This is a genomic window from Celeribacter sp. ULVN23_4, assembly GCF_054788345.1.
Map to the genome: position 1 here is coordinate 1 of NZ_JBTVYO010000001.1, position 57,671 is coordinate 57,671.

Here is a 57,671-nt window from a genome sequence, read left to right on the forward strand (position 1 = left end):
CCGTATAGGGAGGCAATGCCAGAGGTTCAGGGGCGAGCATAATGCGGCGGCATCGACCGAGGCTAATGCCCCCAAATTTGATGTCCATCAGCTACTCCTCTCGCCACCTATCCCTGCAATTTGAACCGCAGTTTGGTGGGAAGGCATTGCATACCATTGGCTGATCTTTTCAAGGTTTGAAAAATTCGACGTGAGATACCGTGCATTCTTCAACTTTCTCTCAACGCCGACATGATTAAATTTCAACACGCCTTAAGATCGTGTGCAGCATTTATCCATTAATTGCGGCTGCCTCCTTCAGACATTTGCAGCAGCTAAGCTGAGGTCTTAAGCTTTTTCGCCGTCTTGCTCTGAACAAGCATCGCCTTGACTTAACACGCGTGCCCCTTCCACTTTGACACCTCTGGTTTCCTTCTCATTGAAGACCCGCAATCTGCAAATCGTAGCCAAAGTGGCCGACCTGACTTTGTGCAGGAACTCACTAAAGCGTTCGACCAAAAACCTGAAGCACAGCTTTTGGCCGAACGCCGTGCAACATATGAACGTTGCACGCGCCCAGCCTTTATCTGATGTCTCAGGTTAAAGGCCGGACGCTTTAGGAAACGGCGCGCTTCGCGCTATCACATACTTGGCATCTCGGGATCGCCGACATCTGGTTCATGCTGAAAGTCCAAAGCATATCGCTCTCCGCCCGGACCAATGAGCCCAACATCACTGGGCCCGAATATCCAGGGATGCCATTCTGATCCCATGATGCGCGCACGATCTGCCGCGCGGCCAATCAGGTCCCCGAGACAACGGGAAGGTTCAGAGCCTTCACCACAGCCTTCTGATGAGCCAGAATTTCGTCCAGCTTGACGTCCATCGCTGACTGCTTCATCCGGATCACCACGATCTCTTCGAACAATCTCTCGACCAGAACCGCCTTGCCGCCCTCGCCCGTCTCGAGCATATTGTGAAGCTCCAAGAGATGCTCCACGTCTTCGCCCGTCTTGGTCGTCCGGTCCCTTCGGAAATCCGCAGTTTTCCGGAACCCCAGCAAAAGTCCCGCAGCGCCAGCATGGCATCCGCATGATCAGTGTCGGTGTCCTGATGACGCCAGATGAAATACGGCAGGCGCTGAACCGCGAGGCCGAGATGACGGAATGCCGTCCGAAACACATGCCCCCATTGAACTCTCTCAAGTCGCAGGCCCGGCGGCATGGAGATCGTCACATACAGATATCGCGGCGGATCCCCCTCTGTCCCTCCGGACATTGCTCCAAGCACATCTTCCTTGGACCGGGTGAGAACATTGCCCTCGATCAGTTCACCCGGTTCCCGCATCACATACCTACTGAGCCGTCCGGGATCGCGATGTTCTGTCAGATAGGGTCTGGGCATCAGGTGATCGCCTTATGCAGATCCGCATGGATCTGTCGAAGCTGGGCCTCTATTCGCGCAACGGTCTTGGCATCGAGCTCTCGTCCCGACTCCACTGAAGCCCGGATTTGCGTCAGGGCCGCCGTTGCCTTCCAAACCGATGTGAAAGCTCTCTCCTGATCTGCGAGGACACGGTTGGTCAAGGCATGACGGATGAAGTCCGTCCGCTTCTCAAAGCCAAGACGCTCCATCAAATCCAATGCGATCAGGCTGTCTTCAGCCGAGAGGTTCGCATCCCATTTCTGACGCCCGATGAATTTCAAATCTGCACCTAAGTTTTTATCGCCGCTCATGTTAAGTGACGTATCTGAATGTAGTGCAGCATGATCGAAATCCCTCCCCGAATTCGATGACATGAAAAACGAAGTTGTGGAAAACTCATCCGATCATACTATCGGGCTTTTATTGCCTCCGACGAAACGAGCCTGCTTTTCGCCCAAAACGCGGATTTTGCGGTAGCTCTTAGGTTCTTTCCCGAGGATTGAGCCCATTTCGGATCGCCAAATCGTTGCCCCGCATGGGTCACCATCATGAAAACCCACTATATCCCCACTCTCAAAGCATATGTGCCTCAGTCCGAAATCCCTGTGATCCAAGCATACGTCGGCGGTCACGGCGCCTCTTTTACCGACGGGCTTAAGCACTCGGGAGAAATTATCAGACGCACAGGAAACGGTCATGGCACTCGCCCGTGCAATTGAAATCAGTCACACACCGGTCCCTATGACCCAGCGTCATCCGATTGACTCTGAGTATCTTGCAGGCGCCGGTAGGCTCCTGTGGGGCATGCCATCAACGCAGCATGAGATCCGTCCTCGACGATCATGCCGTTCTCGATGACCAGAATTCGGTCCGCATTGGCAATCGTCGCCAGCCGGTGTGCGATGACCAGAGTCGTGCGCCCATGCGACAGCTCATCAAGCGCTTTCTGGATGGCCCGCTCTGTCGCAGTGTCGAGCGCGGAGGTCGCTTCATCAAGGATCAGGATCGGCGGGTTCATCAGGAACACACGCGCGATGGCGAGGCGTTGCTTCTGTCCCCCCGAAAGCTTCACCCCGCGCTCACCGATCATCGTATCCAACCCTTCGGGAAGTGCCGCGATCACATCGTCCAGCCGCGCGCGGCGGGCCGCATCGACAATCTCCGCTTCCGTCGCCTCAAGACGACCATAGGCAATGTTCTCGCGGATCGTACCAGCGAACAGGAAAACATCCTGCGGCACGATGCCGATATTGGCGCGCAGGCTGGCCTGGGTCATGTCGCGAATGTCGACCCCATCAATGGTAATCGCCCCGCCGGTCACCTCGTAAAACCGAGGCAACAGAGCACATATGGTCGATTTCCCCGCACCGGAGGCCCCGACCAGCGCAACAGTTTCACCTGCCCGGACTTCCAAACTCAGACCCGAGATCACCAGGCGCCCGGCACCATAGCCAAAACGCACATCTCGATACCGTATATTTCCAGTCAGCCGCCCGATCTGCACGGCATCGGGGCAGTCCGCGATATCGGGTGCGGTATCGAGAAACCGAGAATAACGTTCGAACCCGGCGATCCCTTTGGGATAGGTTTCGATGACGGAATTGATGCGCACAATCGGCTGGAAGAACACATTGACCAGCAAGAGAAATCCGACGAAGCCCCCCGCACTCAAATCCCCTTCCACCACAAACCATGCCCCCACCAGCATCACGACAACCTGCACGAAACGCATCGACAGATAAGAAAGCGACATGGAAGCTGCCATCAACTTGTAGGCTTCGAGTTTGGTTGTCAGGTAATTGCGGTTGTTCTCAGCGAAAAGCGCGCGTTCGTGATCCTCGTTGGCGAAGGCCTTGACCACCCTGATCCCGCCGACATTCTCCTCGATCCTGGCGTTGAACTCTGCCACGCGCCCGTAAAGCGCCCGCCAGGTCCGGGTCATGCGCGTGCCGTAGCGTGTGGTGACAATGGCCGAGAGCGGCACGATCAAGGCGGTGATCAACGCCAGCGGCACATGCACCGACAGCATCAGAAGGAACGCCCCAATCAGCGTCATCACCGCGATGAACACATCTTCGGGTCCATGGTGGGCGACCTCGCCGATTTCTTCGAGATCCTTGGTCAGCCGTGCCACCAGATGACCGGTCTTCTGGTTGTCGAAATAGCCGAAGGATAGTTTTTGCAGATGATCGAAAGCGCGGCGGCGCATTTCCGTCTCGATCTTCAGCCCCAGCATGTGCCCCCAATAGGTGACGATCACCTGTAGCCCCGCGTTCAACAGGTAGATTGCAAACAGACCGAACACAGCCAGCGCAATCACCCCGATCTGATGGGTCGGTAGCAGCCGGTCGATAAACAGCGTCACCGCCATCGGGAAGGCCAGCTCCAAAAGCCCGGCCAATACCGCGCTGGAGAAATCCAGCGCGAAAAGTTTCCTGTGCGGGCGATAGTAGGCCGCGAAACGGCGCAACAAATCTTTCATGAAGAGGCTCTTTCAATATGTTCCGGGCGCAGCCGGTGTCCTGGAACCACAAGGGGTGCGCCACTTATCGGATCCGTGATGATTGCAGAGGACAGGTCGAAAACCGCCCGGACCAGCCCCTCGGTCACAATCTCGGCGGGGCTGCCCTCGGCCATGAGGCGACCGTCCCGCATGGCGACAAGATGGGTCGCATAGCGGCAGGCATGGTTCAGATCATGCAGCACCGCGACCACGGTGCGGCCATCCGTCTTGAGGCCAGCGAGGATGTCCAGAAGTTCGATCTGATGCGCGATATCAAGGAATGTGGTCGGCTCGTCGAGCAAAAGGATCGGGGTGTCCTGTGCCAGAACCATGGCGATCCAGACCCGCTGGCGCTGCCCGCCGGACAGTTCATCCACTTGCCGCGCCGCCAGACCGGCCACACGCGTCACCGCCATCGCCTGCTCCACAGCCCGCGCGTCCTCCTCGGACCATTGTCGGAACAATCCCTGATGCGGATAGCGCCCCCGCGCCACCAGATCGGCCACCGTGATCCCTTCGGGCGCGGTCGAGCTTTGCGGCAGCAACCCCAGCCGCCGGGCCACCTCCTTGGCCGGACGGTCTGAAATCTCCTTGCCGTCGAGCAGCACCCGGCCCGCCGTCGGCGAGAGCAGCCGGGACAGCGCCCTGAGCAGTGTGGATTTGCCACAGGCATTCGGCCCGACGATGACAGTGAAACCGCCCTCCGGGATCGCCACGGACAGATCCTGCGACACGTCACGCGTGTCATAGCGCAGCGTCAGCCCTTCGGCGCGAAGTGGGAAAGTTGGTCGCGTCATCCGCGATCCTCCCTGATCAGAAGCCAGGCAAAATAGAGCCCCCCGACAGATGTCGTAACCAGCCCGACCGGCAGTTGTACAGGAAAGGCGTGTTGCGCCAGACCGTCGGCGACGCTCAAAAGGGCCGCCCCCATCAGAGCCGCCGGAAACAGCGCCACGCCGGGGCTATGGGTCACCCGCCGGGCCAGTTGCGGCGCGGCCAGTGCGATGAAGCCGATCGGCCCCGCCGCCGCCGTCGCGATCGCGGTCAGCGCGACACCAAGCGCCATCAGCCCCGCACGCATCCGCAGGGTCGCAATGCCCGAGGCGCGAGCGATATCTTCGCCCATCTCCATCTGATGCATTGGGCGCCCGAGGCTCAGGGCAAGGGGAGCAATCACCGCCAGTGCCAGCACCACTGGCCAGAGATGCTCCCACCCCAACCCGTTGAGCGAGCCAGCCCCCCAGAACGCCGCCGACATTGCCGCATTCAGATCTGCCGCCCGGATCATCCAGGCATTGAACGCGCCGAGCATCGCCGACACGCCAATCCCCACGACGATCAGCCGAAACCCCTGCACACCGCGCCGCCAGGCCAGAAGCCAGACCACCAGCGCCGTGATCGCGCCCCCCGCCAGCGCGCCAGCCGCAGTCGCGTAATACCCGCCCGAGAACTGCAGCAGGACGATCAGCGCCCCGGTATAGGAACCGGCGGCAAACCCGATGATGTCTGGCGATCCCAGCGGATTGCGGGTGAGCGATTGAAAGATCGCACCGCTCATCCCCAGCGCCGCCCCAAGCAGCACCGCCAGAAGAAACCGAGGCAAGCGCCACTCCAGCACGATCATTCCGATCCGCTCCGGCGCCTGTCCGCGCAGGGCGGCCCAAACCTCGCCCAGGTTGATCGAGAAGCTTCCCAGCGCCAGCGCCAATGCCCCCATTCCGAAAAGCCCTGCTGTCATGACGACAGCAACCGTCAAAGCCCGGCGGTGCAACCGCAGGGACAGGGGGCCACGACGCAAGATGAGATAGTCTTTCATAGCCCCCGTGCCTCCCGTCTCCGAGCCAGAGCAATCAGCACCGGCGCCCCGAGAAACGCGGTGACGATGCCTGCTTCCAGCTCTCCCTGACCCAGCAGCAGCCGTCCGCTCAGATCGGCAGCGATCAGCAACACCGCTCCGTAAAGCAGGGTCAGCGGCACGATCCAGCGCTGATCCGGCCCGATGGCCCAGCGTACGGCGTGAGGCACCATCAGGCCGATGAAGCCGATCGGCCCCACCGCCGCCGTGGCGCCGCCCGCAAGCAATGTCACCGAAAGGAGGACCAGCCCTCTGGTGCGCCACAGTTTCGCCCCCAAAGCCTGAGCCAGATCATCCCCCAGAGCGAGCGCATTGAGCGCCGGGGCCGCAACAAGGGCCAGCACCAGACCGGCGAGGATCGCAGGTGTCGTTGCAACAAAAATGCCAAGGCCGCGCCCGGCGGGCGAGCCGATGGCCCAATGTCTCAGCCCGTCGAAAGCCACCGGATCGAACAGCGCCACGCCGGACCCGGTACCGCCCAGAAAGGCAGACACGGCGACACCGCTCAGCACCATGCGCAGGGGCGTCGGACCGCGCGCGCCCGTCGCGCCGATGGCATAGACCAGCGCGGTGACGCTCACCGCTCCGGCCATCGCACAGCCGAGCCATGCCAGAGGAAGCTGCCAGCCGAACAGCCCGATGCCGAGGGTCACGAAAAATGCGGCGCCTGCATTCACGCCCAGAATTCCCGGATCCGCCAGCGGGTTCCGCGTCGCCGCCTGGATCAAGGCCCCTGCAACGCCAAACCCCGCCCCGGCGCTCAGCGCCAGCAGCGTCCGTGGCAGGCGATAATTCCACAGGATCACATGCTCGGCGCGGCTCGGATCGAAATGAAACAGCGCCTCCAGCGCCGTATGGACGGATATGCTGCGCGCGCCCAGCATCAGGCTGGCCAGACAAAGTCCCACGAGCGCAATCCCGCCGATCCCGGCTGAGATCAGCCCGCGCCGATGCTGCGACGGCGGTGCGGATACCGCACCTAGAGTTCCCTGCACGTTCATCCCCGGCTCTGGCCTTCGATCCAGTAGCCGATGGCGGTCATGCGTTCTGAGGGCAGACCATGCCGATCGAAGAAATGATCACGGGCGGCACGGACCTGTCCGGCCTCCCCGGCGATCCAGACATAGCCTGTGCCCATATCGGGCCAGTCATTAGCACCCGCCATCTGCGGCAATGTCGCGCCTTGATGCCAGGTCACACTCAGCCCCGAGCGGGCACGGGGCAGCAAACGGTCTTCCTGCTCGGGGACATCAAGATGGGCGATCACTCGCATGTGGTCGGGCAGTTCTTCAAGAATGCGCCCGACAGCGGGCAGCCCGGTCGCATCCGCGATCAACGCGATCCACTCCGTGCCCTCTACCGGGGCGAATTTGCCCGCCGGGCGCGACAGCAGGATACGGTCCCCTGGCCGGGCGGAGGCCGCCCATGTGGTCGCAACCCCTTCGGCATGGCGCACGAAATCCACCGTCATCCGCGCGCGCTCGGCATCCCAGTGGCGCACCGTATAGGGCCGCGTCGGGGCGACCAACTCATCCGGTCTCTTGCGGCGCGGCACTTTCGGCGCTTCGGGAAAACTGAGCCGGACCCACTCGTCCGGGTGACCGGAGCTTTGGAAATCGGCCAGATCCGCCCGCCCGAGCACCACCCGCATAAGCGAGGGACTGAGACGGTAGCATTCCAGAACCTCGGCCTGAAAAAGATCACTCATGCCCTTCCTCCATCCGCACCACGGCGGCGGAGAGCCGATCCAGAACACCGGGAAACACATAGGGAATGGCCAGCACACTGAGGGTCGAGGTCCCCCACACCTCTGCGGGCGAAGTCATCGCGATATGGCCACCCGCACGCACCGCCGGGATCAGGGAAAACATCGGCTGCGCCTCAGCCGCCGCAAGCGCGCCTTCGCGATACCACATGACCAGCAAATCGGCGCCAAAGCGATCCGCCTGCTCCAGGCTGATACTGACGGAGGCCTTACCGGGGGACGCCTCGCCCAGTTTGCGCACCCAATCCGGCACGGTGAGGCCCAACGCCTCGAAAATCTGCACCCGCGGATCGGAGGGCAGGTAAATCACCATGCTGCTCTGCCCCGGAAAGTATGTTCCGAAGATGAAGCTCTTGCCCTCCAAATCGGGATAAGCCGCCCGCATCTCGGCAAGTTGCGATTCCACCGCGACAATTTGAGCCTCTGCCTCGTCCGCCCGTCCAAGCGCCTCTCCTGTCATGCGGGTCAACTCGCGCCAGCCGGCTATCCAGGGCCCCGAGCGATATACCACGGTTGGCGCAATGGCGGAGAGACGGGCATAATCCTTGTCATTCACCCCCGAGCGGATCGCCAGGATCAGGTCGGGGTCAAGAGCGGCGATCTCTTCGAAGTCGAGGCCGGAAGGCATCAGTTCCGGCACAGGCTCCCCTAGATATGGCGCGTTCCAAGGGAAAACGCCGGTTTCGGTCCCTGGGTATTTAGGCATCGCGATGGGCCGAACTCCCAAGGCAAACAAAGCATCTTCGCCACTCCAACCCAAAGTAAGAATCCGCGTCGGTTCGATCGCAACAGTGGCTTCACCCAACGCATGAGAAATATGGCGCGAAAATGCTTCAGGTTGAGCAGTGGCTTTCTCGATAGACACTGGGGAAAACGTCACTGACAACAGTAGAGCTGTCGCACAGCTCACTAAGCGAAGAGAAGTGGACATGAAAACCTCACCATGGCAAAGGCCGTGCCCCCCAAAAGTGGAGCACGGCAAAAGCCAAAAACCTGAATTAGAATCTATGAGACAGCGTGAGTTTTACTTCGCGGGGGGCACCCTTGAAGAAGCCGTAGCCAGCACTTGTGTTCAAAGCAGAATAATAATCCTTATCAAAGGCATTATTCACATTGATTTGAAGTGACGTCATCTCGTTGAAATCATAACGCGCCATTAGATCAACCACGGAATATCCAGGCTGTTCAACATTAAATGACCCGCTGCTGTAGTAGAGCTTACTCTGCGCTTTCAGGCCTCCGCCGATAGTGAGCTTATCCCCCGGCAAAGTGTATGTCGTGAAGAGTTTGAAAACCTGCTCAGGATATTGATAGGTGGCGAACTTATCCCCGGCAGAAGGACCTTCGGTGTATTCGGACACGGCATTGGTGTACCCGCCGGTCAAGCGCCAACGATCGGTGATGAACCCGCTCAACTCCAGTTCCACACCTCGTGTCCGAACGCCATCGACCTCTTCGAAGCACGCCGAAACCGCTGGGTTGCAATATGTTACGTCGGACAGCCGTGACGCAACATTATCTCGATCCACCTGGAAGACAGCGAGAGTGCCATTCAGGCGATGATCAAAGAATTCGCCTTTCAGCCCGGCCTCAATGTTTGTGCCCACGATAGGATCTAGCAGACTTCCATCTCGACCGAAGTTGTACTGCGGCTGGAAAATGCTCGTATAGCTTGCGTAGGCTGACAGGGTGTCGTTGAAATCATAAACAACACCGGCATAGGGAGTGAAAACCGAGTTTTCATCGATATCGCCTCCCGTGACCGCACCAGTGGAGAGAACAGTCGTCGTATTGGTATAATCATACCACGAAAGTCTCGCGCCAGTGATGACTTTCAGGGAATCGGTCACCGAAAACCGACCTGCAGCATATACGCCGATCTGCTTGGTGCTATGGTAGAGATCACTGTAAGGCGTAAAATCAGAGTATCGCCCGACCGATGAAGGGTCCCAGCTCTCGGGGTCGGAAACAAGCGAAGAATTACCGAGTGCGTTAGAAAGATTGAGCTCCGTCCTGTTTGCGTTGACGCCGAATACAAGATCGTGCTCCCTCCCCCAAAGCTCGATGGGGCCGCTCAGATTGGCATCGAGAGAGTAGACATCATTATCATAATGGAACAGGCGATCATGAAGATACAAATCATCTCCTGTATACCACCCATAGGAACCGGCCATATCAGACTCCGACCATGCGGCTCTTCCCGCGAGCGCAAACGTCCAACCGTTGTCGAAGTGATGGTCGACATCTGCAAAGACCGTGTGTTGCTCTTTATCCAGGAACTGCCAGTCATGCGCTATCAAGGTTGACGCGTCGAAGTCGTAAAATGAACCATCGGTCCTCACCGGCAGGCCAGACCAGTCATACCCGTCAATATTTTGCTTTTGGTAACTGTAGCCCAGACTAACCGTAGTGTTGTCGCTGACGTCAGCCTCGATTATTCCATAAAACAAACCGTCCTTGTTCGATGCCTCATCCCGGTAGGTAGTGCCAGCACCAAAAGCACCGATAAAGCGCCCGCGAACCGTACCAGCCTCATTCAAGGACATGGATCGGTCCAGCGTTGTGCGAAGATTTCCCCAAGACGACGCGCGTGTCGTGATCGTTGTGCTATCTTCGCTCAGCGGGCGCTTGCGCATCAAGTTGATTGCACCGGATGGATTCCCCGCCCCCGTAACTAAGCCCGATGCGCCGCGCAAAATTTCCACACGATCATACATGTCCATATCGTCAGCACCATCGCTATCCCTTGCGTAGTACTGAACGGGGTTCGCAACACCGTCATATTGAATGTTGTCGACGACCAGACCACGAGACCAGTATTGGTAGCGCGTGTCCCCGAAGTTCTGATTGGCGATGAGGCCCGGCGTATCCGAAACGGCTTGGTCAAGCGTTTCGTAAGATTTGTCCTTGATCTTTTGATGGGTTACCACTGTCACTGTCTGCGGAGTTTCTTTCACTGACAGCGGGAGTTTCACTCCCGTCGACATTGCACCGGTTGTATATGAACCAGTGCCTTCTGTGTTCGAACCGAGCGATTGAATGACAACTGTTCCAAGCAAAAATGAGCCATCATCGGCAAATCCCGCATCGCCCCCCTGAACCGCAGAAATTGCTGCTGACCCAGGCGCACTGACCTGCACCTGAAGCCCCGTGCCCGCGACCATCAACCACAAAGCTGCGTCGGGGGACATCGCCCCGGTGACAGCCGTCGATGTCTGCCCCCGGACCGCCGCAGAGGAATAGCTGATCTGCCAGCCGGTCTGACGAATGAACGTGTTGATCGCCGCGGCCAGCGGCTGGGCCGGAATGTTGAACGTCACGGCCTCTGTCGCAACCTGTTGTGCCTGTGCCGCCGGCGCGACAAAGCTCATGGCGCCGCCAAGAGTCGTTGACGCCAGCAGAAGAGCAACAATCCTTCTCATCTGACATGTTCTCAGGGGGCGGTCTTTTGACGCAACCGGTGTTCTAGCCATATTTCACTGTCCTCTCATGGTCCCGAGGGCAGTTGGCGTGTCGCACTTTTCTTTGCCCTCACCTATACCGACGTATGAACGGCTCGGAGTCGGAAAAAATAGTTGAACATTTATCTCAGGATTATGATGCCACCCGGCAGACGCACCATGCCGACCCCGCTGACATCTGCGAGTGTCCGCACGGCGGCCTCAATATCATTCAGCCTGTAGTTGCCGCTTACGAGGAGCCTGGCCGATGCCCCACGGGACAGAATGATCTTTCCGCCGTAATAACGCGCCAGCTCGTCGATGACATGACCGAGGGGTTGATCCTCGAAAACCAGCCTGCCCTGACGCCAGGCCAGACGTTGTTCCGTGTCGATGAGTTCAATCCCTTGCGGTCCGCTCTTCGTCACGTCAACACTCTCTCCAGGCTCCAACTCAACCCGATCACCGCCCAGACAAAGACAGCGCACATCGACCCGACCGCGTTCGAGAACAACTTCGTCGCGTTGCCCCTCTCGACGCACAGAGAAGGCCGTCCCCTTCACGACGGCTTGCCCAAACTGACCAGTCACTTTGAAGGGATGGTCGGGATCATGCTCAACATCGAACCAAGCCTCACCACGCAAAAGCGCGATGTTTCGGTGTCCATCCTCAAAATCAATCGTCACAGCTGAATCGGTGTTCAGAACCAGGGTCGATCCGTCTGGCAATCGGATGGTCGATTGCTCCCCTGCAACGGTCAAATAGTCTGCCTGCCAGTCGAGCATGAGCCGGGGACCTTGCCAAAGACCGACAGCCAGCACGCATATCGAGGCAGCGGCGGCCATACCCAACGCCCATTTGCGGCGCCCAACCCGAATATTCTGCCTCGCCCCCTCTCCAATGAACTTTTCAGTAATATCCTCAGGAAGGGAACGAACCGCTTTCAAAAAGCCCGCACTCCCCCACATTTCTTCGACGGCTCGAAACTCGTCCTCATGTTGGGGTTTCTCGGTCAGCCAGCCGCGAAACCGTGCCAGCACCTCAGCATCGCCTTCCGCCTCACGCAAAAGAAGGAACCAGTCGAGCGCGGCGTCGACAACGGGATCTTCATGCGTATATGCGACCTCGGTTCTTTTGGCCTCATCTTGACTTTTTGACACGTTCTCACCCATTCAATGCTTCGGGCCTCTCATACTATGACGTTTCACCGGCCCGAAACCGGCAATTCTCTTTACTCTCCCACATGAGGAATGCCCGATCCGGGAGATCACTCTTTCTCAAATCGTGCGACTGCATCCCGACAATGCCCAAGCGCCATTTTGAGATCGGTGAACACCGTGCGTTCCGACACCCCGAGGTACTCGGCGATACGGCGGTTGGACCAGCCATCGACCCGGCTCAGGATCATCACCGCCTGAACACGCCTTGGCAAACTGGCAAGCGCCTGCGCCATATGTCCAAAACGCTGCCGTTCGATGATCGCATCCTCGATCGACGGCACATCCTGCGCCACCTGCTCGATCATGCCCGGAGCGATACCTTGCGTCTCGACCTTTGACCGTGTTCCAGTCCGGCGCAGGTGATCGAGCGCGAGATTGCGTGCTGTTCGCTGTATCAGCGCCTCGGCATGATCCACGCGCCCCTGGTCCGCGACCTTTTTCACCCGGATATAAGTCTCTTGGGTCAGATCTTCCGCGACCTGCCGATCACGAACGATACGCAGCACACTCCAGATGAGCGACTGGCGCATATTCATGAAAACCTCTGTCAGTTCCCCGCTCATACGTACTTACAATCCGGCACTTGCGCATGTCAGGCAGCATAGGCAACCTGCTCTTTTGCTTTATGGAATGCAGTGGCTGGAGGTCGAGACTAGATCGCCCTACGTCTTGCGATGAACAGACCGCATGATTCAGCAAACTCATGGCGTGGTCATCCCCGCAATACCCTTGCAGTCCCAAGGTTCATGACGTCGTAAGCCTATCAAAGGTCCGCTGCGCTGCGAACGACAATTCCCTATCAAAATGATCAGAAAATGCAACACCACAGGAATAAAGGTATCCGACGCGTTCCCGAACAGATCACCTGACTAGGGTTAAGCCTAGCCTTCCGATGCCCAATCTACCGATCGGCCCATTTTTATACTTCCGTAGCGGTCCGCCACGCCATGCAATCAGATAGATAGGATCGGGCATCTGCAGACAGTCTTGCAATCCCCGCATACCGCGCCAGATCAAGAACCGGATCCTCACTCCTGTCCAACTCAACCGCATGCTGATCGTAGAGTTCTGCGAATTCCGTGCGAGAGATATCCCGGATCGAGCGCTCCATGCCTTGCCGGAACACCACACGATCAGCCTTCGTCCCGGGAACCCAAAGGAAATCCACCTCATCTTCGCTATGCAGATCAACCAGACCGAGAGCTCTGGAAACCTGCTCCGTGATGCGCCGACCCGTCCGCTGCCAGCCATGCATTCCGGAGACACGTTTGCCCAGCAAAGCGACCGGCATGGGGCCCTCACGCTCAACGACATCAGCGATCAGTCGCTCAAGGACGGGAATGTAATCCGCATCGTAGAACCTTTCGGGATCGGGTGATACGACGCTTTCTTCGACGCTCACCTCCGCCCCGGATGTCTCGGGCTCACGGATCTCAGTCCCCTCTGTGGCCTCAATCTCCTCACCCGCTTCTACTCGCTTAGCTTCGCGCGCGGCCTCCTCTTTGGCCCGCTTGGCGCGATCCGCGTCAAGATGCTCCGTCAGCTCTGCGTGGATGCGCTCGACCACCAGCGCAGGGTTGCGGAACCAGTCGGTCGACCAAACCCGGAAAATCGTCCAGCCGAGGTTCTCGAGAACCGCTTGGCGCACCTTGTCCCGGTCCCTTGCCGTGGCGGAGCCGTGATAGGTCGCGCCGTCGCACTCAATCCCGGCAAGATAGACGCCCGCATGATCCGGATGCACAACCCCCAAGTCAATCCTGAAGCCCGAGACACCGATCTGCGGACGCAACTCCCAACCCTTCGCCTCGATGGCCGCTTTGATCGCGGCCTCGAAGACGTTTTCGACCGGCCCGAGCGAGCCGTCATCTTGCGCCGGGAGCGCCACAGGCCCACGTGCTGCAAAATCGAGGAAGCCCTTAAGATGTTTCACCCCAATGGCCTTGGTTCGGGTCAGGTCAATCTGGTCGGCATGGATCGAGGCAAAGACGTGCAACTCGGCGCGCGCGCGTGTCACCGCCACGTTCAGGCGCTTCTCGCCCCCATCACCGTTCAGCGCTCCGAAGGCCATCGACAGCTTGCCTGCATGATCGGGGCCGAAGGTTATGGAGAACAGCATCACATCCCGCTCGTCGCCCTGGATATTCTCCAGGTTCTTAACGATGACCGGCTCTTCCCGTGCATCCTCGAAGAACCATTCCAGATCAGGTTTTTTGCGCCGCTCCTCGTCCAGCAGATCAAGGATCAGGCCCTGCTGTTCGGCATTGAAGGTAATAACCCCAAGCGTCAACCGCTCATCCTCCGGCCAGCTCAGCCATTCGTTCAGGCGGCGCACCGTCATACGCACGATGGCACGAGCCTCGGCCTCGTTGGTCCGGCCCTGCCCTCGCCCGTAAACGCCATCAACCTGATGCAGTTTCACCGCCTCCGAGGCCGTCGCCGGGGACGGGAAGGTCACCAGTCGCCCGCCGTAATAGTGCCAGTTTGAGAAGGCAATGAGTGCCTCATCCCGTCTCCGGTAGTGCCAGTCGAGTTGCTGCGTCGGGATGCCAGCCGCCGCGACCTCATCCAGAATGGACGCCAGATCGCGCTCTGCGTCAGGCAGGTCCTCTTCCCCGGCGTCGCTGCGCCCGAAGAAATTCGTCGGCGGCAACTGTCTGGGATCGCCCACGATGATCGCCTGCTTGCCGCGCGCAATGGCTCCGATCGCGTCCCAGGTGGTGATCTGAGAAGCCTCATCGAAGATCACCACATCGAAAGCGGCCTGTCCCGCAGGTAGATATTGCGCCACCGAGAGCGGCGACATCAGCACACAGGGAGCCAGCTTGGTGAAGGTATCGGGCATTTCCGCGATCAGCTCCCGGATCGGCATGCTGGGCCGCTGCAGGTTGAGCTGATGCCGCAGCTTGCCAAGTTCCGACCTGCGCGCGACGGCATCCTGGGCTGGCAAGCCGTGCTGGATGCGTGACAGGACCTGCCCCGCGGCCATGTGCGTTGCTCGGTCATCCAATTCCCGAAAGCGCTTGATCGCATCCTCGTGCGACCAATGCGAAAAGCCCCGCAATTCAGGTTGCGCATCCATGGCCTGCGGCAGCCACCATGCTGCATAGGCCGAGACAAAGGCACCCTCGACATCGCCTTCTACCAGTCCGTCTTCCACCGCCAGGACAAGGACTTCAAGCCCTGCACCAGCGGCCTGAGACCGGATATTGACCCACCGGGTCCAATCCTGCAGGTGCTCCTTGTTGTCCTGAATGCTTTTCAGAGAAGCACAGAGATCAGACAAAGTCATCCCGTCAGGCGATGCTTCTGCGACCCGGGCAAAGGCCGCCACATGCTCTTGCCAACTGTCATGGTTGTGCCGAAACAGAGTGATCGCGTTTCGCAGCTCCCCGGCACTGCGCTTGGCAAGATTATGGCTGGCCGCCTCCCAGCGGGCCCGGTCAGAGGCAAAAGGCGCAATCTCGGCAAGCGCCGCCTTCAGTGCGCAGGCAAGATCAATCCAAGCCGCCAGCTGCCCCGCATCGGTCTCGACACCCTTGGCCACCGGACACCCGGTGAGCGGAGTTGCCTCAATTTCTGCTCGGGCGCGCTTGGCGTCCGCCAGCGCGGCGATATCGGATTGGGGATCGGCCTTCCCGCTTTCTGCGTAGGTTTGCAGAAGTTTCCGCACGGAGGACTTGGCAAAGATCGAAAACGGCCACATCTTCGTCTGAGCAAGCCGCCAGCTGGCATCGAGCTGATCCAACGGAATAGCGTCCAGACGCTCCATTGGATACTGCGCAGAGACCCGCCCGGCGGCGACATTGTAGCTGGCAAGCTTGTTCGTCAGCGTTTCAGCCTGCGCCCGCATCTCCACGGCATCCCGCGTCAGCGACCAACTGACGTCATCCCCTGCTTCTGGGATAGATGACAGTTGCAGCAGACGCGCCAGCTCAGCGGCGTCTCCCGCCCCGGACCATGCCAAACCGGCATGGCGCGCGAGCGCCTCGGCGGCTTCTGTCAGCTCTCGGGTTGCTGTGCCAAGCTTCGCGCTTCGATCAAGAAGATCCGCCTGCCAGCCAAACGACCACTCCTCCGTCTGGACAAGTGGCAAGGGCATGCGGCCCGCGACAATCTCCCGGCACCGGCCAAGGGCTTCTGCCAGTTTCAGCAGATGCATGTAGCTTTCCGCATCATGCGCATCCTTGTTCGCAAAGCTCAGACTGAACGATTGTTCCTGACCGGCAGCCTTGCCGATCGCCTGGAAGACACTGAAGCCTTGCGTCCCCTTCTTGTGCAACGCCGTCACATAGGTGTTCAACTGTTCGCGGGTGACCGTCAGGTCATCCGTCACCTTGATCCATTCGTCCTCCGAGGCGCTGGAAGCGCGCGCCCAGCTTCGCCCCAGTTGGCTCAGCACCGATTTGCGATCCGCCTTGTTGGAGTGTAGCTCCAACACCGCGTCGCCCAGCCCGTGCGACGCGAGCCGCCGCTGCACCACGTCCAGCGCCGCCGACTTTTCGGCCACGAACAGAACCGTCTTTTGCATGGCGAGGCATTGCGAGATGATATTGGCGATGGTCTGGCTTTTGCCTGTGCCCGGCGGTCCGATCAGAACGAAGTCATGCCCTTCCTGCGCCGCCAACACCGCGGCAAGCTGAGAGGAATCTGCAGGCAGTGGCGTAAACAGGTCGCGCGGCGCGAGTCTTCTGTCAACATCGGCAGCCACCGGAAGCCCTGCCGCACTATCGGCCAGAAAAGGGTCGGCCGGGCTGTCGACAAGGTGTTTCACCAGCGCGCTCTCACGCAGGCTGTCCGTTCGCTCAACCAAATCCTTCCACATCAGGAACTTAGCAAAAGAGAAGGTCGAGAGCGCCAGTTCCTCCACCACCTCAAATCCGGCGACATCGCGGACCTTGCGGCGCATAATTTCAAAAATGCGTGGCAGGTCGAAACCGCTCTCGTCTCGCGGCAGATCGCCCTCCAGTTCAGGCACTTTCAGATCGAAATCCCGCTTTAGGAATTCGAGGAGCGTTGTGTTGAACCGCACCTCATCCTCGTGATGCTCGATCACAAATTCCGACTGGGCAGACTTGCGGGAAATTTTCACCGGGACCAGCAGCAACGGCGCGCGATAGCTGCGTGTGTCCCCTTCGGACTTCTTCCAGCGCAGAAAACCAGCAGCCAGAAACAGCGTATTCGTGCCCCCCTCCTGCATGTCGCTCTTGGCGCGGCGGTGCAGTTCAAGCAAACGACGCTCGCTTTCCTTCCGGGTCAGCGGTACGGCGATCTGCCCCTTCGCAAACGCATCCTTCGCGACCTCTTCAAGAATCCTTGGCTCATCCTTCACCAGAAGATCACGCGTGCCGACCGGATCCTCGTCCTTGAGTGCAAGCGCGCGGAACTTCTTGCCATCAGCCAACTGGTCTTCCAATGCCGAGACATTGGGCACAGGAAAGGCAGCGTCTGCTTGCTGTCCTTAAAGTTCAGCAGCCTGTTGCGCAGCGACAGATCCAGCAGCTTGCGCTGCCAGCGGGAAATCCGGTCCGCAGGCGTCGACGGCACATCCTCTTCCAGGAAATCCCCAGGCAGGAGGCCAAAATCCAGCGGTTGCGGCAAAGCTGCGGGGCTTGCAACACCCTTTTCTTCCGCGATCACGGGGGCCTCTGCGCGATGACTGGCCAGAGGGCGGATCCGAGCAGCACGCGCCCGCCGAATATCGACCGCCATGACAAAGCTGTGCTCATTGCGCTCCGAGGTCAGATCGCGCGCCGTATCAACCGCCTGTTCGAACCCGACGCTGGGCTTTTTCGTCAGCAAGGTGGTCTCCATGACCACGAATTCACGCGCGTCAATCGCCTTACGGACCGTCATCACATCCGGTTCACTGATGGTCCCGAAATCCCTTTCGGTTAGCCACACACCGGTCCACGCATGTCCCTCGGAGAACAGCACCACAGGATTAAGACCCGCTGCCTCCAAACAAGCCGCCATAAGCAACGCACTGTCCAGACAGGTTGCCAGCCCCTCTGATTTGATCCTGCCTGGGTCGCGGATTTTCTGACCGCGCAGCTCGAAACTCGCCGGCGGCACAGCGTAAGTCAGCCCCATCCCCATGACTGCCGACCAGATCGCCCCGGCAAGCATCCATGACCGTGCAGGATCTCGGGACTGGTAGCCATCCATACTACCACTTTGCCCCGCGGCTTCCAGCAACCGGCTTGCCTCCTTCAGGAGGCTCGCGACGACGGTGTCGTTGGGCGACACAAAGGCCGCAAGCAAATGCGCCATATCACCGACACCGCCCCATTCGTCACGGGCGAGCATCTCGATCGGACGACGCTCATGCAGCAGTTCTCGGTCCCCCTGCCGAACGACGAACTGCATGTCCCCCCACTCGGCTTCGTTGAGCCCGCCAAGGATCACGGCATCCAGCGGCGTCTCAAGGTCGTGCAGGTCTTGTGCCTGCCCCGGGGCCAATCGATCCACAGCCCAGCTTTTGGCCCGGATCAAACCGGGATGGCAGGTCAGCTCGACAGTGATGTTCTCGAAAAGATCATCAGAAAAATTCAGCAACCGTACGTTTCTTACAATCGAAACACCGTTTTGCGCAGACGCGAAATTCACTTTCTCCGCGAGAGAAAGTTCCAGCATCAGACCGCGTTGCGCCTCTTCCTCAATCTTATCAAATGACATTCTTAGATAGCCTATCTCAAAATTCTCTCCCAGAGAGGCATAAGTGCGAAAGTCTGTCAATTCAGCTGGGGGGAGCGCATGAAAACTACACGAAAAGAAGGCCCTCCGACATCGCTCGAACCTCACTCCGAAAACGTTTCAAGAATTCCGGCAACGCCTCATATTTCAGAGTTCATATTTCCTTGTTGTTCCAAGCAAAAAAACTTGGTTCAGTCAGCTATGGGGAAAGGGTCTAAATTTGATTAAAATTTTGCATACCGCCGATATTCATCTGGACTCGCCACTCCGTTCCCTTGCCATCCGGAACTCTGAGCTGCGCAAGGTCGTGACAACCGCAACCCGCGCCTCTTTCAGCCAGCTCATTGATATCGCGATAACCGAAAGCGTCACGGCCCTTCTCATTTCCGGCGATCTCTTTGACGGAAAAGAGCGCAGCGCCAGTACAGGTGCCTTCCTGATGGCCGAACTCGATCGCCTCGGAGACGCGGGGATCAGGGTGTTCTACATCAAAGGCAACCATGACGCAGAAAACCCGATCACAGGGACACTGGATCTGCCCTCCCATGTGCATGTCTTCGACGCTCGCGGGGGCAAGGAGAAACTGGTTGATGATGTCTGGATCCACGGTGTCAGCTTTACAGACCGCCACGCCCCCGACAGCCTTCTGCCACGCTTCAAAGCGCCGGTCCCCGGTGCGGTGAACATCGCCATGCTGCACAGTTCACTTGCAGGGGCCGCGGGCCATGACGTCTATGCGCCCTGCAGTCTGGCGGATTTGTCAGGCATAGGATTTGAGTATTGGGCGCTCGGACATATTCATAAACGGCAGATTCATTCAGACGCACCATGGGTGGTCATGCCCGGCATTCCACAGGGGCGCGACATCGGCGAGGCAGGTCCCAAATCCGCAACACTGCTGACCATCGACCAAGGCCGGATCGATGTGACCGAAGTGCCCACCTCGGTGGTTGAATTTGCCGAGAGCAAGCTGGACGTGACGGAGACAGACAGCGACGAAGACCTGCGCAGCCTGCTGAAGACCCAACTGAGCACGATGCGCAAAGACATTTCTGCGCCCGTCGGCGTGGTCCGACTGACCCTGACCGGCCACCCGACGCGTCATTGGCAAATCCTGCGGGATCGAGATGTCTGGATCGAGCAGGCGGATGAACTGGCTCAAACCGTCGGAGATATCTGGATCGACAAGCTCCTGTTCGACCTCTCGCCCCCCGAGGCGAACGAAGGTACAAACAGCGCCGCAGATGAGTTGGCAAAGACAATGGCGATGATCCGGACAGAACCGGGGTTTTCCGCCCTCGCCCGCGATGAGGTCGAGACCCTGCTGCAGGATCTGCCCGCGTCTCTGCGCAACAAGCTGATGCCCGATGAGGCAAGCCGGGATGCTCTGATCGACCGGCTGACCCGGGCAGGTGCGGATCTTGTCCTCGCCCAGATGAAGGGAGGCGGAAACTGATGCGGATCAAGCGCCTCTCTCTGGACCGTTTCGGCCATTTCACCGACCGGCAATTCGACTTCGGATCTGCCGCAGGGGGCCATGATTTCCATATCATCTACGGCCCCAACGAAGCCGGGAAAACCACCACGATGGAAGCCGTCTTGCGACTGTTCTACGGCTTCCCTCTGCGCGAGGGCTATGCCTTCAAGCATGCGCGCAATAACCTGCAAGTCTCGGCCACGCTCGATATCGACGGCACTCTGCGCGATTTCACACGCCTGCCGACGCGCAGCGGATCATTGATTGACGCAACCAGCACAGCCCTGCCAGAGACCGCCCTCTCGGCCCATCTCGCCGGGCTCTCCGAAGAGGATTACCGCCGTCTGCTTTGTCTTGATGATGAAACGATCGAGCGCGGCGGCGAAGAAATCGCGAATGCCGAAGGCGATATCGGACGCCTGCTCTTTTCTGCCGCAGCGGGGGTGGCCGACCTCAGCGCCGTTCTGGATGGCGTCCGTGCGCGGGCCGACGCACTCTGGAAAAAACGCGGCCGCACCACCCGCGTGGCCGAACTGAAACGCGCCCTCGCCGAGGTTGAAAAGGAGATCAAAGAGCGGGATGTGACCGCCAGCACATGGAAGGCCCTCAAACGGGAATTGGGCAAGGCGCAGGAGGCCGAACGCAATGCCCGCGCAGCGCGGGATGGGCTGAATGCCGCCAAAGCACAAACCGAGGCGCAGCGGCGCGCCCTGCCTTTACTCGCCGAGATCCTTGACCTGCAACAGGCGGTCGCCCCCTTCGCGACCTATCCCGATCATCTTGATTTCAACCCCGAGCGCCTGATTGAGCTGCGCAGCGACCGTGGTGTCGCTACACAGAACATCGCGCGCCTGACCGGCGAGATCTCAACCCTCACGGCGGAACGCGCAGAGCTCGCGCTGGAGGCGAAACGTCTTGAACTTTCAACAGCGCTCGACGCGCTGGAAGACCTCTCTGCCCGAGATCGCACCGCACAGCTCGATCTCGGCAGACGTCAGGACGAACAGCAGGCCGCCGAGAACGCGATGCAACAGGCAGCACGAGATCTTGGGATCGTATCTCCCGACGCCGATCTGCAGCGGCTTGTGCTGTCTGGCACCGATATCGCGACACTGGAGAGTGCGAGAGAGACCTTGCGCGAGGCCATTTCACGCGAACATGCCGAAGCGCGCGAAGTCCACGATCTGCAAGAGCGCCTGACCCGCGCGACCGAGGCGCTACAGGAGAACACCCCCGCGACCGAGAATGGCCAACCGGTTGGAGACATCCTTTTGCGTTTCGATGCGGACAGTCTGGCGCCAGCCCATGCCGCCGCGCTGCAAGCCATCGAAACCGCAAAGATCAAGCTCCGGCGTTCTCTGGCAGCTCTCACTTTTGCAGAGGTCACCTTTGAACAGTTGCCAGCCAGCCCAACCTCTCGCCAACAGGCGACAGACTGGTCGGAACGCCACCAAGAGCTGCTTCAAGACCTGCGCATCGCGACGGACAAGCGTGACGAATACCTTGCGGATGCGGAGGCGCGCGCAGCTCAGGCCAGCGCATTGGCACAGGACGCCCAGCTTGTCTCAGACACCGAAGCAGAGGAACGGCGCAGGCTGCGCGACGCGCGGTGGTCAACGCATCTTGCCGCGCTGACCCTCACCACCGCCACGGATTTCCATGCGGCGATGCAACGGCATGACATTGCTGCCGACACCCGACTGGCACAGTCCCGCGAACTGGCGCAGTTGCGCGAGATCGGACAGGCCCTCGCCGAGGCCCGCGCCCGTGCCACCCAAGCGGACAAGCGCCGGATCGCGCTTCGGGAAGAATGCTCTGACATCGAAACCTCGGTCCATGCGGCCGCGTCCGGGGTCGGGTTGCCGAACCGCATCACACCTGCCGAATGGCTGGACTGGGTGCTGTGTCACGACACAGCCCGCGACGATGCACAGGCGCTGCGAGACACGGAAGAGGCCAATCGTCCGACCCTCCAACGCGCTGCAGCCCTGATGGCCGAGCTATCAGCCGCCCTGCCCTTTGCTCCTGCGGATCTGGGCAGTGCCCTGAACACGGCACGGCGTCTGGCCGAGGATCAGCGCAAACACGTTGACGCAAGGACAAAGGCCGAGGATGCCTTGCGACAGGCGCAGCGCGACCTGACCCGGCGCGAAGACACACTCACGGAGGCGCGGCAGATCAGAGAAGCGGCAGAGACGGCCTGGGCCACGCTGATCCACGACCTGATTGGAGATGCGTTACCGCCCGAACGGCTGGCGGCATCTCTGGAACCGCTGCGCGCCTTGCGAGAAAACGAAACCACACGTGCCGCAGCCGCACGCCGGGTCTCGACCATGCGTGCAGACCAAACCTTGTTCTGCCAAGAGGTCGACGCCTTGGCGCTCGCCCACGACCTGCCCCCTCTCACGACAGCAGCGGACACATTTGCCGCGCTCAAATCCCTTGCCGAACAGGACCGCATGGCCCGAAAGACGGCCCAAAAACTCGATGACGCCATAGCGACCGCCAAAACGGAGAAAGACCACCATCAGAACAGGCTGGACTTCATCGATCAGGAGGTCGAGGCGATCGCGGCGTTCTTCCCCGACCCCGTCCCCGCGCGAGACATCGACGCGCTGCGGGATATCGCGACCCGCGCCCAAAAGGTGATCGAAACCCGTGCCACGCTGGAGAAACTCACACGTCAGCTTCTGTCCGAGCTCAATACGCCCGACATTGAAGCCGCGCAGGCCCGGCTTGCAGAGGTCTCGGCCCCCGAGCTGGAGGCCGCCCTGGACAACAACGGCTCCGACCTTGCCCATGCCGAGGACGCATTGACACGGGCCATCCAGAACCGGGTCACGGCCGAACATGCCCTTGCCGACGTGAAGGGAGATGATGCGATTGCCCTGCTCGCCGAACAGAAAGCAACGCTGGAACTGGAGCTTGAGGACGCGGCACTTAAGCAGCTCGAACTGTCTCTGGGTCATCACCTCGCATCAGACGCCATCCGGCGCTATCGCGACAGCCACCGCAGCGATATGCTGACAGCAACGGAGCAATGCTTTGCCAGCCTCACACAAGGGGCCTATCCGTCCCTGAGCACCCAAATCGACAAGGAGACCGAGGTGTTGCTCGCCGTCGACGGAAATGGTGTCAGCAAGCGTGCGGCTGAGATGTCGAAGGGCACGCGGTTCCAACTTTACCTCGCGCTGCGCGCTGCGGCCCATGAACAGCTTGTCGCCCAGGGCACGACACTGCCGTTTTTCTGCGACGACATTTTCGAGACCTTCGATGAGGCGCGCACCAGTGCCGCCTGCCGTGTCATGGAAACCATCGGTGCGCGCGGACAGGCTATTTACTTGACCCATCATCGTCATGTGGTGGAAATCGCCAAATCCGTTTGCGCCACGCCGCCAACCATTCATGAGCTTTAAAGTGCTCAATTCACCAGCTGAGAATTGACCTTGCTACGCGAGCACAATGTTGAGCACTCAATGAATCTACGGGGCGGTTGCCATGACAACGCCGTCGGCGAAAGCTTCTTCCAGTTGCCCAATCGCAAAAAAGTCAGGCGTCAGCAACATCCGGCGCACGAAGACGCGCGGCGGGATGTATTGGAATACATAGAGTTCCCCCCCCCCCCTAAACTCAAAAAATCTAACAACGGAATACTCTCGTCCGTTGACTATGAGAACAGACACTTCAAACTGGGGAAAAGCAGAGGTCTAAGAGTTCAGTCCCAGCATCCGAGGTTTTCGCCAACTAATCGTGTGAAAGTTAAACTGAACTATTGCGGCTCGGCTTCCTCTGTAGAATTGCGTGCCGCGAGCCATTCGGCCATCACACGGCGGACCACTTCCGGGCGAGACGGCAGATCCTCTTGGGCCCGTCGATACTCATCAATCGCACGCAGCATGTCACGGTCCATGCGAATGTTGACTGGCTGCACAGCGCAGAACGTGACTGGGAAGCTGCGACGATCGCGTGCAAAAAGGTGATCGATCTGCCCGCGACGCGCCCCAGCGATACACCTCTGCAAAAGTTGGCGCAGATGATTTGGTTCACTCTGGGTTGCGAAACTTTCGCAGAATTGTGCTCCGCACAGCAGGTGCTGGCCAGCCATCCGGATCTGTTTTCGCAAACAGGCCATGACCTCGTCTCACGCCGGATTGAGGCGATGCTGGCGCGTGGCCGCGCGCAGTTCGATGAACTGTGCAAGCTTGATATGCTGGCCGATCTGGAGATCGCTGGACCAGCCGGAACCGCCGACAGAAAGTCCTGAACTGGAAGTCGCTGCGGCCTGACATCCAGACTTCGCGCTTGTCCGGTTCGCCTGACCCGGCGCGCCTTTTCCTTTTTCGCAAATGATGTGCCGTGTGGGACGGGGGATACCCGATTTGCCTATCCGCACATGGTTGCGCTTTTCAGGGAGATGTCCAATGGAACACCCCACTTTGTCGCAAGCACCGATGCCGGTGCAATCCTGTATTCCTTTTTCCGAAGATAGTCAGCCGCTGTTCTTGCCTCGACGTTCCTGGCATTTCAGCGCCGAAACATGGCCCCTTTGGCCCGGTGAGTTTCCGGAAGACTGGGATGACATCGCCTCCGGGAAAGGTTTTCGCATTCTCGGCAGGAGCCGGGATCGCTATCATCTGATCCTGAAATGCGAGAGCTGCGGCGGATTGACCGCGCATAAAATCTATACGCTCAGGACCGCGCAACCGATCTGTGGTGCATGCCATCTCCGAAAGATCAAGGCCACGGCGCAGGCCGCCGGATTGATCTTCCTTGGCTTTCACCCGGAGGATCGCCACTCCGGCATCTACAGGATGGAATGCGGCCATGAGGTCACGCGGCAATTTGGTCTCGTTGAACGCATCGCACGCGGCGAGGTCAGCGCACGCTGTGAAACCTGCCTCATCGCCCGAGAAGAGGATGAAGCCCGCCGCGCAGGCTGGACCCGGATCGGGCGCGATCCGGACGGCAACGAGAATTATCGCCTGTACCGGCACAGCTGCGGGCATGAACAGCGCATCGCGCGCGTCAACATGGCATGGCAACAATGCGACTGCGCAGGATGTGGTCAGAGCTGGGTGTGGCAGAGCGGATCGCCCTGCTGACCGGCACATCGCCCTCCCGGCAGATGCAAGCCGAAATCCCGCGCCCAGAGGTGATCGCGGGCGCGACACCTGCCCACTGGGCGGCCCGGAGCATCGTGGAGGATCTTGCCGCGTGGCAAGAGGGCGAAATCGTCTGGACAGAGATGTCGCATTCGCTTCTGTTTCATGGTACCCTGGGGACCGGAAAGACCTTTCTTGCCCGACAAATGGCCGCAGCATCCGGTATTGCCTTGGTCGAGGGCAGCTTTGCAGTCTGGCAATCGGCAGGCCACTTGGGACAAATGCTCGCGGCGATGATCAAGTGCTTTGACGAGGCCATTGCCCAAGCCCCCTGCATTCTCTTTATCGACGAGATCGACGCTGCCGGCTCTCGCTTCGATGGAGATCACCACAACATGAATTACCGCGCGCAGGTCGTGAATGGCTTTCTTCAGCAAATCGACAGGCTGGCGCTCACACCCGGCGTGATCTTGGTCGGTGCCTGCAATCAGCTAAATCGGCTGGATCCGGCGATCACGCGGCCGGGACGCTTCGACCAGACCGTCAGGATGCCGCTTCCTTCCCTGCAGGATATCATCCGTATTCTGAGCAAGGTCCTGTCGGGCGCCCTGCCGGAAGGTGAGATCGCGCAACTGGCCCGCGAGGCTGTCGGCAAAACGCCAGCCGAACTGGATGCTGCAATGCGGGCAACAAAGGCAGATGCACGCCGACAGCAGGTCGCCATCTCGCCGGTTCTGCTTCGCAGGCATCTCGGGATCGAAAGACCCGACCCGGCTCTGCTTCATCGCATCGCAGTCCATGAAGCCGGGCACGCCCTCGCCGCTGAACTCCTTTCGCCCGGAGCCGTCGTCAAGGTCACCGTATCCAGCCGGGATGGGCTTACTGAGCGTCGGCCAGCACTACAGCATCTGACGGTCAAGGAAATCGAGACCGAACTCCTGATCCTGATGAGCGGGCGTGCCGCCGAACGGCTCGCACTCGGCTCGATCTCCGGCGGCGCTGGCGGAGACACCCGCAGCGATCTCGCACAGGCAAGTGCGCTGGTGCTTCAGATGGACCGGGAACTCGGCCTTGGGCAAAACGGTGACGGATGGATCGGCCCGGCGGATATGCACAGGCTGACCAGCGAAGAGAAGCAGCGGCTGCGTACCAAGCTGGAAAAGGCAGAGCGGAGAGCACACGCACTTCTCACCCCCAATAAAGAAGTGCTTCTCAAGATTGCAAACGAACTGACGGAGCGGCGCGAGATGGATGCCTCTGATCTTGCCCACTGGTTTGCAAAGACAGTTTCCTGTCGACCGTCACAACAAGCCCCGGCCCCGCGTAAAGGCACAGCATGAGAACCACGACGAGAACCGTGACCTGCCATCCCACGAAAACCTTGCCGGTTTCCGGAAAACTCACTTCAGGAAAATTTTTGCCAAAGCATTGATCAAGGCTTCCGACACGCTTGGCTTGCAGCGAACCGGAGGACGCCCCCCTTATAGGAGGAATTTTACGGAAAATCAGAAAGTTATCCACACCTAAAGCATACTGAATATCACATCGGGCAGCCAGATATCCGTCCACTCCGCTAAACTCAGACCATGAAGAATGCGGACCACAACCATCCCCCTCCAACGATCGTGCGATCATTGAAACTGACAGGCAAACGACAGGCCGAGGATTGACGATGACGGATTACGGCTCTCAGCGCCCCTACACACCAAACAGTCTGGCGGATCGCTGGGGCTGCTCTGCTCAAACCGTTCGAAACCTGATCTCGGAAGGACGCCTGCGCGCGTTCCGTGTGGGTCGGTTGTTCAGAATCAAACCGGAAGCCGTGGAGGAATACGAATGCCGGACATCACAATTGGAAAACTGCGAGGCGGTTCTGCGTCTCCTGGAAAGACCCGGCCTCAGGCAAAAGACGACGCTATCAGCTTGAGGCACGCAGCCGAAAGGACGCGGAGCCGGAAGCCGTAGAGGTCTATCGCCGCGAGACATTCCGCGCCAACCCTGCCGGATCGCGGCTTGATGAGATCTGGAAAGCCTATATCGAGGATCTTGGCGACAGACCAACCGCCACGACAATGGGCTACACGGGGAAGGCGATCCTGCCCCACTTCGGTGGCTATCTCCCACAGGATATCGACAAGACCATGTGCCTGCGATACCGGCAGATGCGCGAAGAAACCGGCAAATCGGTCGGAACGGTTTAGACCGAGCTCGGCCACCTGCAATCCGCTCTGAACTTTGGCCACACCATGAACATATATGATGGGCCGGTTCCGAAAATCTGGCGCCCGGCCAAACCGGAGACGGACAAGCGCATTCTGGACGCGCTCGAAATCCGATCACTGATCGGTGCTGCACATGATCCGCATATTCGCCTCGCCCTTATCCTGCTGTTCGGGACCGCAGCTCGCGTCGGTGCAATGCTGGATCTCACATGGGATCGGGTGGATCTTGAGCGCAGGTCGATCAACCTGCGCCTGCCCGACAGTGTGACGCGCAGGGGGCGTGCCGTGGTGCCGATGAATGCCAGTGTTCACACGGCTCTTCTGTCAGCCAAAGACGCAGCTCTGAGCGATCATGTGATCGAATACGCTGGCGGGCCCGTGAAAAATATTCGCAAAGGAGTGAATGGTGCTGTGACGCGTTCGAAGATCGGACATCTGACGATCCATGAAATCCGCCATACGGCCGCAGTACATCTGGTCAGCGCCGGGATTCCGATCGAAAAGGTGGCGCAATATCTCGGACACTCCAACACCGCGGTGACCTACCGTGTCTACGGTCGATACCGTCCGCAGCACATGCAAGACGCCGCAGAAGTTCTAGACTTCATGCGATTGCAGGATCACATCTAAGGTTCACGGAACCATGGACCACTTCGCAGGACGCGAGGACGACGAGAGGAAATTCAGCAAAGCCAATCGAGGGAACTGGTGGGTCGTGAGAGGCTCGAACTCCCGACATCTTCGGTGTAAACGAAGCGCTCTACCAACTGAGCTAACGACCCGGTGCGCAGTCGTCTAAGGGAAAACGCCCCCCCTTGCAAGAGGAGAAAGTGATTATCCCTGCGCTTTCCGCCAGCCCGCCTCACGCGCCTCTGGCTCGGTGCAGAACCAGCGCTCCCCCTGCCCCTCGTTGATCCGCGTGTCATCGTACCAACGACCACCCGGAAGGTGATAGAGCTTGCCGGATTTGGAAATATTTCCTTTGATCACGCAGTCTCCGGGAGGCGTGTCGGGAAGCGCGTGCGCCGCTTGTTCTGCCTTTTTCTCCGCGCGGTAGTCCGCGGGGTTCTGACTGCCGGAGCGCCAAAGCCCAAGCCCATCCGCGCGTGCCGTTTGCTCAAGCGCAACGTAATCGGAGGAATATTCTTCGTAGGCATAGGCCGCCCCCAAGGCGACCATCTGGGCATTCAGGTCTTTCCCACCAGCCTCACACACCGCAACCGTCCGGCCATAGCGGTCCGTGTCGCGCGCGAAGCACCGCACCTTGCCCGCCGCAAGATTTGCCAGAACCGATTTGGACCAGGTGCCGCAGGACCAGTCCTTGCCGCGCGTGTCGGAACAGCTTTGCGAAAGCTCAGGTGCGTCGATTCCAAAGAGCCGGATGCGTATCTCCCCGATGGCGACGGTGTCACCGTCAACAATGCGCAACACGCCGTCCGCCGGGCTTGAAATAGACGTTACGCCCTGCCCCGGCTTTGCAACAGCGACCGCAAGGCTTTGAGAGGGCTGAACTCCAGATGCGTTTGCGGGTTTCCTCTCGCTCGCAGCCTGCGCCGTATCGACAGGAAACAGGGCCACCACGAGCCCCATCGCAGCCACAAGAGCCGCAACATATGGTATGACACCCAACCTCACACGCGATTTGTGCGCGATTTGTTCTCCAAACGCAAGAGGGCACGTGGCCTTCCGACACACGCGCCCTCCTTCATCGAACTGGGATCAAGATCACGCCGGAGCGGTCAACATCCGGTAAATCTCATCCTTCAGAAGCATCCGTTTCTTGCGCAACTCCGACAGCGCCAAGTCGTCCATTGGCTGCACATCGGTTTCCGCGAGATGCACCTCGTCATTCAGCGCCCCATAGTCTTGGACCATCTGTGCGAAATGCGGGTCGACGGCCTTGAGATCACTGATTTGCGCAGCGAAATCCGGGAAATCGGCGGCGAGTTGGTGTGGGGTGTTGGACATGCGCTTCTCCTCCTAATGTCGTCGTCCTTGTCCCCAGTCTGTCCCCGACCAGCCCCGCTGCGCTTTGACCCGGATCAAGAAAACCCGAGAAAGAGGTGAGCACCTCTCAACCGGTACGCCCGGCGCACAACTCGCTCAACTTGCCGCAAGCGGAAGAAAGGGAGCCTCCGAAACGCGTTCCTTTTGGGCGTGCCGGTCGATCAGATTTTGCCAGGACTGGGCGAACTCTCGTTCACAGCCGAAGGCGCGATCGGGCGCAGAATGCTCATCGCGCTGACCGATCACCTCCTCCAAAGCCGTTGTCCAAGCAGTCACACCGAAATCATCGACAAAGCGCGCGCCATCTCCGGCACTCATCGTCAACCCATCCACCCGGCTGCACACCAGCGGACGTCCAGCCGCGCGCGCTTCGAGCGCCACGAGCCCGAATGCCTCCCAACGCGAAGGCATGGCCACGACATCGACCGCCTGCATCACAGTCTCGGATTTCTCGGCATGACCGAAAAAGCGAATACGTGGATCGCCCAACGCCAGCTCAAACAGAGCGTCTTCCTCAGGGCCACTGCCATAAACGTGCAGCGCCAGATCCGGGTCAGGCAGGGCGCGGAACGCCTTGATCAGAACATCGAAGCCCTTTTGCCTATGCAAACGACCGATGGCCCCGATGACTTTCGGCGCAGCTTGTGGCGCAGCGATGGCGCGAAAGCCTTCCAGCGCAACAACAGGTGCAATGACCCGCAGGGACGACTCGGACACCAATCGACGGGCGCTGAGCCATGCGGCCTGCGCCGCGCTCACAGCGACCACCGTGTCGAACAGGGCAAAGGCCGTGCGCAACATCGTGAAGAACCGCATCTTCGAGCTGACGTTGGTCGCCGTGAACATCTCCGTATAGCTGTGCTCGACGTGGATAAGCGGGGTTCCGGCGTGATGGGCACGAAATGCGATCAGCGCGGGCAGCCGCCGCCAATTCAGGCTCAGGTGCGACACCACGATATCGGCGTCACATTTCGGCAAACGCCCACGCGGGGCGACGACCTGAACCGTGTGATGCGCCGTTTGCGCCATCAGCGGACAGCTCTGGATGTGCTCAAGAACACGGGTGACACCGCCGGGCGTGGCGTCATCGACAAGATGCAGGACATGCGTTTGATCAGACATAGATTTCTCCTTTTCGGGTCAAGAGCGCGCCGTACGCAGGACAGTGCGGGCGAACCGCATCGGGGCTGTGCCGAACCGGGCGGTGGCATGGGCCGCCCCCCATGTGGTGAGGCTCCGCACAGGCTCTTCAAAGATGGGGCGACGGGAGTGTTCAAACGCACGACGGACAAGCTCACGGGCGGTGTCCCCGTCCCCGCTGCTGATCGCGCGGCGCGCCAGATAGCGCAGTTGATAGGCGCGCGCTGCGGGTTCATGGCGGGCGAAGAATTCGGGGGCGACCGGGCGCAGCTTTGTCACCATACGTTCCCACGAGTTCAGCTGCGCAGTGACATTGGCGGACAGGCCCGCCCCGTTCACACGGTATTCGGTCAAGAGCCCCGGAACACCCTCGATCAACCAATCGGTCGTCAAGGCCATGCGCAGCCAGCACTCGATATCTTCCGATTGCCGGAAGGTCTCATCGAACACCCAATCGCGATGGGTTTCGGTCAAAGGTCTCCAGCTGATCGCCGCAAGTGCTGCGCGACGGATCACCGGGGCCGAACCATTGCCGACCGGGTTGCGCTTGAACACATGAGACGCACGGACATCCCGCAGACGCGGGCGCTGCGCGTGTCCCAAGAGCCGCGACGTCTCATCAATGAGCGCCGAGCCGGAATAGCTGATCCCGACCTCTGGTGCGGCTTTGAGATGCACCACATGCAGCGCAAGTTTTTCAGGGCGCCACAGATCATCGGCGTCACAAAACCCGATCACCTCGCCCGTCGCAGCCGCGATCCCGCTGTTGCGTGCGCCGGCAAGCCCACGGTTGATCTGACGGACCAGCCGGATGCGCGGATCACATTCGGCATGAAGACGGGCCATTTGCGCGGTTTGATCCGTCGAGCCGTCATCGACGACGACGATTTCAACATCGCGGAAGGTCTGGGCGCTGAGCGACGCCAAGGTTTCGGCAAGCGTCGCCGTGGCGTTATAGGCAGGTACGACAATGGAAGCGTAGGGCATGGCAGTCTCCTTAGTTCGAGAAAAGGTGGCGGCGCACCGGGGCTGGCAAAATCGGCAGAATGGCGACGGCAAGGGCGATCATCCCCCCGCGCCGGGCGGGCAGCAGGAAGGCGCGCGCATCCAAACGGCAGCCTTCGATCACGAGCGCGCGCGCCACTTTGGCGGAAGCGCCGATCCGAAGCGCGCGGCGGGCGAGATAACGCAGATGCACGGCCTCCGCGCCCGGATCGGGGCGATACCCGAACCGCGCCGCGCTGGACAAAGCTTTCTCACGCCCGGCTCGCATGGCCTCAAGATTGGCAGACAATCCGTGCGGGCTGAGCCGGTAAAGGACATGGTCGGCGTCGATCCCTTTGAGGCGGTAGCCATGTCCCGACAGGCGGATCAGGAATTCGAGGTCTTCGTTATGCACCATGTCTTCGCGAAACCCGCCCAGATCGGCAAAAAACTCACGGCGCAGCGACAGGTTCGACAGGGTGCAAACCGGGTTTTCTCCCATCAACATCGGGACCGTCACATCGTCCTCCGGCACCCGGGACCAGGTCCGCACATGCGAGATGTCTTCCCGAAAGAAGCCGATCCGCCCGAAGGTCGCCACAACGCCCTCCTCCAGTAGGCAGCGCGCCACGTCCTGAAGCTTCGTCGGCAGCCAAATGTCATCGGCATCGCAAAAGGCGATGATCTTACCTGTGGCAAGCTTCAGAGCCCCGTGATTGCGCGCAGCACTTGGTCCCTTGCCGGGATTGCGGACCAGTTTCAGGCGGGCGTCACTGTGCGACAGCTCTTGTGCAACCGGCCAACTGGCATCGTTTGAGCCATCTTCGACGAGGATCGCTTCCCAATCGGTGATCGTCTGCGCCTTGAGCGCGGCAACCGTCGCGGGCAGCGTTTCAGCAGCGTTGTAAACAGGGATAACAATCGAAAAAACCGGCATGGATCAGGCCCTCACGCGGGGAAGGAAAAGTGCGAAGTAGAGAGCGGGGCGTGACAGCCAAAGCATCGCGACAGTGGCCGTCCCGAGATAGCCCCAGGCAATGGCGCACAGCCCATAAGGCGCGGCGATCACGGTATTGGCCATCAGGGCAGCGGTGAGGATCGCGGTGCCGCGCAGCTCCTGCATCGGACGATCCTCGGCCCGCAGCCAGCCAGCCGTTGCGGTCCAAAGCATCGTGGGAATAGCGACCAGACACAGGATCGACACCGGCTCCGCGAGACCTTCCCAGCCGTCGCCGAGCAGCAAGGGCACATACCAAGGTGCAAGGACGGCTTGAGCGATGACCGCTGGCGCAACCAGACCGATGGACACGCCAAGCCCTTGACGCAGGGCGGCTGCCCGATCCGGGTTGGCGCAAAGATGCGGGAAGAGCACAGCGGCGAAGGCCGTGGAGAAAGAGGTGGCGAGGCTGAGACCCGCGTTAAAGGCCATGAAATAGAGGCCAAGGATTTCCGGTCCCAGCAAGGCACCGATAAGCAGCTTGTCCGCGTGCAGGCGCGCCGTCTTGACGATTTCCGTCCCAAGAATTGGCCAGCCGTAGCGCAGGAAGGGGCGGATTGGTGCTTTCCCAGCTTCCGGCATAGGTTTCCAAGGATGCAGACGGCGCATCGACAGAAGCCAGAAGGGCGCGGTCAAAAGGCGCGGAAGCACCAAGGCAAGCGCGGAAGGCCACACAAGCGCCAAGCCAATCGACATGAAATTCGCGAGGACCGATTGGCCGCCCGCAATCGCGGCGGTTTGCTTGAGCTTCCCCGCCCGCACCGCCAGCCCGGTTTGCACCAGCCCGCCCGGCATAAACAGATATTCGCCCGCCAAAACGAGGATCAGCGCACAGAGCGCAAGATTTCCGGTCGCGAGCCAAACGATCGCAGCCAGCGCGGTCTGAACGGCGAAAAGCCCAAGGCACCACGTCCAAAACAGACCATGCGCGCGGTTGCAGGTGGCGTCCAAGTCACGTTCCGAAGCCGCGATGATCCGTTGACCTATCCCGTTTTCCGTCAGTGATTTCAACAGGTCTCCCGTCGCCAAAGCCGCAGCCGCCACGCCAATCTCCGCCACGTCGAGCGTCCGCGCAACGGCGACCACAACACCCAGACGCGACAGTTTCGTCGCGATCTCGGAGGCTCCGTAGGCCAACAGGTGGCTCAGCAATGATGTCGCAGATCTCGGCACAGGCTTACGTCCTTTTAAGGTTCCATTAACCAATATTCAGGACCTCGGCGGACGTCATCGGCGCGGCAGGAGAGCAACAGATCGCAAAGGAATGATGACCTATCCGTCCGGGTAGCAACGCCATCCTTGCTCGCGGATAGCCAGTGAAGTTCGATCACGTTAAGGTTGTTTTAATATATTGAAGGGGCCTCCATGTCGTATTCACACAGCCTGCTCTTAGGCTCTTGCCTTGGCCTCGGCCTGATCGCCGGATGTGGCCCTGCCCCCTCCCCCGAAAATCTTGCCCCCGTGCGCAGCGGCGGTGCTTATCAGGCGCAATACCGCGATCCGCCAAGCAAGACCGAGGCGCAGCCAATGCTGATCTCGGCGCAGCTGAACGCAGAGAAATGTCGCCCCGGCGCCATCGCCGGTGCAGGCAAAGGCGGCCATCTCGCGGCGGAGGTGCTGCGGGGAGAACGTCTCTCGCGGAACGATTTGCTCGATATTCGCGTCTCCGACGATGAGACCTTCAATGGCAATTATGTCGTCTCACGCGACGGCACTCTGAAACTGCCGTTTCTGCCCGCGATCCAGGCGCAGGGCAAAAGCCCCGCCGCTGTTGAGGCAGAATTGGCAAAGCTTCTGGTGCAAGAAGGGTTCTATGACGAAGCCCCCCGCATTTCGGTTCTGGTCGCGGATTATGCCAGCGTGACTGTCGCGGTCTCCGGCGCGGTTTTCGAACCCCATGCCGTCGAGATCGGCGCACAGAATGCAGACGGGATCGACCGGGCGCGCCAAGAGGCGCTCGGCGCATCGACCGAAGCGCGCAACCTGTCGGCGGCGCTGCGCTCTGTCGGCGGGGTACGGCCGGATGCGGACCTGAGCGTCGTCGAACTCTATCGCGGCGGGCGCAAACATATTCTCGACATGACCGGCGTGTTCGAAGGCCGAAATGCGGTGGATGTGATGTTGATCACGGGCGACGAAATCGTCGTGCCGTCGCGCCAATGTTTCCAAGATGACCTGATGCGCCCGAGCCCGATCAGCCCGCCGGGTATCAGCCTGTTCCTGTCAAACCTGACCAAACCCGCTGCAAACAATGCCTCCTCGGCAGTTGGGCGCGAGGTTCGCGAAGTGCCCTATGGCACGCGGTTCATGCAGGCGGTGGTCGATACCAATTGCGTCGGCGGCGCGCGCGCCACCAGCGCGCATCGGTCTGCGGTCCTGTTCACCCGCGACCCGATGTCCGGCGTTTCCATTGTGATCGAACGCAATATCGAGGACATGCTGCGCCGCGCCGACCGCGATGACTACGACCCCTATCTGCTGCCCGGAGACTCCATCGCCTGTTATGACAGCCGCATCACGAACCTGACGGAGGTCGCTGGCGTGATGGGGGCGCTGGCCATTCTGCCATAACGCCTGCGCTTTTGGCGTGATACTCCTGAGTTAAGAATAGGCCATCACCCCAGTGACGGCGCAGGGGCGGCTTCCCAAGCCTCGCGGGCGGTCTTGATCGCGGCATCAAGCCCCGCGCTCGCGCCCTCTTCCGCCGCCGTTTCCACCGCAACCAATGCGTCACGAAGCTCAGGCTGGCCAAAAGCGGCCGCGCTGCCCGCAATCTTATGCGCGCGCTCAGCTATTTCGTGCCTGTCGGACGGTGCCGTGGCGAGCCAGCCGAACAGTTCAATACTTTCGGCGCGATAGCGCTCAAGCAGCCGATCCATCGGGGAGGCCTGCGCTGATGGTGCTGTTTGCGGCAGATGGCGCGACGCACAATGCCGCGCAATCGCCTGTTGCAGATCGCCTCGGCTAAAGGGTTTCGGCAGAAAGCCGGACATGCCCGCATCGGTGAACCGGGCTTTGGCATCGGGCAACACGTTGGCTGAAAAAGCGATGATCGGCACATCCCGACAAGCCCCCTCGCCCGACCGGATCGCACGGGTGGCCCCAAGCCCATCAAGTCGCGGCATACGGATGTCCATCAGGATCAGATCGAACTTGTGGCCCTCGGAAAGCTTGACCGCGTCTTCCCCGTCGCGGGCGACGCTCACCCGATGACCGAGGCCGCTCAGCATCGCCTGTGCAAGCTCCAGATTGATCTCATTGTCTTCGACCAAAAGCACATCGCAGGCAGCGACAGCCGCGATTTCGGTTTCTGTGTCGTCCCGCGCCTCCGGGCCCTCAACAGGCACCACTGGCACATGCAGCCAGAACACGCTGCCTTCACCGAGCGTGCTTTCGCAACCGATCTCTCCGCCCATCGCTTCGATAAAACGCCGTGCAATCCCGAGGCCGAGGCCCGTTCCGGTCTGCCCCTCGATATTGGCCGCTTCAATTGTCTGGAAATCGTTGAACACACGATCTTGGTCGGCCTCGGAGATACCGATCCCGGAATCGATCACGCGAATATCCAACCCGGACATATCACCGTCGCCCGGCGCGCCGACACTTTGCTCGGCTTCGATCAGGATGCGCCCATTGCGGGTGAACTTGATCGCATTGCCCACGAGGTTCAGCAAAACCTGCTGCAAACGTGCCGCGTCAATCTCCACCCAGTCCAGCGGTTCTCCGATCCAGCCCCATTGAATATGGTTGCCATTTGCCTCGGCGGCGCTGGCCTGACTGTTGACGATATCCTGTATCAAACGCCCGACATGCACCGCCTCTTCACGCGACACATCGGCGCCGGCTTCGAACCGCGCCACATCCAGTACGGCGTCGACGTGATGCATCAGGACGCCGCCTGAAATATCCATATTGCGCACATAGCGGCTCTGGGTCGACGAAAGCGGCGTTTTCTCCAAAAGCGACAGGTTGCCCAACAGACCGTTGAGCGGCGTGCGAATTTCATGGGTCATCATCGCAAGAAACTCGGCCTTGGCCTTTTCGCCCGCCAAAGCCCGGTCGCGCGCCTCAACGAGTTCGGTCTCCGAGGACACAAGGCGAGAGATATCGCGCAGGAACCCGACCACCACTTCATCCTCACCGGTTTGCGCCTTCTCAAGCGCCATCTCGACGGGGAACACCTCGCCGTTGCTGCGCTTGGCCTCAAGCCGCACCCGGCCGTGGCCGACCACCGCATGTTCTCCGGTTTCCCGCATGCGTTTCATCCCGGCCTCATGCGCCGCGCGCAAATGATCCGGGATGATGATGTCACCGAGGTTTCGACCGATCACCGCCTCTGCTGGATGCTGGAAAATACGCTCCGCAGCCGTGTTAAAGGTCAGGATACGGCCCTTGAGATCGGACACGATCACCGCATCCAGAGAGGTTTCGAGGATGGTGTTGAGCCGCGTGTAGGCATCCGCCAGCTCTTCGCCTCTGCGCTCGGTTTGTTTGCTGACATGACGGTTGTAGGCCAAGACAACGACCAGCGCCAAAACCAGCACCACCGTGATCGCGGCCAGTCGGAGCAACGTGTTGGCCACGGACATACGGCTCTGATCGGAACTCTCAGCGAAGAACTGCAGCCCCGTCGTGGCCACGGTGCGCAAAAGCGGCCGGATCTCCGTCGCCTCTTCGGCGAGGATCGGCAAACCAGCCTGCAACTCAGCCGGAGCGCCATCGATCAAGGGCACCATCGCATCGAGCTTTTGCCGGATGTCAGAGACCGATTGCCCAAAGGCATCAATCTCGCGCAGATCGGCATAGAGCAGCCCGGTGCCCAAGGTCATCATGCGACTGTAGAACACATCGAACTCGACAATCACCGTATCTCGTGCGGCGGTACTCTCATTACGACGCGCGGTTTCCACCGCATTGCTGAATTCCAGAAATTCGACTTCGGCCTGCGACAGCACCCAATGCACATTGTCGGAACTGGCCGAGTTCAAAAAGCGCATTTCTTCGACGATTTCGGACACCAGAAGTGCAATGGCGAAAAGACAGAGTAGGCCAATGCCCAGCAGCAAGGCCGTGCTGCCGCGCAGACGCGGAAAGCGGCCTTTCCGACGGATCGAAAAGGCTTCGGTCATTTTGCGAGGATCATCCGGTCCAGTTGCCATATGCTGCGAGAGTAAATCACTTCGGTGCGATAGTCACTGGAGGACGAGAACGGATAGATCACCCAAAGCGGCCCTTTGTCCCGCCGCGACATCAGTTTGCCATCCATTTCATAGGCCACGATCGGCCCGCCCTCCGTCGCATCAGAGACCGGGATTTCCACCACATAATCGTTGATGGCGGTCGCCATGATCACACCTGCTTGCGCGCCGACATGATCGAGCAGGGTTTGCAACCGCACGCCTTTGAAGACATGCACACCCGGCGTCCAGATCGTCTCGGTCTCGATCTCGCTTTCGCCAAGCGCACGCAGCATCTCAAGATCGAAGGCCGCAACGCCATGGCCATTCGTCTGTTCGATCTCACCAGAGAGGGTCAAGATCACAGGGCCAGTGGGCGTCCCGAGGGAGGTGGCAGCCGCGGGAAACGCCATAAAAAGCGCGGCTACCACCGGCAAAAAGAGCCGGGTGAAAAAAGACGTCGAACGTGCAAAGCGATTGAAAAGCATGGGCTGTCCTCATCAAACTGTCTGACCAGTATCTCACGATGCCCCCTTAAAGGCATCTGAACATAGGGATCGCTCTCCTATCCGAACGGATAGGAGGCAGCCTTATTGGCGCTTAATAGGCCCCGCGCCCGGAGAGCACCGCACGCGCCGTCAGGGCGAGCAACATCAGGTCGAGCAAGACGCTGCGCGAGCGCACATAGGCCACATCCATATCGACCATCTTGTCGAAACCGATATCGGCGCGGCCGGACACCTGCCACAGCCCCGTGATCCCCGGCCGTGCGTTCAGACGTTCCAAGGCGGCCTTCGGGTAGGCTGCGACCTCGGAGGGAAGCGCCGGGCGCGGACCGACCAGTGACATATCTCCGAACACCACGTTGAGAATCTGGGGCAACTCATCCACGGAGTAGCGACGCAGAAAACGCCCCACTCGCGTCACCCGCGGATCATTGCGGGACTTGAAACAGATACCTTCACGATCAGATTGCGCCAAAAGCGCAGCCCGCCGCTCCTCCGCATCAATATGCATGGTACGGAATTTCAGCACGGTAAAAGGTTTGCCATCGCGCCCGACACGGACCTGTTTGAACAGCGCGGGTCCTTTGCTGTCCAGCCGGATCATTGCCGCCACACAGAGCAGCACGGGCGCAAGCATCAGACACAAAAGCGAGCTCAAAACGAGATCCATCGCCCGTTTCGCAATGGCATCCTGCCCAGCCATCCGCAGTGCGTGGACCGAGGCACGCATCAGGAAGCTGACATTGCCGATCAGATAGCGTTTTGCCAAACGACGCGGCTCCTGCATCAACCGCCAGACCCATTCCATCTTGGCCTTACGCACGGCTCGTGGCGCGCGGCTGACATTGCCCGCGAGGAAATCGAACAAGGCGCCAACGCCCAGAACGATTCGCGGAGCGAGATCGGGCAGATGCCGGTCAATCCACATCTCCTGCATCGGAACCCCCATCGCGACCAATAAGATATCGGCCCCGGACGCATTGATCGCAGCAATCGCGCGCCGTGCATCCGTCGCGCCCTCGAACCCGTCGCGCGTCCCTGCGATGCGCAGGCCCGGAATTGTCGTGGAAAGTTTCATCGCGGCCTTTTCCGCCGTGCCGGGCTGCGCGCCGAAGAGAAAGACCGACAGCCCCTGCTCCGTAGCTTTGCGCAAAAGCGTGGGGGCAAAATCGGTTCCGTTGAGATTTTCGGTCAATGGGCCACCCGACATACGGGCCGCCAGCTCGACACCGATCCCATCCGGCAAGACCATGTCGGCCCGTGCAAGCGCAGACGCATAGGCCCGATCTTTGGCGCGCAGATTGGCGCAATGGGCATTGAGGAAAAAGACGCTCCGCGCGTCTCCCTTCAAGAGCGCATCGACCGTTTGTTCCGTCGTCGCATCAACGAGCGGCAGACCAAGCACCGGACGGCGCGGCAGTTTGGTTTCAAGGGAGGCTTGCATCAGCGTCTGAGCATCGGCGACAGCGGTCGCATTTTCAAAAGACAGGGGGGATTGGAGTTTCATCGGGCAGCTCCGGTTGGAATTTGAACTGCCTTAACCCTGCGACATCAGCCCCTTAGCGCTCAATTCCGCAACCGGATGGCCGATGGACGCATCCGGGATGGCCCTTGGCACAGAGGACATCTCCTCGATCCTTAAGGTTCTGTTAACCATGCTGGAGGCCCAAACCCTATCCGAAAGGATGGGAGGCTTACCCCGTTTTTCCCTGTGTCATGGTAAGCAAAGCCTTAAAATAGTCGAACTCACCGCGTATGGTTCGATCACTCGACGACTTGTTGAAAGGCCGCGATATGAGAGTTTTGATTGCTGACGACCACGATCTGCTGCGCGATACGCTGATCGCCTTTTTGGGCGCTGAAGGAGATATCGAGCTGGGCAGCGCGGCGAGTTTTGACGAAGCCTGCGAGCGCATCCGCGAGGATGAGGCCTATAACCTCGTCCTGCTCGATTATAAAATGCCGGGGATGAACGGGCTGGCAAGCCTCAGCGAAGCCATCCAGATGAACGGTGGCCAGCGCGTCGCGCTGATCTCCGGTCAAGCCACGCGTGAGATCGCTGAGGAAGCGCTGAGCCTGGGTGCCGCCGGGTTCGTGCCGAAAACCTTGCCTGCGAAATCTCTCGTCAATGCCGTCAAATTCATGGCCATGGGCGAGCAATATGCCCCGATCGATTTCATGACCGCGTCTGAGGAGGCCGCGCCGCATCCGATGGCGGAACGGCTGACCAAACGCGAGCTTGAAGTGCTCGAAGGCCTGACAGAAGGCAAATCCAACAAGGAAATCGCACGTGATCTCGATCTGTCCGAGCCGACGATCAAACTGCATATGAAAACGCTCTACCGCAAACTCGACGTCAACAACCGCACCCAAGCGGCCATCGTTGCGCGCGACGCGGGATTGTTCTGAGCCGCGTTATTTTCATCTCATCGTTTGCGCATGCCCCTGTCCGAACGGATAGGCACAGGGGCAAAAGCACCGCTTCCCCCACCACTCGCGCAGCGGTAAACAAAATATTTAACAGCTAGGATCACGGCGAAGGAGCCCGCCGATGACCTCGCAAACCATTCAACACCCAAAACCAAACGCCACTCTGGCCCATAAGAAGCGTCGCGGTTTTTTCCGCCGCGCCCTTATGGGGGGCGGTCTCACAGACCTTCGCCGCCTTCCGCGCTATGTCTGGTTTTGCGTGTTGGGGCTGGCGGCCATCTGGGCGCCGATCTCGGGCTACCTGAAAACCGCCGCCCCGGTTTACGCCAGCCACATGTCGCTGATCCTGCCCGGCTCAGGCTCGGCCTCATCGGTCAACCTTGCCGATATCGGCCAAGCCTCCAGCCATGCCAATTCGGCCTTTTCCAGCAATTCAATCAGCCCAACCGAGACCTACAAACGGCTTTTGGCGGCAGACCGGGTCATCGCGGAAGCCGCCACCCAGCAAGGTGTCGCATTCAGCGCCTTCGGCAAACCACAGGTGCAGCTTGTCGATCAAACCGCATTTATCCATGTGAAGCTGATCGGCCCCTCCCCCGAAGCGGCGCAGGCCCGCAACGCCGCCCTTCTGGATGCCTTCTTTGCCGAGATCGACCGTCTGCGCAGCGATGAGATGGACAGCCGCCAGAGCAGCGGGTTGGATGCGATTCAAGACTATCGCGCCTCGGTCGCGAAAACCCGTGTCGAAATCGAACAACTGCGCACCACAACCGGGCTGAACTCCGTCGATCAATACAAGCGCCAACTCGATGAGGCTGACGCGCTGCGAGCGAAAATCGACATCACCGCCGCTGAGCATGAACGCAAAGTCGCAATGGTGCGCGGGCTTGAGACGCGGTTGGGCACCAACTCAGAACACGCGTCCCGCATTCTGCGCCTGAACGCCGACACGGCCTATCTCGCACTTCTGGAGGCCATGGCCCTCGCCACCGCCGATCTGGCCGAGATGCAATCGCGCTATGGCCAACGCCACCCAGAGGTTCTCAAGGCCCGCAACGGGATGGAGGCCGCCCGTGCGAAAGCCGAGGCCCGGGCCGTTGTCCTGACCGGCGAGGCAGGCGCTTTGGAACGGTCGCTCGATGGTGGTCGTGCAGCGCTTTTGACCGAATTGGTGCGACAAGATTCCGAGCGCTCCGGCCTTCAGGCCGAACTCAAGGAATTGCGCGCGTTGCTCACCGTGCAAACCGACCGCTTGGACCGCCTCGCCCCGGAGGCTGCGCGGCTCGAAGATTTGCAACGCGATTTCAATGTTGCAGAAGCCGTCTTTGCCTCCGCCATCGCGCGCAGCCAATCCAGCAAGGCCGATGTCTTCGCCTCCTATCCCTTGGTGCAGGTGCTCGAAGATCCGACCCTGCCCGACCGTCCGACCTCGCCGCGCAAAAAACTCGCAATTGCTGCCGGGATGGCGGCCAGCCTTTTGCTCTTTGTCGCGCTGTCTCTGGGCTGGATCCGCCGCTTCCTGATCCAACGCTTGATCAAAGAAAAAGGGCGCGCGGCATGATCACGCCGGAGAACCCTGCCGAGGCGATGGTCTGGAAGACGATCCTCTGGACCTGGCCCTTCTATGCGATTGGTGCGCTCTATGTTGTCGGACCTGTGCTCGCATGGCTCATGGCCGGACTGGTGGCGCTGTCTCTCTACCTTGGCCCGGCCATTCGCTCTGACCTGAAAGCCACGGGTCCGGTGCCGCCGGTGATCTGGGCATGGATCCTCGGCATGCTGGTCATGTTGATCGCGCTTTGGGCGGGGCATCTGAACTGGGATCTTGGCCTGAAAAAGACCATTAAATCCTCCATTGGCTGGGCCAAAGGCTGGGCTCTCTTGGCTTTGTTCCCACTGGCGGGGGCCGTTCTTCCGATCCGCAGAGAGGTGCTGATCCGGGCGCAATGCAAGCTGGGATTCTGGACGCTGTGCATCGCACCGCTCCTGATCATAGCGCCATATGTCGGACTGCCCGAACGGATTTTCACATCTCCGCTCAAGGCCGTTGGCGGGCCCGGTCCGGAATATTTCTCGGTCTTTCTGTTCACCTACGATCCCGCAAGTTGGACCCCGCGCTGGCAGTTCTACGCCCCGTGGTCACCGTTTGCCGCCCTTTTGGGGGTCACGATGGTCCTGTTCGCCTTGGAAGAGAAAGAGAGACCTTGGCGCGCGGCGGGCGTTGGCGCGGGTCTGTTGATGATACTGGCCTCTAAGTCGCGCATGGGTCTCGTCGGTCTGGTCGCCTGCACGCTCGGCCCCCGCATGATGCCGCTGGTGTTGCGCAGCTGGGCATGGGCCGGGCTCGCCGGGATGACCGCCTCTCTCGCGGTCATCGGGCCGTGGCTGATGCAGATGATCGGTGCAGGGATCAACGGATTCAAATCCGCCCGCGCCGACAGCACCCGAGTGCGCGCGACCTTGCAGCGGATCGCCCATGAGCGCTGGAAAGAGGAAGCTCCGTGGTTCGGACATGGCACCGTGCAACCGGGGCCGCATCTCGTTGAATACATGCCAATCGGAAGTCACCACACCTGGTTCGGCCTGCTCTTCGTCAAAGGGCTCGTCGGGCTGCTGGCCTTCGCGCTGCCTTTGATCTGGCAGACGGGCCTCGCCCTCAAAGACGCTGCCGAGGGCGCGCGCGGTCGCCTGCCCCTTGGCATCTGCATGGTGCTTGTTCTGCTGTCATTCGGCGAGAATATCGAGATTGAGGCCTATCTTCTTTGGCCCGCGCTTCTCTGCCTCGGCATCCACGCCAGAGAAGTCTCTCACGCCTCGCGTTTGCGCGCTTCCCGCCATGTGATGAAGGAAATCGCCCCGATGATCATCGCGCCCCCCAAGAGCACGTAAGGGTCGATCACCTCGCCAAAGAGGACATAGCCAAAGCTCACCGACCAGATCAGCTGCACGAAGGTCACGGGCTGAATCACCGACTGCGGGGCCGCGGCAAAGGCCCGCGTCATGGAATAATGACCGAGCGTCGCAAAGGCTGCCGTGAGGAACAGGAGCAGAAGTTCATGCAACGTCGGCGTTTCCCAGTTCATCAGCGCGAAGGGGGCGATCACGATCGGCACTGTCACGGACATGAGAAACACGACAACCGCCGGGGGCAGGTCTTTCACAAGACGGCTGGCGATCAGATAGGAGCCAGCGAAGGCCATGGCGGAGAAGACCATCGCCAGATGCCCCGCGTCGATCTCCCGAAAGCCGGGGCGCAAGATCATGAGCCCGCCAAGAAAGGCAATGATGAGCGCCGAAATTCTCGGCAAAGCGATCCGTTCCCCGAACAGGATCACCGCGCCGATGGTGATGTAGATCGGGTTCATAAAGTTCAACGCCGTGACCTCGCCCATCGGAATGCGCGTCATGGCAAAAAACCAACAGCTCATGGCGACGGAGTGGAAAATCGCGCGGCCGAATGTAAGTTTCCATATCCGCGGCGTGAACGTCGCTTGCCGCACGGCGCCCAGAGCGGGGATTAAGAACACCAGCCCGAGGAGAAACCGCAAGAACGCGCTTTCCAACACTGGCAGGCCCGTCCCGACATATTTCACCAGAACATTCACCATGACGAAACAGAGCGTCATGAACAGCATCCAAAGAATGCCAGTCATGGATTTGGAAAATTTAGGGGGGCGCATGGGTGTTGTCATGGCGGGAACAGTGACGGCACTCCCCGTCAATGACAACTCACCCAAAGCGCATGCGTATCCCTACAGAAACGCACTTCTCACCCGTCTCAACTCCCCCGAATAAGACCAAATGCAATCGCCCACATGATCAGGGCGATCATCCCGTCGAGCACGCGCCACGCGCTTTCACGGGCAAACACCGGCGCAAGGAGCCGTGCGCCGAAGCCCAGAGAGAAGAAGAACACAAATGACGCCGCGATGGCCCCCGATGCAAACCATGTTTGGAGACCGGGGAAACGGGCGGAGATCGCCCCAAGCAGCACAACTGTATCAAGATAGACATGCGGGTTGAGCCAAGTCAGCGCGAATGCCGTTGCCAGCGCAGCAGATAGACGCTGCCCCCCTTGCTCTGCCGCCTCCAGATGGCCTCCGCCACGATAGGCCGCAAGGGCAGCCTTAAAACCGTAGAAGATCAGAAAGGCCGCACCGCCCCACCGCAGGAGCGGAAGCAGCGGCGGAAAGGCGGTGGAGACCTGCGCGGAGGCAAAGACGCCCAAGGAGATCAACACGGCATCCGAGACTGCACAAACCAGCACCACGGGCAGGACAAAGGCGCGTCTCAGCCCCTGTCGCAAGACGAACGCGTTTTGTGCGCCAATGGCGACGATCAGGCTTAGGCCCGTGAGAAATCCGGTGAGGGAGGCGTGCAGCATTGTGGTTCCTTTCCAGAACCGAGGTAACCGCCCCACCAATATTAGACAAATTAAACTTTATAGGCTTAGATTAGCCATGCTTAATTCCTCCGATTACCCAGCCCTGACCGCCCTCGCCGCCGTTCTGCGCCACGGCTCGTTTGACGCGGCAGCGCATGCCTTGTCCGTCACCCCCTCGGCAATCTCTCAGCGCATCAAAGCGCTGGAAGAGCGGATGGGGACACCCTTGGTGCTCCGCGGCACGCCTGCACGCGGCACGGAAACAGGCCGCAGGCTCGCGCGCCACATGGAAGACGTTGGCCTCCTGGAGACGCAGCTCGCCCGTGATCTCGGCAAAACCGGCGGCGGGGCTGTTCCCGTGCCGCTTGCCGTCACCGCCGACAGCCTCGCCACGTGGTTCACCCCTGCCATGGCCGCCGTGCCAGATATGCTTTTCCAACTCACGCTTGATGATCAGGACCATAGCGCCGATTGGCTCAAACGCGGGGAGGTGATGGCCGCCGTGTCCTCGCGCGACACGCCTGTTCCCGGCTGCGATCTGCACCCGCTCGGGGCGTTGCGCTATTTCGCGGTCGCCACAGCGGAGTTTATTGCGCGGCATTTCCCGGACGGCATCACCGCAGCGTCGCTCGCCAAAGCGCCCTCCCTTGTCTTCAACGAAAAGGACCGGCTTCAGGACAACTGGGTGACGGCGCAGATCGGCCGCCGCCTTTCCCTGCCCTCCCATCGCATTCCTTCGACACAAGGGTTCATAGATGCGGCGCTGGCGGGGCTTGGTTGGGGGCTCAATCCCGAAACGCTTTTGACGCCTCACTTCGCATCCGGGCGTCTCGTCAAACTCGCGGCAGATCCTATCGACATCGCGCTGTATTGGCACGTCTCTCGCCTCAGCGCCCCCATGCTGGACCCGCTGACGAAAGCCGTCAAACGCACGGCGGATGCGGCTCTCCACAACTAAAAAACCCCGCCGGTGGCGGGGCTTTCAAATTCGATCCGATCAAAGATCAGAGCTGTTCGGCAACATCGTCCGGCACGTCGAAGTTGGCCGTCACGGATTGCACGTCATCGTCGTCTTCGAGCGTTTCCACCAGACGCATCAGTTTCTGCGCGGTTTCGAGGTCGACCTCAGTGCGGTTCTGCGGTTTCCAGATCAGTTTGGCTTCCTTGGACTCGCCAAGTTCCGCCTCAAGCGCATCGGATACAGCGGCCAGATCGCCGTCGACCGTATAGATCCAGTGACCTTCTTCGTCGCTCTCAACGTCCTCAGCGCCCGCTTCGATCGCTGCCATCATGACAGAATCCGCATCGCCCGCTTCCGGCCCGTAGGTGATTTCACCCACGCGGTCGAACATGAAGGACACGGACCCCGAAGTGCCGAGGTTGCCGCCAGCTTTGGTGAAATAGGAGCGCACGTTGGACGCGGTCCGGTTCACATTGTCGGTCATGGTCTCGACGATGAAGGCGATCCCGTCCGGGCCGTAGCCTTCGTAACGGATTTCATCGTAGTTCTCCGCATCGCCGCCAAGCGCCTTCTTGATCGCGCGGTCGATCACGTCTTTCGGACAAGACGCGGTTTTCGCCGTTTTCACGGCAAGACGCAGGCGCGGGTTTTTTTCCGGGTCCGGGTCGCCCATTTTCGCTGCCACGGTGATCTCCTTGGCGAGCTTGGAAAAGAGCTTGGAGCGGGCTGCGTCCTGACGTCCTTTACGGTGCTGGATGTTTGCCCATTTAGAATGGCCTGCCATGTGGCGCCTCCGAAAATGTCGATAAAGTCAGCTGTCGCGCCTCTATAGGCGATCCGCCTTGGGGCCTGCAAGGGACGCCCTTTGCTTCATTGCAGGGAAAATACTCAAAAACCGCCGCAAAAAGGCTCAAAGCGGCCAAATCAGCGGGATCACGGCAGAGGCAAGCAACCCGATGGAGAGGTTCAGCGGGATACCGACCTTCATGTAATCGGTAAATTTGTAGCCGCCGGGGCCATAGACCATGGTGTTGGTCTGATAGCCAATGGGTGTCGCAAAGGAGGCAGACGCCGCGATCATCACCGCTACGACCAGACCGCGCGGATCGAGCCCCATAGTATGCGCCAAGCCAATCGCAATCGGCGTCACCACGACGGCAACCGCATTGTTCGACACCAGCTCAGTGAGAAAGGAGGTCATCAGAAAGATCGCCCAGACGACAAAGAACACGGGCAGCCCATCGAGCAGCGGCGCAATCGCCCCCACGATCAGCTTCACAGCGCCAGACGCATCCAACGCGGCCCCGACCGCAAGCATGGCGAAGATCAACGCGAGAAGACGTCCCTCGACAAAGGAGAAAGCCTCATCCGCATCGATGCAACGCGTGACGAGCACCACGGCCACCGCGATAACCGAAAGGTACAGGATCGGCGCCACACCCAGAGCCGCCAGAACGACGATGGAGAACATCGCCGCCAGTGCAATCGGCGCGTGCGAGCGGTGATAGGCGCGCTCAGTCGGTTTCGACACATCGCCCATGTCCATATCGGTCGCAAGGCGCTGAATATCCGCAGGCGCGCCTTCGAGCAGAAGCGTGTCCCCTACGCGCACGACGAGATCTTGAATTTGCTGACCAAGGTTCTGGTTGCGGCGGTGGACCGCCAGAACGTAAACGCCATACCGGCGACGCAGACGCATCGACGCCAAAGAGCGCCCGACCATTTTACAGCCCGGCGTGATCAGCACTTCCATCGTGGTGGTTTCAACCGTCGAGACCTGATCCACCCGTTTCAGGGATTTGTCGCGCTGAAGGCTGAGAAGTTCGGTGATCTTGGAGCGCAGAACGATCCGATCCCCCACCTCAAGTGTCAGCCCATCCAGCTCATGGCGATAGGATTTGTCGCCCCGCACCACGTCGATCAACCGCACGCCATCGCGCTTGAACAGCTGCACGCCAAGAACCTCGCGCCCGATCAGGTTGGACTCCGGCGGGATCACGGCTTCGGTGAAGAATTTCATCTTCGCACGGTTTGAGGACAGCATCGCGGCGAGACTGTCGCGATTGGGCAAAAGATGACGCCCGAAGAGCAGAAGATACAGCATCCCCCAAGCCGTCACCACGAGCCCGAGCGGAGCCACCTCGAAGATTGTGAAGGGCGCAAGGCCCTGATCGCGCGCCACACCATCGACCAGAAGGTTGGTCGAGGTCCCCAAAAGCGTGATCGTACCGCCCATGATCGCCGAATAGCTCAGCGGGATCAAAAGCTTGGACGGCGCGACACCGAGTTTCGCCGAAAGCTGCACGAAGACCGGGATCATCACAACGACGACTGGCGTGTTCGCAACAAAGGCGGACAAAACGACGACGACCACGAGCAACATCGCAATCGCAACCGACGGATGGGTTTCGGCATAGCCTCCGGCCTGACGGGTGAACCATTCCAGCCCCCCGGTGCGCACCAAAGCCCCCATGACAATAAACATCGCGCCGATGGTCCAAGGGGCCGGGTTCGACAGAACCGCCAAGCCTTTGTCATAGGGCAGGATACCGAGCACGATCATCAAAGCCGCACCGGTGATCGCCACGACTTCGGTCGGGAAAATCTCGCGGATGAACATAGCGAACATGATGCCCACGACGACGAGGGCGAGTATCGCCTCTGTCATCGGACTGAAATGAAACACCTCCATGGGGCCCCGCGCGCTCTTAGGTCATTAGGGCGCACTATGCCTCTCATCGCCGCTGCGACACAAGCGACAAAACGCCTCGCAGAGCGGAGCGGTGACGGCCAACAGGCCCAGAACGCATGAGATTTTGGCGCGGTCCTGCGTGTCAGGGGGCGCTCTGTTCAAGCCGTCCGCCAACCCGGATTTGCTTCACCCGCGTGGCTTTGCCAGTCCGATCATCAGTCTCGACATAGACACCCGAGAGGGTCGCCTCGCCCTTCGCAGGCTCAAAACGTCCCTTGCCCATCCCCGTCACGAAACGGCGCAGCGGCTCGACCTTGTCCATCCCGATCACAGAATTGTAGTCGCCGCACATGCCCGCATCCGTCAGATAGGCGGTGCCCGCCGGAAGGATTTGCGCGTCCCCGGTACAGACATGGGTATGGGTGCCCACCACGACAGAGGCTTTGCCATCGCAGAAATGCCCCATGGCCATTTTCTCCGAGGTCGCCTCGCAATGCACATCCACCAGAATGGCCTGCACCGCACCGCCGAGTTTGTGGTTCATGAACACCTGATCCATCGCGGAGAAAGGATCGTCAAAGGCGCGCTTCATGAAAACCTGTCCGAGAATTTGCGCCACAAGGATACGCCGCCCACGGCGATCCTCGAACACGCGAACGCCCCGTCCCGGCGCGGTCTTGGCAAAGTTGATCGGGCGAATGATGCGCGTCTCGCGTTCGCAAAACTGCATCATATCCTTTTGGTCAAAGGCATGATCGCCCAGCGTCAGACAATCGACCTCCGCTTCAAGAAGCGCCTTCGCATGATCGCCCGAAAGCCCCATGCCGTTGGTCGCGTTCTCGCCATTGACCACGACGAAATCGAGGCCCCAGTCCTTGCGCAACTGCGGCACCCGCTCCATGACGGCCTTGCGCCCTGCGCTGCCGACGATATCTCCGAGAAACAGAATTTTCATGGCGCATAGCCTTATGCCCACGTTTTGCGAGGCGCAAGGCGGCCTGCCTCTTCGAAGGCAAAAATACCTGAAAACCCGGCGTCAGCCCCTGCAAAAACGCGACAGCAACCCTTGCGCGGCCTGCATCATCATCGCCGCGTCAATGCCAAGCGCGGTAAAGCGCGTGCCTGCGGCGAGATCAGTCGGCCCAATGAAGACAGCATTCACACCGTCCACAGTAGCGATTTTTTAGAGCGCTTCTTTGACGCGGTTGGCCGGAATCTCCATAGAGATGTCCTCTTCAGAAGGTCAGCACTTCGCGCTCGGTCACGATGGCGTCCAAAGGCGCATCGGTCGGCTCGACCGGAATATCCGGGAATTCCTGCGCCGCGTAAACCAAGCCCACGGCATAGACGGGACCACGCGCGCGCAGCCGTGCCAAGGTGCGGTCATAGAACCCGCCGCCATAGCCCAAACGGTGGCCTTCGCGATTGAAGGCCAACATGGGAACGATCACCACTTCCGGCTCGACGGGGTGCGACAGCTCCGGGATCAGCGCCCCGAAAGTCCCCGAGACCATCGCCGCCTGCGGCGTCCAGAGATCAAAACGCAAGGGTTGCGCCTTGGCTTCCACGACCGGCACAGCCACCGGACCAAGACCATGCAGAACCGCCATCGCCGGACGCGGATCGATCTCGCTGCCCAAAGGCATGTAACCTGCTGTCACCTTGCCACGGTGCGGACTCAGGAGGCCCAGCAACATTTTCGTGGCCAGTTCGGCAGAGCCCATATCCTGCGCATAGGCCTCGTCCCGTGCCGCTTTCGCCTCGCGTCGCAGTTTTGCTTTTACACCCTGAATATCGCTCACAGCAGCACCACACCTGCCAACCCTAGGAATGCAAAGAAGCCTACCACATCCGTGACCGTGGTGACAAAAGCCCCGGACGCCAAAGCCGGATCGACCCCGATCCGCTCCAACACGACAGGAACCCCGATCCCGGCGAGCCCCGCGATCACAAGATTGATCACCATCGCCGCGCCGATGACGGCGCCCAGCGCGGGAGAGTCAAACCAGAGCATCCCAACAGCGCCCATGATCACCGCGAACACCAGACCATTGGCGAGCCCAACAAGCACTTCACGCCGGATCACCCGCCAGACGTTTGCCCCCGTAAGGTCGCGCGTCGCGATCGCACGTACCGCCACCGTCAGCGCCTGTGTCCCTGCGTTGCCGCCCATGGAGGCGACGATGGGCATCAAGACGGCCAAGGCCACAAAGCGTGCGATGGTGTCTTCGAACTGCGCGATCACCATGGACGCCAGAATGGCCGTCACAAGGTTCACGGCCAGCCAAGGCAGGCGTTGTTTCACCGTGTCGCTGACACGGTCGGCAAGAGAGCCTTCGCCCACACCGGCGAGGCGCATGATGTCTTCTTCGTGTTCTTCATCGAGCACGTTCATCGCGTCATCGATGGTGATCACGCCGATCACGCGCTCGTTCTCATCCACCACCGGGGCGGAGATCATGTGATATTGGTTGAACGCATAGGCCACGTCCGTTTCGCTTTCATCAACCCGAAAGGTGCGAAAGCCCGGTTCCAAAAGCTCCATCAACGGCTGGCTGCGCGGCGCGCCGAGAATTTTTCCGAGCGTGACATGGCCAATCGGATGCATTTTCGGATCGATCAGCACCATATGGTAGAAGTCGTCTGGAAGCTCCTCCGCCTCGCGCATGAAGTCGATGGCCTGCCCGACGGTCCAGTGCTCCGGCCCCATCACGACCTCGCGCTGCATCAGACGACCGGCGGAAAACTCCGGGTAGGACAGCGACTTTTCGACGGCGACACGGTCGGCATCTTCAAGAGAGGCAAGGATCGCCGCCTGCGCGTCTTGATCGAGATCTTCGACGAGATCGACAACGTCGTCGGATTCCATGTCCCGCACGGCGTCCGCCAGAACGTCCGGGCGCAGAACTTGGATCACCTCGTCGCGGATGCCTTCATCAAGCTCGGAGAGGATTTCCCCGTCGAACTCAGCACCATAGAGCAGAATCAGCCGTCGCCGATCATAGGCATTCACCTGTTCGAGCAAGTCGGCGATGTCCGCCGCGTGCAGCGGCTCCATCAGCTCGACCAGCTTGTCCCGGTCGCCCGTATCAACGGCATAGAGGATCGCGCTGAACGCTTTGCCGCTCAACGTGTAGCCGTCCTCTTCCTGCTCGGCTTCGTGATGAATATCCGTGTCTTCTTCGACCATGCCCTGCCCGTTTGCTCGTCACCGCTGACCTTATGACAGCTCTACCACAAGAAACAGGGGCAAGATTGATTTACCTTGCCCTGCTCCCCGCATAATCTGCCAGCAATATGAAATGCCGTTAATCAAAAAGGGCTCCGATGGACAAGCTGATTGCAGGACAGGTCGTCACCTATCATGGCAACCCGTTCGAAATTCCCGCAGAAGAAGCCGTTCAGGTGCTCTCGGACGCCGCAATCCTGATCCGCGACGGGCATGTCGTGTCAATCGGCGGGCGGGATCACATGCGCGCCAAGCATCATGACGCCGCGTTTTTCGACCATGGCCCGGCGCTGATCGTTCCGGGGTTCATCGACGCCCACGCGCATTACCCGCAAACCGCGATGATCGCGAGCTGGGGCAAACGGCTGATCGACTGGTTGAACACCTATACCTTCCCGGAAGAAAGCAAATTCGCTGACCGTGCCTATGCCGATGACATCGCCGGGCGCTATCTCGACCTGTTGCTGGCCAATGGCACCACGACGGTCACCTCGTTCTGCACCATCCATCCGGGATCGGCGGACGCGCTGTTCGAAGCCGCCGAGGAGCGCAACATGCGGATCGTGGCGGGCAAGACCTGCATGGACCGCGACACCGCGCCGGACTTCCTGCGCGATACGGCGAAAGCGGCTTATGACGAGAGCAAAGCGCTGATTGAACGCTGGCATGGCAAAGGCCGCGCGAGCTATGCAATCACACCGCGCTTTTCCCCCACCTCAACCCCCGAACAACTCGACGCCTTGGGGCAACTTTGGGCGGAACATCCGTCCTGCCTGATGCAGACACACCTGTCCGAACAGCTCGACGAGATCGAATGGGTCAAGGGGCTCTACCCCGATGCGCGTGATTATCTCGACACCTATGAGCAATTTGGCCTCGTCCGTGAGGGCGCGCTGTTTGGCCATGCGATCCATCTGGAGCCGCGCGAGATTGCGCATCTCAAAGCGATGGATTGCTCGCTGATCCATTGCCCGACATCGAACACTTTCATCGGCTCCGGCCTGTTCGACATGGGGGCGCGCAAAGGTGAAGGGCTGCGTGTCGGCCTTGCCACCGACACCGGGGGCGGCTCGTCCTTCTCCATGCTCCGCACCATGGCCGCCGCCTATGAGATCGGACAGTTGACCCACACGGCGATCCATCCAGCGCAACTTCTCTGGCTCGCGACCTATGGCTCTGCCGAGGCGCTTCTGATGGAAGACAAGATCGGCTCCATCGCTCCGGGGATGGAAGCGGATTTTGCCGTGATCGATCTTGCCTCGACCCCCGCCATCGCACAACGCGCGATCCGCTCGAACACCATCTGGGAAGAGATTTTCCCCACCATCATGATGGGCGATGATCGAGCGATAATTGCCTCTTATGTCATGGGAGAACGTGTCGCGGCATGATCCGTGTCACCGGCAGGGCTTTGTCGAGGTGCAGCTTGCGCAGATCATCTGAGCGCTGCTCCCCATTCAACGCGGAGAAAAACGTCGGCTTTCAGGCAAAGAGGCGGCCAAAGCCGCCCCCTCGGGAGAAAAAACGCGTTCTGTTGGGCAAGATTTTACATCGATCTCAGCAGCCGCGCGCGAAAACCGCGACACGAATGCCACCCGCAGCAACACCGATCCCGATGTCACGCACCTGCGCATTCAGGATATTCGCACGATGGCCTTTCGATTCCATCCAGCCCTGCATCGCTTTCTGTACGGTCGGATAGCCGCCCGAAAGGTTCTCGGACACAACACAGAACGCATATCCCTGCGCACGGACGCGATCCCCGACGGAGGAGCCGTTTTTGCCTTTGTGAGAAAAGTCGTTTCGCGCCACCAGATCATTGGCATGAAGCTGTGCCGCTTTGGACAGTGCTGGATTGTATTGCAAAGCCACCAAGCCGCGTTTGGTCCGCTCGGCATTGATCAATGCAATGATCTGAGCCTCTTGCTGCATCGCTGGCCCTGCGGCCGTCGCCGCCGTGGTCACGGGAGACAATTCCCCGAAGCCGACACCCGTTTCCGGGCCACAAGCCACCAGAGCCAAAGCCCCGAGCGCCATTGCTCCGGCCCGCATCACATTCCCCCGCATCACATTCCTATGCATTCCGTTTAAACCCCTTGGTGTCATCAGCTCATCAACCCCTGCGCCAACTGCCGTTGCCGCGCAAGCGTTGTCCCCATGTCGATGGTGCTCACCCAGCTATCTGCAACCACATGGCGTCCCTCGACGAACAGGTCTTTGACGATCATCGGCCCTGCGAGCAGAAGCGCCGCCGGATCCCAGCTTGCCGCCGCTTCCACGTCCGACATGTCCCAGATCGCAATATCCGCGCGTTTTCCCGGCGCGAGAATACCGATGTCATCGCGGCCCAGAACCTCGGCCCCGCCACGCGTCGCGATTTCGAGCATCTCACGAGGACTCATCTTGTCCGCCCCATAATGCACACGTTGAAGCAACATGCCCGTGCGCGCTTCCATGATCAGATTGCCGGTGTCGTTCGACGCCGATCCGTCGACGCCCAAACCGACTTTAACGCCCTGATCGCGCATCGGGCGCACCGGGGCGATCCCGGAGCCCAACCGGCAATTCGAGCAAGGGCAGTGCGCCACGCCCGTGCCAGTGCGCGCAAAGAGCGAGATTTCCTCTCCGTCCAGTTTGACGCAATGGGCGTGCCAGACGTCCGATCCGGTCCAGCCCAGCTCCTCGGCATATTGACCGGGACGGCAGCCGAATTTTTCGAGGCTGTAGGCGATATCTTCTTCGTTCTCGGCCAGATGCGTGTGCATCATCACGCCCTTGTCCCGCGCCAAAAGCGCAGAGTCGCGCATCAACTCGCGCGAGACGGAGAACGGCGAACATGGCGCGACCCCGACACGGATCATCGCGCCGGGGTTCGGATCGTGGAACGTGTCGATCACCCGGATGCAATCTTTGAGAATATCCTCTTCGCGCTCCACCAAACTGTCGGGCGGCAGGCCGCCAAGGCTTTCGCCAATGGACATGGAGCCCCGCGTCGCGTGTAGCCGCATCCCGATGGCTTGAGCCGCCTCGATCGTGTCGTCGAGCCGCGCGCCATTCGGATAGAGATAGAGGTGATCCGACGTCGTCGAGCAGCCAGAAAGCGCCAGCTCTGCAAGGCCCACCAGCGCCGAGATACGCATATGTTCTGGCCCGAACTTGGCCCAGATCGGATAGAGCGTCTTGAGCCAGCCAAACAGAAGCGCGTCCTGCGCACCGGGCACGGCGCGGGTCAGGGTCTGGTAGAGATGATGATGGGTGTTGACGAGGCCCGGCGTCACAAGACAACCGCGTCCGTCCACGATCTGGGCGTCGTCATCATAAAGCCCCTGCCCGACCGCCTCGATCACCCCGTCGCGAACAAGGATATCGCCGCCTTTGAGTTCACGTCGGTCATCATCCATCGTCAGGATGGCGTCGGCATTGCGGATCAGGAAACAGTTGTGCATCGGAGCCTCCCAAAGGGGGCCGGGTGTCCGGCGAGATCAGTATCCCGACAGTACCGCCAATGCTGCCTCATGCAACTCTTTGCTGGCCGCAGCCACAATCCGACCGCCTTCGAGCGCCGATCCGCCTTGCCAGTCGGTCACGATACCGCCCGCCGCCTCGATCACACCAATCGGGCCAAGAACGTCATAGGATTGCAGCCCCGCCTCGACCACCAGATCGATATGACCCGCAGCGAGGAGCGCATAGGCATAGCAATCCATGCCGTAACGGGTCAGCTTGCAGCGCCCGGCGAGATCCTGAAACGCCTTACCTTCGATCTCGCTTCCAACCTCCGGGAAGGTCGAGAAAATCACCGCATCTTCAAGCGCAACACCCGTCCGGGTGCCAAGATCGCGCGTGCCATGCGGCCCCGTGACCTGCGCCGTTCCGAAACCGCCGATGAAGCGTTCCCCGATATAGGGCTGGTCGATCACGCCGTAGACAACCTGATCCGCATCGCGCACCGCGATCAGCACGCCCCAGGTCGGCGTGCCGGAAATGAACCCGCGCGTACCATCAATCGGGTCAAGCACCCAAGTCAGGCCAGAGCGCCCCTCTTTCGGGCCGAACTCTTCACCGATAATCCCGTCGTCCGGGCGGCGCGCTTCGATCACCGCGCGCATGGCCTTTTCCGATCCGCGGTCCGCAACCGTCACCGGATCGAAACCCGCCTGCAATTTGGATTCCGTCCCAAGCGCCGCACCGCGAAAATACTCCAGAGTGATCTTTCGCGCCGCTTCCGCCGCCGCTTCCGCCGTTGCGATAACTTCCGCACGCACTTCGGCGCTCAAACCTGCCGCTGTCATGATCTCTCCTGCATTTATAGTCCGCCTGTTGGCCTTCCTTCGCGGTATCCCCTTCCCTTGGGAGGGTCAAGAACACGTCTCAAGCAAGGCCCGCAGATGCGGGAACTCTCCCCCTTTGCCCAAAGATCGCACAAAAAACGGCCCCGACGTCAGGAACGCGGGGCCGTTTTTTAACTTGAACGCAAGAAATCAGGCGACGTCAGAGAGGACGCGGGCCAGCTCGAAAAGGCGGCGGCGCTGATTTTCCGGAATAGCGTAGTAAGAGCGAACCAACTCAAGCGCTTCTTTATCCGCAAGGATGTCGGAGGGAACGGAGTTCTCGGCAGCTTGTGCCGCCGCATCGCTGTCAGCGGACGCATCCATACCTTCGAAGAAGAAAGCGACAGGAACAGACAGTGCTTCGGCAATATCCCACAGACGAGACGCTGAAACCCGGTTCATCCCGGTTTCGTACTTCTGGATTTGCTGGAACTTAATGCCGACCAATTCCGCAAGCTGCTGCTGCGTCATGCCAACCATCCACCGCCGATGACGAATCCGTTTTCCTACATGGACATCCACGGGATGTTTCATACCTGACCGCTCCTTGTATCGCACTGAAAGCTCATAACCTATACGTGTATATCACTTTTCCTTCGACATTGCTGATCTCTCAACCTGTCTTTTTGGGTAGGATTTGACCAAATGCAAACAAACCTATGAAATATAATTGTTTTTATAAAACCAAACAGCGCAAATGAGTCCTGCCACAGCTCTAACGCGGCAAAATAACAACTAAACCCACGCGTGTTTTTGATCATTTATTGCATTTTGCAAAACGCACCACGCAAGCTTCCTCTTCCGTAACAGACAGACTCGGTTAAAATCCGTCACAGCTTGGAGATATTTCACAGAGACACGGGACTGCCGCAGACGCGTATGACACCATGACCAGACCTCACCTCACCATGACCAAATCCTGCCGCGTCACGCGCTTTGATCAGCCGCCTGCGCTGGACAGCATTCCCCTTATGCCGCCTGCAGCAGGGGAGCTGCGCGTTCAGATCCGCGCGGCGGCTTTGAATTTCGCGGACACGCTCATGTGCAAGGGCCGCTATCAGGACACGCCGGAGCTTCCCTTTACGCTTGGCCTTGAGCTGGCGGGCGAGATTACCGAAGTGGGGCAAGGCGTTGCGGGCTTCGAGATCGGAC

48 protein-coding genes, 1 tRNA gene and 1 pseudogene (1 of these 50 running past the window's edge) are annotated in these 57,671 nt (G+C 60.0%); 15 read left to right on the forward strand and 35 right to left on the reverse strand.

The genetic code is table 11. The features are described 5' to 3' along the window. Positions 1-781 precede the first annotated feature (781 nt). From ACYBHZ_RS00005 to ACYBHZ_RS00065, 13 genes are all read right to left on the reverse strand, one after another. Positions 782-952, reverse strand: coding sequence for a hypothetical protein (locus ACYBHZ_RS00005; RefSeq protein ID WP_460272136.1), 171 nt, complete (start codon positions 950-952; stop codon positions 782-784). Between the two features lie 430 nt (positions 953-1,382). Next, entirely contained in the window at positions 1,383-1,715 is a 333-nt protein-coding gene (locus tag ACYBHZ_RS00010; RefSeq protein WP_460272137.1) for a hypothetical protein, read from the reverse strand. Positions 1,716-2,143: 428 nt separating this feature from the next. Further along, positions 2,144-3,877: an ABC transporter ATP-binding protein gene (locus ACYBHZ_RS00015; protein WP_460273165.1), complete on the reverse strand. Its 1,734-nt coding sequence runs from the start codon at positions 3,875-3,877 to the stop codon at positions 2,144-2,146. 5 nt (positions 3,878-3,882) lie between these two features. Continuing rightward, positions 3,883-4,704 carry an ABC transporter ATP-binding protein gene (locus ACYBHZ_RS00020; protein ID WP_460272138.1) on the reverse strand — a complete coding sequence of 274 codons (822 nt, stop codon included), beginning with the start codon at positions 4,702-4,704 and terminating at the stop codon, positions 3,883-3,885. After that, a complete protein-coding gene (locus tag ACYBHZ_RS00025; protein WP_460272139.1) occupies positions 4,701-5,723 on the reverse strand; it encodes a FecCD family ABC transporter permease in 1,023 nt (340 codons plus the stop codon). Before ACYBHZ_RS00025 ends, ACYBHZ_RS00020 begins: the two co-directional genes overlap by 4 nt. Further along, positions 5,720-6,763, reverse strand: a complete 1,044-nt coding sequence (locus ACYBHZ_RS00030; RefSeq protein WP_460272140.1) for a FecCD family ABC transporter permease — start codon at positions 6,761-6,763, stop codon at positions 5,720-5,722. The genes ACYBHZ_RS00025 and ACYBHZ_RS00030 overlap by 4 nt, the downstream gene beginning before the upstream one ends. Continuing rightward, the gene (locus tag ACYBHZ_RS00035) at positions 6,760-7,470 is read right to left on the reverse strand and encodes a siderophore-interacting protein (protein WP_460272141.1); all 711 of its coding nucleotides are present in this window, start codon (positions 7,468-7,470) and stop codon (positions 6,760-6,762) included. Before ACYBHZ_RS00035 ends, ACYBHZ_RS00030 begins: the two co-directional genes overlap by 4 nt. Next, positions 7,463-8,458, reverse strand: a complete 996-nt coding sequence (locus ACYBHZ_RS00040) for an iron-siderophore ABC transporter substrate-binding protein (RefSeq protein ID WP_460272142.1) — start codon at positions 8,456-8,458, stop codon at positions 7,463-7,465. Before ACYBHZ_RS00040 ends, ACYBHZ_RS00035 begins: the two co-directional genes overlap by 8 nt. A gap of 67 nt (positions 8,459-8,525) precedes the next feature. Beyond that, positions 8,526-11,000 carry a TonB-dependent siderophore receptor gene (locus ACYBHZ_RS00045; protein WP_460272143.1) on the reverse strand — a complete coding sequence of 825 codons (2,475 nt, stop codon included), beginning with the start codon at positions 10,998-11,000 and terminating at the stop codon, positions 8,526-8,528. Positions 11,001-11,110: 110 nt separating this feature from the next. Beyond that, complete coding sequence (locus ACYBHZ_RS00050; RefSeq protein ID WP_460272144.1) at positions 11,111-12,139, reverse strand: FecR family protein; 1,029 nt, start codon at positions 12,137-12,139, stop codon at positions 11,111-11,113. A gap of 95 nt (positions 12,140-12,234) precedes the next feature. Further along, complete coding sequence (locus tag ACYBHZ_RS00055) at positions 12,235-12,723, reverse strand: RNA polymerase sigma factor (protein WP_460272145.1); 489 nt, start codon at positions 12,721-12,723, stop codon at positions 12,235-12,237. Positions 12,724-13,106: 383 nt separating this feature from the next. After that, positions 13,107-17,588 (reverse strand): DUF3320 domain-containing protein, encoded by a 4,482-nt coding sequence (locus ACYBHZ_RS00060; protein WP_460272146.1) that lies wholly within the window; start codon positions 17,586-17,588, stop codon positions 13,107-13,109. Then, on the reverse strand, positions 17,513-18,820 hold the full coding sequence (locus tag ACYBHZ_RS00065; RefSeq protein WP_460272147.1) for a DUF4011 domain-containing protein: 1,308 nt from the start codon (positions 18,818-18,820) through the stop codon (positions 17,513-17,515). Before ACYBHZ_RS00065 ends, ACYBHZ_RS00060 begins: the two co-directional genes overlap by 76 nt. A gap of 280 nt (positions 18,821-19,100) precedes the next feature. Between ACYBHZ_RS00065 and ACYBHZ_RS00070 the strand changes: the two genes are divergently transcribed. Together ACYBHZ_RS00070 and ACYBHZ_RS00075 are read left to right on the forward strand one after the other, a co-directional pair. Further along, a complete protein-coding gene (locus tag ACYBHZ_RS00070; RefSeq protein ID WP_460272148.1) occupies positions 19,101-20,336 on the forward strand; it encodes a metallophosphoesterase family protein in 1,236 nt (411 codons plus the stop codon). After that, complete coding sequence (locus ACYBHZ_RS00075) at positions 20,336-23,773, forward strand: ATP-binding protein (RefSeq protein WP_460272149.1); 3,438 nt, start codon at positions 20,336-20,338, stop codon at positions 23,771-23,773. Before ACYBHZ_RS00070 ends, ACYBHZ_RS00075 begins: the two co-directional genes overlap by 1 nt. Before the next feature lie 353 nt (positions 23,774-24,126). Here the strand turns inward: ACYBHZ_RS00075 and ACYBHZ_RS00080 are convergent, their stop codons facing one another. Beyond that, positions 24,127-24,267: a ribbon-helix-helix protein, CopG family gene (locus tag ACYBHZ_RS00080; RefSeq protein WP_460272150.1), complete on the reverse strand. Its 141-nt coding sequence runs from the start codon at positions 24,265-24,267 to the stop codon at positions 24,127-24,129. Positions 24,268-24,333: 66 nt separating this feature from the next. Here ACYBHZ_RS00080 and ACYBHZ_RS00085 point away from each other — a divergent pair, with 66 nt between their 5' ends. The 6 genes and pseudogenes from ACYBHZ_RS00085 to ACYBHZ_RS00110 all read left to right on the forward strand — a co-directional run bounded on the left by ACYBHZ_RS00085 (position 24,334) and on the right by ACYBHZ_RS00110 (position 28,311). Next, positions 24,334-24,621 carry a hypothetical protein gene (locus ACYBHZ_RS00085; protein WP_460272151.1) on the forward strand — a complete coding sequence of 96 codons (288 nt, stop codon included), beginning with the start codon at positions 24,334-24,336 and terminating at the stop codon, positions 24,619-24,621. Positions 24,622-24,778: 157 nt separating this feature from the next. Next, positions 24,779-25,459, forward strand: a complete 681-nt coding sequence (locus tag ACYBHZ_RS00090; protein ID WP_460272152.1) for a hypothetical protein — start codon at positions 24,779-24,781, stop codon at positions 25,457-25,459. Beyond that, a complete protein-coding gene (locus tag ACYBHZ_RS00095; RefSeq protein ID WP_460272153.1) occupies positions 25,435-26,799 on the forward strand; it encodes an AAA family ATPase in 1,365 nt (454 codons plus the stop codon). The genes ACYBHZ_RS00090 and ACYBHZ_RS00095 overlap by 25 nt, the downstream gene beginning before the upstream one ends. Positions 26,800-27,131: 332 nt before the next feature. After that, positions 27,132-27,239, forward strand: a pseudogene (locus ACYBHZ_RS00100) (hypothetical protein); the annotation flags it as partial. A 7-nt stretch (positions 27,240-27,246) separates the two neighbouring features. Further along, positions 27,247-27,660, forward strand: coding sequence for a hypothetical protein (locus tag ACYBHZ_RS00105; protein ID WP_460273193.1), 414 nt, complete (start codon positions 27,247-27,249; stop codon positions 27,658-27,660). A 45-nt stretch (positions 27,661-27,705) separates the two neighbouring features. Continuing rightward, positions 27,706-28,311 carry a tyrosine-type recombinase/integrase gene (locus ACYBHZ_RS00110; RefSeq protein WP_460272154.1) on the forward strand — a complete coding sequence of 202 codons (606 nt, stop codon included), beginning with the start codon at positions 27,706-27,708 and terminating at the stop codon, positions 28,309-28,311. 76 nt (positions 28,312-28,387) lie between these two features. Here the strand turns inward: ACYBHZ_RS00110 and ACYBHZ_RS00115 are convergent. From ACYBHZ_RS00115 to ACYBHZ_RS00145, 7 genes are all read right to left on the reverse strand, one after another. Continuing rightward, positions 28,388-28,463, reverse strand: a tRNA-Val gene (locus ACYBHZ_RS00115). A 52-nt stretch (positions 28,464-28,515) separates the two neighbouring features. Continuing rightward, a complete protein-coding gene (locus tag ACYBHZ_RS00120; RefSeq protein WP_460272155.1) occupies positions 28,516-29,259 on the reverse strand; it encodes a thermonuclease family protein in 744 nt (247 codons plus the stop codon). A 147-nt stretch (positions 29,260-29,406) separates the two neighbouring features. After that, a complete protein-coding gene (locus ACYBHZ_RS00125; protein WP_460272156.1) occupies positions 29,407-29,649 on the reverse strand; it encodes a YdcH family protein in 243 nt (80 codons plus the stop codon). Positions 29,650-29,784: 135 nt separating this feature from the next. Continuing rightward, on the reverse strand, positions 29,785-30,810 hold the full coding sequence (locus ACYBHZ_RS00130) for a glycosyltransferase family 4 protein (protein WP_460272157.1): 1,026 nt from the start codon (positions 30,808-30,810) through the stop codon (positions 29,785-29,787). 18 nt (positions 30,811-30,828) lie between these two features. Continuing rightward, a complete protein-coding gene (locus tag ACYBHZ_RS00135) occupies positions 30,829-31,815 on the reverse strand; it encodes a glycosyltransferase family 2 protein (protein WP_460272158.1) in 987 nt (328 codons plus the stop codon). 10 nt (positions 31,816-31,825) lie between these two features. Continuing rightward, positions 31,826-32,749, reverse strand: coding sequence for a glycosyltransferase family 2 protein (locus tag ACYBHZ_RS00140; RefSeq protein WP_460272159.1), 924 nt, complete (start codon positions 32,747-32,749; stop codon positions 31,826-31,828). A 3-nt stretch (positions 32,750-32,752) separates the two neighbouring features. Beyond that, the gene (locus ACYBHZ_RS00145; protein ID WP_460272160.1) at positions 32,753-33,946 is read right to left on the reverse strand and encodes an oligosaccharide flippase family protein; all 1,194 of its coding nucleotides are present in this window, start codon (positions 33,944-33,946) and stop codon (positions 32,753-32,755) included. 228 nt (positions 33,947-34,174) lie between these two features. On the opposite strand from ACYBHZ_RS00145, the gene ACYBHZ_RS00150 reads away from it, so the two are divergent. Continuing rightward, entirely contained in the window at positions 34,175-35,380 is a 1,206-nt protein-coding gene (locus tag ACYBHZ_RS00150; RefSeq protein ID WP_460272161.1) for a polysaccharide biosynthesis/export family protein, read from the forward strand. Positions 35,381-35,424: 44 nt separating this feature from the next. On the opposite strand, the gene ACYBHZ_RS00155 is transcribed toward ACYBHZ_RS00150, so the two are convergent. From ACYBHZ_RS00155 to ACYBHZ_RS00165, 3 genes are all read right to left on the reverse strand, one after another. After that, positions 35,425-37,938: an ATP-binding protein gene (locus ACYBHZ_RS00155; RefSeq protein ID WP_460272162.1), complete on the reverse strand. Its 2,514-nt coding sequence runs from the start codon at positions 37,936-37,938 to the stop codon at positions 35,425-35,427. Then, the gene (locus tag ACYBHZ_RS00160; protein WP_460272163.1) at positions 37,935-38,474 is read right to left on the reverse strand and encodes a putative pterin-binding protein; all 540 of its coding nucleotides are present in this window, start codon (positions 38,472-38,474) and stop codon (positions 37,935-37,937) included. Before ACYBHZ_RS00160 ends, ACYBHZ_RS00155 begins: the two co-directional genes overlap by 4 nt. Before the next feature lie 112 nt (positions 38,475-38,586). Then, positions 38,587-39,999, reverse strand: coding sequence for a WecB/TagA/CpsF family glycosyltransferase (locus ACYBHZ_RS00165; protein ID WP_460272164.1), 1,413 nt, complete (start codon positions 39,997-39,999; stop codon positions 38,587-38,589). Between the two features lie 287 nt (positions 40,000-40,286). On the opposite strand from ACYBHZ_RS00165, the gene ACYBHZ_RS00170 reads away from it, so the two are divergent. From ACYBHZ_RS00170 to ACYBHZ_RS00180, 3 genes are all read left to right on the forward strand, one after another. Then, the gene (locus ACYBHZ_RS00170) at positions 40,287-40,901 is read left to right on the forward strand and encodes a LuxR C-terminal-related transcriptional regulator (protein ID WP_460272165.1); all 615 of its coding nucleotides are present in this window, start codon (positions 40,287-40,289) and stop codon (positions 40,899-40,901) included. A gap of 142 nt (positions 40,902-41,043) precedes the next feature. Continuing rightward, positions 41,044-42,483 carry a GumC family protein gene (locus ACYBHZ_RS00175; protein WP_460272166.1) on the forward strand — a complete coding sequence of 480 codons (1,440 nt, stop codon included), beginning with the start codon at positions 41,044-41,046 and terminating at the stop codon, positions 42,481-42,483. Next, positions 42,480-43,811 (forward strand): O-antigen ligase family protein, encoded by a 1,332-nt coding sequence (locus tag ACYBHZ_RS00180; protein ID WP_460272167.1) that lies wholly within the window; start codon positions 42,480-42,482, stop codon positions 43,809-43,811. Before ACYBHZ_RS00175 ends, ACYBHZ_RS00180 begins: the two co-directional genes overlap by 4 nt. Here the strand turns inward: ACYBHZ_RS00180 and ACYBHZ_RS00185 are convergent. Both ACYBHZ_RS00185 and ACYBHZ_RS00190 read right to left on the reverse strand, forming a co-directional pair. Next, on the reverse strand, positions 43,730-44,602 hold the full coding sequence (locus ACYBHZ_RS00185; protein ID WP_460272168.1) for a DMT family transporter: 873 nt from the start codon (positions 44,600-44,602) through the stop codon (positions 43,730-43,732). The two genes, ACYBHZ_RS00180 and ACYBHZ_RS00185, sit on opposite strands and share 82 nt — an antisense overlap. A gap of 98 nt (positions 44,603-44,700) precedes the next feature. Further along, positions 44,701-45,306 (reverse strand): LysE/ArgO family amino acid transporter, encoded by a 606-nt coding sequence (locus ACYBHZ_RS00190; RefSeq protein WP_460272169.1) that lies wholly within the window; start codon positions 45,304-45,306, stop codon positions 44,701-44,703. Positions 45,307-45,382: 76 nt separating this feature from the next. Here ACYBHZ_RS00190 and ACYBHZ_RS00195 point away from each other — a divergent pair, with 76 nt between their 5' ends. Further along, entirely contained in the window at positions 45,383-46,264 is an 882-nt protein-coding gene (locus ACYBHZ_RS00195; protein WP_460272170.1) for a LysR family transcriptional regulator ArgP, read from the forward strand. Between the two features lie 46 nt (positions 46,265-46,310). On the opposite strand, the gene ACYBHZ_RS00200 is transcribed toward ACYBHZ_RS00195, so the two are convergent. The 5 genes from ACYBHZ_RS00200 to mgtE all read right to left on the reverse strand — a co-directional run bounded on the left by ACYBHZ_RS00200 (position 46,311) and on the right by mgtE (position 52,149). After that, positions 46,311-47,051, reverse strand: a complete 741-nt coding sequence (locus ACYBHZ_RS00200) for a YebC/PmpR family DNA-binding transcriptional regulator (protein ID WP_460272171.1) — start codon at positions 47,049-47,051, stop codon at positions 46,311-46,313. 126 nt (positions 47,052-47,177) lie between these two features. After that, on the reverse strand, positions 47,178-48,959 hold the full coding sequence (locus ACYBHZ_RS00205; RefSeq protein ID WP_460272172.1) for an SLC13 family permease: 1,782 nt from the start codon (positions 48,957-48,959) through the stop codon (positions 47,178-47,180). 142 nt (positions 48,960-49,101) lie between these two features. Continuing rightward, the gene (locus tag ACYBHZ_RS00210; protein WP_460272173.1) at positions 49,102-49,914 is read right to left on the reverse strand and encodes a TIGR00282 family metallophosphoesterase; all 813 of its coding nucleotides are present in this window, start codon (positions 49,912-49,914) and stop codon (positions 49,102-49,104) included. Positions 49,915-50,194: 280 nt separating this feature from the next. Continuing rightward, the gene (locus ACYBHZ_RS00215; RefSeq protein WP_460272174.1) at positions 50,195-50,761 is read right to left on the reverse strand and encodes a 5-formyltetrahydrofolate cyclo-ligase; all 567 of its coding nucleotides are present in this window, start codon (positions 50,759-50,761) and stop codon (positions 50,195-50,197) included. After that, positions 50,758-52,149 (reverse strand): magnesium transporter, encoded by a 1,392-nt coding sequence (gene mgtE, locus ACYBHZ_RS00220; protein WP_460272175.1) that lies wholly within the window; start codon positions 52,147-52,149, stop codon positions 50,758-50,760. The genes ACYBHZ_RS00215 and mgtE overlap by 4 nt, the downstream gene beginning before the upstream one ends. Before the next feature lie 137 nt (positions 52,150-52,286). Between mgtE and guaD the strand changes: the two genes are divergently transcribed. Beyond that, positions 52,287-53,579 (forward strand): guanine deaminase, encoded by a 1,293-nt coding sequence (gene guaD, locus ACYBHZ_RS00225; protein ID WP_460272176.1) that lies wholly within the window; start codon positions 52,287-52,289, stop codon positions 53,577-53,579. A gap of 166 nt (positions 53,580-53,745) precedes the next feature. On the opposite strand, the gene ACYBHZ_RS00230 is transcribed toward guaD, so the two are convergent. From ACYBHZ_RS00230 to ACYBHZ_RS00245, 4 genes are all read right to left on the reverse strand, one after another. After that, positions 53,746-54,240, reverse strand: coding sequence for a CAP domain-containing protein (locus tag ACYBHZ_RS00230; RefSeq protein WP_460272177.1), 495 nt, complete (start codon positions 54,238-54,240; stop codon positions 53,746-53,748). 53 nt (positions 54,241-54,293) lie between these two features. Continuing rightward, positions 54,294-55,634: an 8-oxoguanine deaminase gene (locus tag ACYBHZ_RS00235; RefSeq protein ID WP_460272178.1), complete on the reverse strand. Its 1,341-nt coding sequence runs from the start codon at positions 55,632-55,634 to the stop codon at positions 54,294-54,296. A 36-nt stretch (positions 55,635-55,670) separates the two neighbouring features. Continuing rightward, positions 55,671-56,480, reverse strand: a complete 810-nt coding sequence (locus tag ACYBHZ_RS00240; RefSeq protein ID WP_460272179.1) for an inositol monophosphatase family protein — start codon at positions 56,478-56,480, stop codon at positions 55,671-55,673. 189 nt (positions 56,481-56,669) lie between these two features. Beyond that, entirely contained in the window at positions 56,670-57,053 is a 384-nt protein-coding gene (locus tag ACYBHZ_RS00245) for a helix-turn-helix domain-containing protein (RefSeq protein WP_460272180.1), read from the reverse strand. A 353-nt stretch (positions 57,054-57,406) separates the two neighbouring features. Between ACYBHZ_RS00245 and ACYBHZ_RS00250 the strand changes: the two genes are divergently transcribed. Continuing rightward, positions 57,407-57,671 carry the beginning of an NADPH:quinone oxidoreductase family protein gene (locus ACYBHZ_RS00250; RefSeq protein WP_460272181.1) on the forward strand. It continues 719 nt past the right edge of the window, so 265 of the gene's 984 nt are visible here — the first part of the coding sequence; the start codon lies at positions 57,407-57,409; the stop codon falls past the right edge of the window.

Bases quoted from the DNA above. Each gene is read 5' to 3' on its own strand.
- ACYBHZ_RS00005 (WP_460272136.1), bottom strand. From the start codon at position 952: ATGCTCGAGACGGGCGAGGGCGGCAAGGCGGTTCTGGTCGAGAGATTG.
- ACYBHZ_RS00010 (WP_460272137.1), bottom strand. From the start codon at position 1,715: ATGAGCGGCGATAAAAACTTAGGTGCAGATTTGAAATTCATCGGGCGT.
- ACYBHZ_RS00020 (WP_460272138.1), bottom strand. From the start codon at position 4,704: ATGACGCGACCAACTTTCCCACTTCGCGCCGAAGGGCTGACGCTGCGC.
- ACYBHZ_RS00025 (WP_460272139.1), bottom strand. From the start codon at position 5,723: ATGAAAGACTATCTCATCTTGCGTCGTGGCCCCCTGTCCCTGCGGTTG.
- ACYBHZ_RS00030 (WP_460272140.1), bottom strand. From the start codon at position 6,763: ATGAACGTGCAGGGAACTCTAGGTGCGGTATCCGCACCGCCGTCGCAG.
- ACYBHZ_RS00035 (WP_460272141.1), bottom strand. From the start codon at position 7,470: ATGAGTGATCTTTTTCAGGCCGAGGTTCTGGAATGCTACCGTCTCAGT.
- ACYBHZ_RS00040 (WP_460272142.1), bottom strand. From the start codon at position 8,458: ATGTCCACTTCTCTTCGCTTAGTGAGCTGTGCGACAGCTCTACTGTTG.
- ACYBHZ_RS00045 (WP_460272143.1), bottom strand. From the start codon at position 11,000: ATGGCTAGAACACCGGTTGCGTCAAAAGACCGCCCCCTGAGAACATGT.
- ACYBHZ_RS00050 (WP_460272144.1), bottom strand. From the start codon at position 12,139: ATGGGTGAGAACGTGTCAAAAAGTCAAGATGAGGCCAAAAGAACCGAG.
- ACYBHZ_RS00055 (WP_460272145.1), bottom strand. From the start codon at position 12,723: ATGAATATGCGCCAGTCGCTCATCTGGAGTGTGCTGCGTATCGTTCGT.
- ACYBHZ_RS00065 (WP_460272147.1), bottom strand. From the start codon at position 18,820: ATGCTGGAACTTTCTCTCGCGGAGAAAGTGAATTTCGCGTCTGCGCAA.
- ACYBHZ_RS00075 (WP_460272149.1), top strand. From the start codon at position 20,336: ATGCGGATCAAGCGCCTCTCTCTGGACCGTTTCGGCCATTTCACCGAC.
- ACYBHZ_RS00080 (WP_460272150.1), bottom strand. From the start codon at position 24,267: ATGGACCGTGACATGCTGCGTGCGATTGATGAGTATCGACGGGCCCAA.
- ACYBHZ_RS00090 (WP_460272152.1), top strand. From the start codon at position 24,779: ATGGAACACCCCACTTTGTCGCAAGCACCGATGCCGGTGCAATCCTGT.
- ACYBHZ_RS00110 (WP_460272154.1), top strand. From the start codon at position 27,706: ATGAACATATATGATGGGCCGGTTCCGAAAATCTGGCGCCCGGCCAAA.
- ACYBHZ_RS00125 (WP_460272156.1), bottom strand. From the start codon at position 29,649: ATGTCCAACACCCCACACCAACTCGCCGCCGATTTCCCGGATTTCGCT.
- ACYBHZ_RS00130 (WP_460272157.1), bottom strand. From the start codon at position 30,810: ATGTCTGATCAAACGCATGTCCTGCATCTTGTCGATGACGCCACGCCC.
- ACYBHZ_RS00135 (WP_460272158.1), bottom strand. From the start codon at position 31,815: ATGCCCTACGCTTCCATTGTCGTACCTGCCTATAACGCCACGGCGACG.
- ACYBHZ_RS00140 (WP_460272159.1), bottom strand. From the start codon at position 32,749: ATGCCGGTTTTTTCGATTGTTATCCCTGTTTACAACGCTGCTGAAACG.
- ACYBHZ_RS00150 (WP_460272161.1), top strand. From the start codon at position 34,175: ATGTCGTATTCACACAGCCTGCTCTTAGGCTCTTGCCTTGGCCTCGGC.
- ACYBHZ_RS00155 (WP_460272162.1), bottom strand. From the start codon at position 37,938: ATGACCGAAGCCTTTTCGATCCGTCGGAAAGGCCGCTTTCCGCGTCTG.
- ACYBHZ_RS00160 (WP_460272163.1), bottom strand. From the start codon at position 38,474: ATGCTTTTCAATCGCTTTGCACGTTCGACGTCTTTTTTCACCCGGCTC.
- ACYBHZ_RS00165 (WP_460272164.1), bottom strand. From the start codon at position 39,999: ATGAAACTCCAATCCCCCCTGTCTTTTGAAAATGCGACCGCTGTCGCC.
- ACYBHZ_RS00170 (WP_460272165.1), top strand. From the start codon at position 40,287: ATGAGAGTTTTGATTGCTGACGACCACGATCTGCTGCGCGATACGCTG.
- ACYBHZ_RS00175 (WP_460272166.1), top strand. From the start codon at position 41,044: ATGACCTCGCAAACCATTCAACACCCAAAACCAAACGCCACTCTGGCC.
- ACYBHZ_RS00180 (WP_460272167.1), top strand. From the start codon at position 42,480: ATGATCACGCCGGAGAACCCTGCCGAGGCGATGGTCTGGAAGACGATC.
- ACYBHZ_RS00185 (WP_460272168.1), bottom strand. From the start codon at position 44,602: ATGCGCCCCCCTAAATTTTCCAAATCCATGACTGGCATTCTTTGGATG.
- ACYBHZ_RS00190 (WP_460272169.1), bottom strand. From the start codon at position 45,306: ATGCTGCACGCCTCCCTCACCGGATTTCTCACGGGCCTAAGCCTGATC.
- ACYBHZ_RS00195 (WP_460272170.1), top strand. From the start codon at position 45,383: ATGCTTAATTCCTCCGATTACCCAGCCCTGACCGCCCTCGCCGCCGTT.
- ACYBHZ_RS00200 (WP_460272171.1), bottom strand. From the start codon at position 47,051: ATGGCAGGCCATTCTAAATGGGCAAACATCCAGCACCGTAAAGGACGT.
- ACYBHZ_RS00205 (WP_460272172.1), bottom strand. From the start codon at position 48,959: ATGGAGGTGTTTCATTTCAGTCCGATGACAGAGGCGATACTCGCCCTC.
- ACYBHZ_RS00210 (WP_460272173.1), bottom strand. From the start codon at position 49,914: ATGAAAATTCTGTTTCTCGGAGATATCGTCGGCAGCGCAGGGCGCAAG.
- mgtE (WP_460272175.1), bottom strand. From the start codon at position 52,149: ATGGTCGAAGAAGACACGGATATTCATCACGAAGCCGAGCAGGAAGAG.
- guaD (WP_460272176.1), top strand. From the start codon at position 52,287: ATGGACAAGCTGATTGCAGGACAGGTCGTCACCTATCATGGCAACCCG.
- ACYBHZ_RS00230 (WP_460272177.1), bottom strand. From the start codon at position 54,240: ATGCGGGCCGGAGCAATGGCGCTCGGGGCTTTGGCTCTGGTGGCTTGT.
- ACYBHZ_RS00235 (WP_460272178.1), bottom strand. From the start codon at position 55,634: ATGCACAACTGTTTCCTGATCCGCAATGCCGACGCCATCCTGACGATG.
- ACYBHZ_RS00240 (WP_460272179.1), bottom strand. From the start codon at position 56,480: ATGACAGCGGCAGGTTTGAGCGCCGAAGTGCGTGCGGAAGTTATCGCA.
- ACYBHZ_RS00245 (WP_460272180.1), bottom strand. From the start codon at position 57,053: ATGAAACATCCCGTGGATGTCCATGTAGGAAAACGGATTCGTCATCGG.